Annotated in this window: 54 protein-coding genes, 3 tRNA genes and 1 pseudogene (1 of these 58 only partly in view); 36 read left to right on the top strand and 22 right to left on the bottom strand. The window is 65.8% G+C overall.

Annotation, left to right across the window (positions count from 1 at the left end):
- Positions 1-912, top strand: partial view of a glutathione S-transferase family protein gene (locus tag ACP7AU_RS12875; RefSeq protein ID WP_426051647.1) — the 3' portion only. It extends 48 nt beyond the left edge of the window; the window shows 912 of its 960 coding nt (coding positions 49-960); its start codon lies off the left edge, out of view; the stop codon is at positions 910-912.
- Between the two features lie 40 nt (positions 913-952).
- Here the strand turns inward: ACP7AU_RS12875 and ACP7AU_RS12870 are convergent, their stop codons facing one another.
- Genes ACP7AU_RS12870 through ACP7AU_RS12845 form a run of 6 tightly spaced genes read right to left on the bottom strand, consistent with a single transcriptional unit; the run spans position 953 to position 6,899 of the window.
- Complete coding sequence (locus tag ACP7AU_RS12870) at positions 953-1,393, bottom strand: Na+/H+ antiporter subunit G (RefSeq protein ID WP_426051646.1); 441 nt, start codon at positions 1,391-1,393, stop codon at positions 953-955.
- On the bottom strand, positions 1,390-1,671 hold the full coding sequence (locus ACP7AU_RS12865; protein ID WP_426051645.1) for a K+/H+ antiporter subunit F: 282 nt from the start codon (positions 1,669-1,671) through the stop codon (positions 1,390-1,392). The genes ACP7AU_RS12870 and ACP7AU_RS12865 overlap by 4 nt, the downstream gene beginning before the upstream one ends.
- Entirely contained in the window at positions 1,668-2,159 is a 492-nt protein-coding gene (locus ACP7AU_RS12860) for a Na+/H+ antiporter subunit E (protein WP_426051644.1), read from the bottom strand. Before ACP7AU_RS12860 ends, ACP7AU_RS12865 begins: the two co-directional genes overlap by 4 nt.
- Positions 2,156-3,697: a monovalent cation/H+ antiporter subunit D gene (locus ACP7AU_RS12855; protein ID WP_426051643.1), complete on the bottom strand. Its 1,542-nt coding sequence runs from the start codon at positions 3,695-3,697 to the stop codon at positions 2,156-2,158. Before ACP7AU_RS12855 ends, ACP7AU_RS12860 begins: the two co-directional genes overlap by 4 nt.
- Positions 3,694-4,044, bottom strand: coding sequence for a Na+/H+ antiporter subunit C (locus ACP7AU_RS12850; protein WP_291535274.1), 351 nt, complete (start codon positions 4,042-4,044; stop codon positions 3,694-3,696). The genes ACP7AU_RS12855 and ACP7AU_RS12850 overlap by 4 nt, the downstream gene beginning before the upstream one ends.
- Positions 4,041-6,899 (bottom strand): monovalent cation/H+ antiporter subunit A, encoded by a 2,859-nt coding sequence (locus ACP7AU_RS12845; RefSeq protein ID WP_426051650.1) that lies wholly within the window; start codon positions 6,897-6,899, stop codon positions 4,041-4,043. Before ACP7AU_RS12845 ends, ACP7AU_RS12850 begins: the two co-directional genes overlap by 4 nt.
- Positions 6,900-7,056: 157 nt before the next feature.
- Here ACP7AU_RS12845 and ACP7AU_RS12840 point away from each other — a divergent pair, with 157 nt between their 5' ends.
- From ACP7AU_RS12840 to ACP7AU_RS12820, 5 genes are all read left to right on the top strand, one after another.
- Entirely contained in the window at positions 7,057-7,635 is a 579-nt protein-coding gene (locus tag ACP7AU_RS12840) for an RNA polymerase sigma factor (protein ID WP_426051642.1), read from the top strand.
- Positions 7,586-8,002, top strand: coding sequence for a DUF6768 family protein (locus ACP7AU_RS12835; protein WP_426051641.1), 417 nt, complete (start codon positions 7,586-7,588; stop codon positions 8,000-8,002). Before ACP7AU_RS12840 ends, ACP7AU_RS12835 begins: the two co-directional genes overlap by 50 nt.
- A gap of 168 nt (positions 8,003-8,170) precedes the next feature.
- Positions 8,171-8,389, top strand: coding sequence for a hypothetical protein (locus ACP7AU_RS12830; protein WP_426051640.1), 219 nt, complete (start codon positions 8,171-8,173; stop codon positions 8,387-8,389).
- A 37-nt stretch (positions 8,390-8,426) separates the two neighbouring features.
- Positions 8,427-8,750 carry an HPF/RaiA family ribosome-associated protein gene (locus tag ACP7AU_RS12825; protein ID WP_426051639.1) on the top strand — a complete coding sequence of 108 codons (324 nt, stop codon included), beginning with the start codon at positions 8,427-8,429 and terminating at the stop codon, positions 8,748-8,750.
- A 214-nt stretch (positions 8,751-8,964) separates the two neighbouring features.
- Positions 8,965-9,486, top strand: coding sequence for a hypothetical protein (locus ACP7AU_RS12820; protein ID WP_426051638.1), 522 nt, complete (start codon positions 8,965-8,967; stop codon positions 9,484-9,486).
- A gap of 107 nt (positions 9,487-9,593) precedes the next feature.
- Here ACP7AU_RS12820 and ACP7AU_RS12815 read toward each other — a convergent pair.
- A pseudogene (locus ACP7AU_RS12815) lies at positions 9,594-9,782 on the bottom strand (chromate transporter); the annotation flags it as partial.
- Positions 9,783-10,099: 317 nt separating this feature from the next.
- Here ACP7AU_RS12815 and ACP7AU_RS12810 point away from each other — a divergent pair.
- The 6 genes from ACP7AU_RS12810 (at position 10,100) to ACP7AU_RS12785 (ending at position 21,554) form a co-directional block, all read left to right on the top strand.
- Entirely contained in the window at positions 10,100-11,539 is a 1,440-nt protein-coding gene (locus ACP7AU_RS12810) for an IS1182 family transposase (protein WP_426051637.1), read from the top strand.
- A 284-nt stretch (positions 11,540-11,823) separates the two neighbouring features.
- The gene (locus tag ACP7AU_RS12805; RefSeq protein WP_426051636.1) at positions 11,824-14,202 is read left to right on the top strand and encodes an ABC-three component system protein; all 2,379 of its coding nucleotides are present in this window, start codon (positions 11,824-11,826) and stop codon (positions 14,200-14,202) included.
- The gene (locus ACP7AU_RS12800) at positions 14,199-14,846 is read left to right on the top strand and encodes an ABC-three component system middle component 1 (RefSeq protein ID WP_426051635.1); all 648 of its coding nucleotides are present in this window, start codon (positions 14,199-14,201) and stop codon (positions 14,844-14,846) included. The genes ACP7AU_RS12805 and ACP7AU_RS12800 overlap by 4 nt, the downstream gene beginning before the upstream one ends.
- The gene (locus ACP7AU_RS12795) at positions 14,843-17,962 is read left to right on the top strand and encodes an AAA family ATPase (protein ID WP_426051634.1); all 3,120 of its coding nucleotides are present in this window, start codon (positions 14,843-14,845) and stop codon (positions 17,960-17,962) included. Before ACP7AU_RS12800 ends, ACP7AU_RS12795 begins: the two co-directional genes overlap by 4 nt.
- A gap of 996 nt (positions 17,963-18,958) precedes the next feature.
- Positions 18,959-19,840: a hypothetical protein gene (locus ACP7AU_RS12790; RefSeq protein WP_426051633.1), complete on the top strand. Its 882-nt coding sequence runs from the start codon at positions 18,959-18,961 to the stop codon at positions 19,838-19,840.
- Between the two features lie 124 nt (positions 19,841-19,964).
- Positions 19,965-21,554, top strand: a complete 1,590-nt coding sequence (locus ACP7AU_RS12785) for a DUF927 domain-containing protein (protein ID WP_426051632.1) — start codon at positions 19,965-19,967, stop codon at positions 21,552-21,554.
- A 139-nt stretch (positions 21,555-21,693) separates the two neighbouring features.
- Here ACP7AU_RS12785 and ACP7AU_RS12780 read toward each other — a convergent pair whose 3' ends face one another.
- On the bottom strand, positions 21,694-22,413 hold the full coding sequence (locus tag ACP7AU_RS12780) for an SHOCT domain-containing protein (RefSeq protein ID WP_426051631.1): 720 nt from the start codon (positions 22,411-22,413) through the stop codon (positions 21,694-21,696).
- A 108-nt stretch (positions 22,414-22,521) separates the two neighbouring features.
- Between ACP7AU_RS12780 and ACP7AU_RS12775 the strand changes: the two genes are divergently transcribed.
- A complete protein-coding gene (locus tag ACP7AU_RS12775) occupies positions 22,522-22,764 on the top strand; it encodes a helix-turn-helix domain-containing protein (RefSeq protein ID WP_426051630.1) in 243 nt (80 codons plus the stop codon).
- A 333-nt stretch (positions 22,765-23,097) separates the two neighbouring features.
- Here ACP7AU_RS12775 and ACP7AU_RS12770 read toward each other — a convergent pair whose 3' ends face one another.
- The 3 genes from ACP7AU_RS12770 to ACP7AU_RS12760 all read right to left on the bottom strand — a co-directional run bounded on the left by ACP7AU_RS12770 (position 23,098) and on the right by ACP7AU_RS12760 (position 24,712).
- Positions 23,098-23,652 (bottom strand): hypothetical protein, encoded by a 555-nt coding sequence (locus ACP7AU_RS12770; protein WP_426051629.1) that lies wholly within the window; start codon positions 23,650-23,652, stop codon positions 23,098-23,100.
- A 37-nt stretch (positions 23,653-23,689) separates the two neighbouring features.
- Complete coding sequence (locus ACP7AU_RS12765; protein ID WP_426051628.1) at positions 23,690-24,022, bottom strand: DUF3768 domain-containing protein; 333 nt, start codon at positions 24,020-24,022, stop codon at positions 23,690-23,692.
- Positions 24,023-24,136: 114 nt separating this feature from the next.
- Positions 24,137-24,712 (bottom strand): tyrosine-type recombinase/integrase, encoded by a 576-nt coding sequence (locus tag ACP7AU_RS12760; RefSeq protein WP_426051627.1) that lies wholly within the window; start codon positions 24,710-24,712, stop codon positions 24,137-24,139.
- 209 nt (positions 24,713-24,921) lie between these two features.
- Between ACP7AU_RS12760 and ACP7AU_RS12755 the strand changes: the two genes are divergently transcribed.
- Both ACP7AU_RS12755 and ACP7AU_RS12750 read left to right on the top strand, forming a co-directional pair.
- Positions 24,922-25,440, top strand: coding sequence for a hypothetical protein (locus ACP7AU_RS12755; RefSeq protein WP_426051626.1), 519 nt, complete (start codon positions 24,922-24,924; stop codon positions 25,438-25,440).
- Positions 25,441-26,027: 587 nt separating this feature from the next.
- Positions 26,028-26,846 carry a site-specific integrase gene (locus ACP7AU_RS12750; RefSeq protein WP_426051625.1) on the top strand — a complete coding sequence of 273 codons (819 nt, stop codon included), beginning with the start codon at positions 26,028-26,030 and terminating at the stop codon, positions 26,844-26,846.
- Positions 26,847-26,909: 63 nt separating this feature from the next.
- On the opposite strand, the gene ACP7AU_RS12745 is transcribed toward ACP7AU_RS12750, so the two are convergent.
- From ACP7AU_RS12745 to ACP7AU_RS12735, 3 genes are all read right to left on the bottom strand, one after another.
- A tRNA-Val gene (locus ACP7AU_RS12745) sits at positions 26,910-26,984 on the bottom strand.
- Between the two features lie 74 nt (positions 26,985-27,058).
- Complete coding sequence (locus tag ACP7AU_RS12740; protein ID WP_426039553.1) at positions 27,059-28,348, bottom strand: dicarboxylate/amino acid:cation symporter; 1,290 nt, start codon at positions 28,346-28,348, stop codon at positions 27,059-27,061.
- A 286-nt stretch (positions 28,349-28,634) separates the two neighbouring features.
- Positions 28,635-29,381 carry an SDR family oxidoreductase gene (locus ACP7AU_RS12735; protein WP_426051624.1) on the bottom strand — a complete coding sequence of 249 codons (747 nt, stop codon included), beginning with the start codon at positions 29,379-29,381 and terminating at the stop codon, positions 28,635-28,637.
- Positions 29,382-29,485: 104 nt separating this feature from the next.
- Between ACP7AU_RS12735 and ACP7AU_RS12730 the strand changes: the two genes are divergently transcribed.
- Entirely contained in the window at positions 29,486-29,890 is a 405-nt protein-coding gene (locus ACP7AU_RS12730; RefSeq protein WP_426051623.1) for a winged helix-turn-helix transcriptional regulator, read from the top strand.
- A 150-nt stretch (positions 29,891-30,040) separates the two neighbouring features.
- Here ACP7AU_RS12730 and ACP7AU_RS12725 read toward each other — a convergent pair whose 3' ends face one another.
- Positions 30,041-30,757: an HAD-IA family hydrolase gene (locus tag ACP7AU_RS12725; RefSeq protein ID WP_426051622.1), complete on the bottom strand. Its 717-nt coding sequence runs from the start codon at positions 30,755-30,757 to the stop codon at positions 30,041-30,043.
- Positions 30,758-30,824: 67 nt separating this feature from the next.
- Between ACP7AU_RS12725 and glmU the strand changes: the two genes are divergently transcribed.
- Entirely contained in the window at positions 30,825-32,171 is a 1,347-nt protein-coding gene (gene glmU, locus ACP7AU_RS12720) for a bifunctional UDP-N-acetylglucosamine diphosphorylase/glucosamine-1-phosphate N-acetyltransferase GlmU (protein WP_426051621.1), read from the top strand.
- Entirely contained in the window at positions 32,165-32,851 is a 687-nt protein-coding gene (rpiA, locus tag ACP7AU_RS12715; protein WP_426039589.1) for a ribose-5-phosphate isomerase RpiA, read from the top strand. The genes glmU and rpiA overlap by 7 nt, the downstream gene beginning before the upstream one ends.
- Before the next feature lie 20 nt (positions 32,852-32,871).
- Here the strand turns inward: rpiA and ACP7AU_RS12710 are convergent, their stop codons facing one another.
- Positions 32,872-33,393, bottom strand: a complete 522-nt coding sequence (locus ACP7AU_RS12710; protein ID WP_426051620.1) for a hypothetical protein — start codon at positions 33,391-33,393, stop codon at positions 32,872-32,874.
- Between the two features lie 14 nt (positions 33,394-33,407).
- Positions 33,408-33,827, bottom strand: a complete 420-nt coding sequence (locus tag ACP7AU_RS12705; RefSeq protein ID WP_426051619.1) for a hypothetical protein — start codon at positions 33,825-33,827, stop codon at positions 33,408-33,410.
- Between the two features lie 334 nt (positions 33,828-34,161).
- Between ACP7AU_RS12705 and gor the strand changes: the two genes are divergently transcribed.
- From gor to ACP7AU_RS12685, 4 genes are all read left to right on the top strand, one after another.
- Positions 34,162-35,541, top strand: coding sequence for a glutathione-disulfide reductase (gor, locus tag ACP7AU_RS12700; protein WP_426051618.1), 1,380 nt, complete (start codon positions 34,162-34,164; stop codon positions 35,539-35,541).
- Between the two features lie 226 nt (positions 35,542-35,767).
- Complete coding sequence (locus ACP7AU_RS12695) at positions 35,768-37,138, top strand: class II 3-deoxy-7-phosphoheptulonate synthase (protein ID WP_426039546.1); 1,371 nt, start codon at positions 35,768-35,770, stop codon at positions 37,136-37,138.
- The gene (locus ACP7AU_RS12690; protein ID WP_426039545.1) at positions 37,135-37,722 is read left to right on the top strand and encodes a prephenate dehydratase domain-containing protein; all 588 of its coding nucleotides are present in this window, start codon (positions 37,135-37,137) and stop codon (positions 37,720-37,722) included. Before ACP7AU_RS12695 ends, ACP7AU_RS12690 begins: the two co-directional genes overlap by 4 nt.
- A gap of 282 nt (positions 37,723-38,004) precedes the next feature.
- Positions 38,005-38,775, top strand: coding sequence for a chorismate mutase (locus tag ACP7AU_RS12685; RefSeq protein WP_426039544.1), 771 nt, complete (start codon positions 38,005-38,007; stop codon positions 38,773-38,775).
- 4 nt (positions 38,776-38,779) lie between these two features.
- Here ACP7AU_RS12685 and ACP7AU_RS12680 read toward each other — a convergent pair whose 3' ends face one another.
- A complete protein-coding gene (locus tag ACP7AU_RS12680; protein WP_426051617.1) occupies positions 38,780-39,289 on the bottom strand; it encodes a cytochrome C in 510 nt (169 codons plus the stop codon).
- A 65-nt stretch (positions 39,290-39,354) separates the two neighbouring features.
- Entirely contained in the window at positions 39,355-40,218 is an 864-nt protein-coding gene (gene panC / locus ACP7AU_RS12675) for a pantoate--beta-alanine ligase (protein WP_426051616.1), read from the bottom strand.
- Positions 40,219-40,294: 76 nt separating this feature from the next.
- Here panC and ACP7AU_RS12670 point away from each other — a divergent pair, with 76 nt between their 5' ends.
- From ACP7AU_RS12670 to ACP7AU_RS12620, 11 genes are all read left to right on the top strand, one after another.
- Positions 40,295-40,981, top strand: a complete 687-nt coding sequence (locus tag ACP7AU_RS12670) for an SPOR domain-containing protein (protein WP_426051615.1) — start codon at positions 40,295-40,297, stop codon at positions 40,979-40,981.
- A 193-nt stretch (positions 40,982-41,174) separates the two neighbouring features.
- The gene (locus ACP7AU_RS12665) at positions 41,175-42,008 is read left to right on the top strand and encodes a division plane positioning ATPase MipZ (protein WP_426051614.1); all 834 of its coding nucleotides are present in this window, start codon (positions 41,175-41,177) and stop codon (positions 42,006-42,008) included.
- 13 nt (positions 42,009-42,021) lie between these two features.
- On the top strand, positions 42,022-42,441 hold the full coding sequence (locus tag ACP7AU_RS12660; protein ID WP_426039539.1) for a J domain-containing protein: 420 nt from the start codon (positions 42,022-42,024) through the stop codon (positions 42,439-42,441).
- Positions 42,442-42,642: 201 nt separating this feature from the next.
- Positions 42,643-44,235, top strand: a complete 1,593-nt coding sequence (locus tag ACP7AU_RS12655) for a carboxyl transferase domain-containing protein (RefSeq protein ID WP_426051613.1) — start codon at positions 42,643-42,645, stop codon at positions 44,233-44,235.
- 14 nt (positions 44,236-44,249) lie between these two features.
- Positions 44,250-45,149, top strand: coding sequence for an enoyl-CoA hydratase-related protein (locus ACP7AU_RS12650; protein WP_426051612.1), 900 nt, complete (start codon positions 44,250-44,252; stop codon positions 45,147-45,149).
- Positions 45,150-45,585: 436 nt separating this feature from the next.
- A complete protein-coding gene (locus ACP7AU_RS12645) occupies positions 45,586-47,577 on the top strand; it encodes an acetyl/propionyl/methylcrotonyl-CoA carboxylase subunit alpha (RefSeq protein ID WP_426051611.1) in 1,992 nt (663 codons plus the stop codon).
- Positions 47,578-47,741: 164 nt separating this feature from the next.
- Complete coding sequence (locus tag ACP7AU_RS12640; protein WP_426051610.1) at positions 47,742-48,140, top strand: DUF1489 domain-containing protein; 399 nt, start codon at positions 47,742-47,744, stop codon at positions 48,138-48,140.
- A 101-nt stretch (positions 48,141-48,241) separates the two neighbouring features.
- Positions 48,242-49,594 (top strand): MATE family efflux transporter, encoded by a 1,353-nt coding sequence (locus tag ACP7AU_RS12635; RefSeq protein ID WP_426051609.1) that lies wholly within the window; start codon positions 48,242-48,244, stop codon positions 49,592-49,594.
- A gap of 44 nt (positions 49,595-49,638) precedes the next feature.
- Positions 49,639-50,046 carry an MAPEG family protein gene (locus ACP7AU_RS12630; RefSeq protein ID WP_426051608.1) on the top strand — a complete coding sequence of 136 codons (408 nt, stop codon included), beginning with the start codon at positions 49,639-49,641 and terminating at the stop codon, positions 50,044-50,046.
- Between the two features lie 59 nt (positions 50,047-50,105).
- Positions 50,106-51,809, top strand: coding sequence for a methionine--tRNA ligase (gene metG / locus ACP7AU_RS12625; protein ID WP_426051607.1), 1,704 nt, complete (start codon positions 50,106-50,108; stop codon positions 51,807-51,809).
- Positions 51,806-52,519 (top strand): 2OG-Fe(II) oxygenase, encoded by a 714-nt coding sequence (locus ACP7AU_RS12620; protein ID WP_426051606.1) that lies wholly within the window; start codon positions 51,806-51,808, stop codon positions 52,517-52,519. Before metG ends, ACP7AU_RS12620 begins: the two co-directional genes overlap by 4 nt.
- Here ACP7AU_RS12620 and ACP7AU_RS12615 read toward each other — a convergent pair whose 3' ends face one another.
- From ACP7AU_RS12615 to rlmB, 3 genes are all read right to left on the bottom strand, one after another.
- Positions 52,520-52,966, bottom strand: coding sequence for a hypothetical protein (locus ACP7AU_RS12615; RefSeq protein WP_426039529.1), 447 nt, complete (start codon positions 52,964-52,966; stop codon positions 52,520-52,522).
- Between the two features lie 32 nt (positions 52,967-52,998).
- On the bottom strand, positions 52,999-53,877 hold the full coding sequence (locus ACP7AU_RS12610; protein ID WP_426039528.1) for a TerC family protein: 879 nt from the start codon (positions 53,875-53,877) through the stop codon (positions 52,999-53,001).
- Between the two features lie 76 nt (positions 53,878-53,953).
- Entirely contained in the window at positions 53,954-54,874 is a 921-nt protein-coding gene (rlmB, locus tag ACP7AU_RS12605) for a 23S rRNA (guanosine(2251)-2'-O)-methyltransferase RlmB (protein WP_426051605.1), read from the bottom strand.
- Positions 54,875-55,021: 147 nt separating this feature from the next.
- Here rlmB and ACP7AU_RS12600 point away from each other — a divergent pair.
- The 3 genes from ACP7AU_RS12600 to ACP7AU_RS12590 all read left to right on the top strand — a co-directional run.
- Positions 55,022-55,105 (top strand) — tRNA-Tyr (locus ACP7AU_RS12600).
- Between the two features lie 88 nt (positions 55,106-55,193).
- A tRNA-Gly gene (locus ACP7AU_RS12595) sits at positions 55,194-55,267 on the top strand.
- 51 nt (positions 55,268-55,318) lie between these two features.
- Positions 55,319-55,437 (top strand): GTP-binding protein (locus ACP7AU_RS12590; protein ID WP_426038994.1); only part of this gene is annotated, 119 nt, incomplete at its 3' end.

The raw sequence follows: 55,437 nt of genomic DNA, 5'->3' as shown, positions 1-55,437 counted from the left end.
GCCAGCAAGGGCGGCGACTTCAAGCGCCAGGACAGCGGATTTCGCGACTGGATCACGGCGGACGGCGGGCCCGGTCCTGAGGGCCAGCCAGCGGTCCGCGCCGAGGCCGACCGTTTCCACCTCTACGTCAGCCACGCCTGTCCTTGGGCTCACCGCACCCTGATCGTCCGCGCGCTCAAACAGCTTGAACCCCTGCTCCCGGTTTCCGTGGTCCATCCCCTGATGCGGGACGACGGTTGGACGTTCCAGACGGGTGAGGAGGCCACCGGCGATCTGGAAAACGGTCTCGACTTCCTCTGGCAGCTCTATGCCAAGGCGCGGCCGGACTATTCCGGCAAGGTGACCGTTCCCGTCCTCTGGGACCGGAAGGACCGCAGGATCATCAACAATGAATCGTCAGAGATCATCCGCATCCTCAACCGGGCCTTCGACGATTTCGGCGCCACGAGTTTGGATCTCTCCCCCCCGGACCTGATTGATGAGATCGATCAGGTGAACGCGAGGGTCTACGAGGCCGTAAACAACGGTGTCTACAAGGCGGGGTTCGCGACGACGCAGCAGGCCTATGAGTCCGCCGTGTTTCCGCTGTTCGATGCCCTCGATGAGCTGGAAGCGCGCCTGAACACGTCAGAATGGCTGGTTGGGGACCGAATGACCGAGGCCGATATCCGCCTCTTCACCACCCTGATCCGCTTCGACGCCGTCTATTCCACCCACTTCAAATGCAACCTGCGCCGGATCGCGGACTACCCCGCTCTGTCGGCGTTTCTCCAGCGCATGATGGACATCCCGGCGATCGCCGGCACGGTCCACTTTGCACCGATCAAGACGCACTATTACGCCAGCCATCTGGATCTCAATCCGTCAGGGATCGTCCCGGCCGGACCGATCCCTCCGTGGGGTCGTCGCTGACAGCCAGAGGACGTGTCGCCCGCCTTCTGGCGAGTACCGCCTATGGCCGGGGCAGCGGCGTCTCGCTCGTCTCGGACGTCGCCTTGTGGGCCGCCCTGTCAGCCCCGGCGAAGGTCGCCCAGTCCGAATCCCCGGGCGGGGACGGCAGGCCGTCGATGATGTGATCGCTGGGATTGGGGTCGACGCCGCGGCCCTGGCGGTGGATGTGCGCCTTGGCGATCATATTGGCCGACACGGGGGCGGTCAGGAACAGGAACAGGGCGATCAGCAGTTCGTGCGCCGAAAAGTCCCCGCCCCGGGCCGGGAAATAGATTATCGAAGCGATCAGGCAGGCCCCGACGCCCAGGGTGGTGGCCTTGGTCGGCCCATGCAGCCTGGTCATGACCGAGGGCAGTTTGGCCAGGCCCCAGGACCCGACCAGGGTGAAGGCCCCGCCAACGACCAGCAGCAGCGAGATGGCGATTTCGGCGAACAGGTTCATTCGACGATGTCCCCGCGCAGCAGGAATTTGCAGTAGGCGACCGTGCCGACGAACCCGACCATGGCCAGCAGCAGCGCGGCCTCGAAATAGGCCGAGGTCGCATAGGCTATCCCGAACAGGACGATCAGGGCGATGGCATTGATGGTCAGGGTGTCGACCGCCAGGATCCGGTCGGCCGACAGGGGGCCGCGCCACAGCCGGAACAGGTTCAGCAGGATCGACAGGCTGACGCAGACGAAGGCGAAGCCCAGCGCGACGGGCAGGAGGGTTCCGGTCATACGAACACCTTCAACAGACGATCCTCATAGCGGCGTTTCATGCGGGTGACCTCCGCCTCCGGATCGGACACGTCCAGGGCATGAACCAGCAGAAAGCGGCCGCAACCGGAGATGTCGCTGGAGACGGTGCCGGGGGTCAGGCTGATGGTCGCTGCCAAGGTCGTGATCGCCTCGGGAGAGCGGAGCTCCAGCGGGATCACCAGCCACTGGGCACGCAGGTCGCGATTGCGTCGCGTCAGGATGATCCAGGCGACGTGGAAATTGGCGATGACGATGTCGAACAGAACGATGGCGACATAGCCGATCATGGCGCGACCGAAGCGCACCCGGGGCTGATCGGGCCAGAAGCGATTGATGTACAGCGGCACCAGTACGCCGAACACCATGGCCAGGAACAGGGCGCCGAAGGTGAAGGCGTTGACCAGCAGCATCCAGACCACGACCAGCAATGCGCTCAGACCGGGATGAGGCAGAAGTCGGCGGATCATCGGCGGCCTCCGGACTGCGGACCCAGGACGGCTTCGATATACTGCTCCGGCGCGAACAGTTGCGCCGCCGCCGCCGCCGTATAGCGGGTCACCGGCCCGGCCAGCACCGTCAGACCGGCGAGCGTCAGCAGCAGGGCGGCGGCCGCCCCCACGCCTCCACGTTTGCCGCGCAGGGCCCGCAGTTCGATCTCGCCCTCAAGCGCCGCGCTCTTCCAGAAGATCAGACTGCCGGCCCGGGCGAAGGCCAGCACGCCGATGACGGTGGTGGTCAGGATGACGCCCCAGATCCAGGCCGCCTGCGGCGCGGCCCGCACCCCGTCCAGCACCAGCAGTTTGCCGACGAAACCCGACAGGGGCGGCAGGCCGACGGCGGCGATGGCGGCGAGGAAGAACAGGGCCGACAGGATCTCGATCTGGCGGAAGCGGGGGGCCAGGGTGAGGGCGTCGCCATGCTGGGCGCGTCGCTGCGCGATCAGGTCGACTATCAGGAACAGCGCCGCCCCTGCCAGGGTCGAATGCAGGAGGTAGTAGAGCGCCGGCCCCATGGCCTGGACGGTGAAGACCGAAACGGCGCACAGCACCGTCCCCATCGAGCCGACCACGGCCCAGGCGGCGAGGTCGCGCAGGCCCCGCGCCGCGAACATCCCCAGGAAGCCGATGACGATGGTCATGAGCGCGGCGGGCAGCAGCCAGGGGCCGACGAGGAACGCCAGTCCGCCCGCGTCCTCGCCGAAGATCAGCGTGCTGGTACGGATGATGGAATAGGCCCCGACCTTGGTCATGATGGCGAACAGGGCCGCGACCGTCCCTGTTGTGGCTGCATAGGTGCCCGGCAGCCAGAAATGCAGCGGCACTAGCGCGGCCTTCAGCGCAAAGACCGTGGTCAGCAGCAGGCCGGCGGCGGCGATCAGCCCCTGGTCCCCCGCCGGTGCCGCGGCCACGCGCACCGCCAGGTCGGCCATGTTGAGCGTGCCGGTGACCCCGTACAGCAGGCCGACGGCGACCAGGAACAGGGTCGAGCCGACCAGGTTGATGATCACATACTGGACCCCCGCCTTCAGCCTCTGACCGCCCTGGCGGTGCAGCATCAGGCCGTAGGAGGCGATCAGCAGGACCTCGAAGAAGACGAACAGGTTGAACAGGTCGCCGGTCAGGAAGGCTCCGTTCAGACCCAGAAGCTGGAATTGGAACAGGGGGTGGAAATGCCATCCCTTGCGGTCCGTCCCGGTGCTGATGGCATAGACCATGACGATCAACGCCAGGACCGCGGTCAGAAGCAGCATCATGGCCGACAGACGGTCGAGCACCAGGACGATGCCGAACGGCGCCCTCCAGTTGCCCAGGGCATAGCTCTGGATCGTGCCGCCGCCCGCCTCGTTCAACAGGACGGCGGCGACGGCGATCAGGATCAGGCAGGACGCGATAGAGGCCAGGCGCGACAGGGTCAGCCGATGGCGCAGCAGCAGGACCATCGCGGCGCCCATGACGGCAGGCAGGAGGAGGCTGGCGACCACCCACCAGGAGACGACCAGGTTCATTGGTCGCCCTCCGCGTCCGGGCGGCCATCGACGCGGTCGACGCCCGTCTCCAGGAAGCTGCGCAGGGCCAGGACGACGACGAAGGCGGTCATGCCGAAGGCGATGACGATGGCGGTCAGGACCAGGGCCTGGGGCAGGGGGTCGGTGTAGCTGTCCGCCGCCTTGTCGTAGAGCGGCGGCCGGTCGATCACCAGCCGCCCCATGGCAAACAGGAAGACGTTGATCGCATAGGACAGGAAGGCCAGGCCCAGCACGACCGGAAAGGTCCGTCGCCGCAGGACCAGATAGACTCCCGCCGCCGTCAGGACAGCGATGGCCGAGGCGATCAGGAACTCCAGGCTGATCATTGGTCCGCCTCCGTCGAGGCAGGGCGCGGCGTCGCGCGGGACGGGTCGATGTCCATTGCCGCATCGGCGGGCAGGGGCTCCTGCTTCTCGGCGCTCTGGGCGACCTGGGACAGCTGGGCCAGGGCCAGGATCACAGCGCCGATGACCGTCAGCGCCACGCCGATGTCAAACAGCATGGCGGTAGCAAGCTCGAACGAGCCGATCACGGGCAGGCTGAAATAGTCGAACGCCGTGGTCATGAAGGGGGCCCCGAACAGCAGGGAGCCCAGGCCGGTCGCGGCCGCGATCAGCACGCCCAGGCCGATCAGGGTGTGGTGGTCCGCGCGCAGGCGCTGCGCCGCGAACTGGTAGCCCGAGGCCATATACTGCATCAGGATGGCGATGGAGATGACCAGGCCCGCGATGAAGCCGCCGCCCGGCTGATTGTGGCCGCGCAGGAAGATGTACAGGCCCACCATCACCGCCAGGGGCAGCAGAAGGCGGGTGGCGACCACCAGCATCATCGGGTGGTGCTCGGGCGAGCGCGGGGTGTCGGGCGCCCAGGCCAGGATCCGGCGTCCGCTGGCCCCCGTCCCCACGGTTTCCAGCAGGGCGAATATGGCCAGCGCCGCGATGCCCAGGACGATGATCTCGCCGAATGTGTCGAAGCCCCGGAAATCGACCAGGATGACATTGACGACATTGGTGCCGCCTCCGCCCGGATACGAGTTCTCCCAGAAATAGGCGGAGATGCTGTCCAGGGGGCGGGTCATGACGGCCCAGGCCGCGCCGCCGACCCCCAGGCCCGACAGAACGGCTAGTGCACCGTCGCGCAGGCGTCGGGGCAGGCCGCTCTCGCGCGGGCTGGTCTTGGGCAGCAGATTGAGCGCCAGCAGCATCAGCAGGATGGTGACGACCTCGACCGAGATCTGCGTCAGGGCCAGGTCCGGCGCGGACAAATGGACAAAGCCCAGGGAGATCACCAGGCCGACGATGCCGATATAGATCAGAGACAGGTATCGCGCCCGGTGGTGGAGCAGGACTAGGAGCGTGGCAGTAATCAACGCGCCCCAGGCGACGATCGCCATCGGCGAGGCCGGGGTCGTCGGTCGATCCCCGGCGACGAAGGCGAAACCGGAAAAGCCCGCGAACCCGACCACCACGGCGGTGCCGATGAACATGGCGATGTAGCGTTCGAGCGATCCATTCTGGGTCCGGTCGGTGAAGGCCACCGCTGCCCGGGTCGCCGCCGCGAGCCCACGATCAAACAGGGTCTTGGCATCCGGCAGCGACAGGCGGCGCCAAGCGGCGGCGATTGGCCGATGCGCGCCCAGGATGACCGCCCCGATCCCGATGGCGGCCAAGCTCATGAACAGGGCGGGGGTCACGCCATGCCAAAGCGACAGGGAATAGTAGGGGGTCTCGCCCCCGACCACGGCCCGCGACACCGCCTCGACCAGCTGCCCGGCGACGAGGGCGGGGAACAGGCCGATGGCGACGCCGAGGCCGACCAGCACCGCCGGCGGGCCCCACAGGCCGACGCCCGGATCATGCGGCGTCTTCGGATAGTCGGTGCGCTTCGTCCCGAAATAGACATGGACGATGTAGCGGAACGAATAGGCCACCGAGAAGGTCGCCCCCAGGGTGGCCAGTACCGGCACCAGCCAGGGCTGGCTCCACCAGACGGTATGTGAGGCCTCCTCGAGCATCATTTCCTTGGAGATGAAGCCGTTCAGCGGCGGGATGCCCGCCATCGACAGGCCGGCCACGACCGCCAGGGTGGCGGCGATCGGCATCAGGGTCGCCAGACCGCCCAGCCGCTTGATGTCGCGCGTGCCCGCCTCGTGATCGACGATGCCCGCGTTCATGAACAGGGCGGCCTTGAAGGTGGCGTGGTTGAGGATGTGGAACACCCCCACGACCGCCGCCATCGGCGTGCCGAAGCCGAACAGCATCGTCAGGAAGCCCAGATGGCTGATGGTCGAATAGGCCAGCAGCCCCTTAAGGTCGTCCTTGAACAGGGCCACGACGGCGGCGAAGACCATAGTCACCAGACCCGTCGTCGCCACGAGGTAGAACCATTCATCCGTGCCCGACAGCACCGGCCACAGCCGCGCCAGCATGAAGATGCCGGCCTTCACCATGGTGGCGGAATGCAGATAGGCGCTGACCGGCGTCGGGGCGGCCATGGCGTGGGGCAGCCAGAAGTGGAACGGAAACTGCGCCGACTTGGTGAAACACCCGCCGAGGATCAGCAGCAGGGCGGGAAGGTACAGGGGCGAGGCCTGGATCGCCTCGCGGTTCTGCAGGATCACCGTGAGGTCGTAGGACCCGGCGATATTGCCCAGGATCAGCAGCCCGCCGATCAGCGACAGACCGCCCGCGCCCGTGACCGCCAACGCCATTCGCGCCCCCTGTCGACCCTCGGGCAAATGCCGCCAGAAGCCGATCAGCAGGAAGGACGACAGGCTGGTCAGCTCCCAGAAGATCAGCAGCAGCAGGACGTTGTCCGACAGCACGATGCCCGTCATCGCGCCCTGGAACAGCAGCAGATAGACGAAGAACCGCCCCATCGGATCGGCCTTGGCCAGGTAGAAGCGGGCGTAGACGATGATCAGCAGGCCGATGCCCAGGATCATGCCGGCGAACATCAGGCCGAGCGCATCGAGGAACAGGGTGAGGTTCAGCCCCAGCAACGGGATCCAGTCGATCCGCACCTGCACAACCTCGCCCGCCAGCACGGCCGGGGCGAGCGAGCCGAGGATCACCAGCGCCGCCAGCGTGACGGACCCGGCCGCCAGGGCGCTGGCATTGCGACCCGCGCGAATGGCCATGGCCGGTGCGAGGGCGCCGATCAGAGGCAGCAGGGCAAGCACAAGCAGCAAGGATTGCCCTTTCGTGGCGGCATGGATCGTGGTGGGAACGCAGGCGATGAATGGGCGTCGCAACGACCTTAGCCGAGCCGTTGGAGGGCTGGCCACTCTGAGAACCTTATAAATGAACCGTTCTCGTGGCCGACAACACCTATGAGCAATGACCCGGCCTGCCGCTCAGATTGATGCAACGACCCGGCGCCTGCTCGATGAGTATCTCGTCGTCGCTGCGCGCGCGGGTGACCAGCGGGCGTTTGGCGACCTGGCGCGACGCTGGCAGCGCCGGTTCAACGCCCACGCCTGGCGGCTCCTCGGGGACGATGAGGCTGCGCGGGACGTCGTCCAGTCAGGGTGGCTGGAGATCGCGCGAGGACTGGGCCGCCTGCGGGACGAACGGGCGTTTCCAGCCTGGGCTTACCGGATCATCTCGCGGGGTTGCGCCCGCCATATTCTGAGCCTGAAGGGCCGGCGCGCACTGGATCGCGCCGTTTCGGCGGAGCCTGAGGCGGATGCGCTCCAACCTGATCTTGAACTGCGCGATGAGGCTCGACGCCTTCATGCCGCGATCCGCGCATTGCCCCCGCCCCAGCGCGCGGCGGTGGCTCTGTTTCATTTTGAGGACCTCAGCATTCCCGAAATTGCTGTCGCCCTCGATGTCCCGGCGGGCACGATCAAGACCCGCCTTATGCATGCACGGCGCCGCCTTCGCGCGGTGCTGGAAGGAGAAGACCATGCCTAATCCCGATCAGTTGATCGATCAGACCCTCGCGGCGGAAGAGCGTGACCTGCTTCGCCGCATCGGCGAGGATCCCAGTCACGTTCAGCAGACACTGACCTTGTTGGCGGGACGGTCAGGCTGGGTCAGTGGCGTCCTTTTGGCGGCGCAAACGGTCATGTTCATCGCCGGACTTTGGACGGGATGGCGGTTCCTTCAGGCCGAGGACGTGCTGACGGCCCTGCACTGGGGCCTGCCTTCAATGGTCCTCCTCCTGATGTCTCTGATGATCAAACTCGCGCTATGGCCCGCCATGCAGGCCAATCGGCTTTTGGTGGCGCTCAAGCGGTTGGAGTTGCTCGTCGTGCACGACAGGCAGATCGATCGTTAGCGGGATCTGAGGCGGGCCGGCGCCGCCGACCCATTGTTCGCCGGACGCATCGACCAGTCCTAGGCCGGATCACGGCCCTCTCACTGAAGGTTGAAGGCAAGCTTCGCGATCGCGGCAACCGGCAGGCGCAGGGGGGGTTGGTTCAGGGCAGCATGAAGGAGACACGTCATGTCGGACATCGACACGCAGAAAGAAGCCGCCCAGGTCGAACACGCCAAGTTCGCCGCCGAACTGAAGGCCCAGGCCGATGCGCCTCACCACCCCGCTCCAGAGCAAACCGCGCATGAAGGCATGAACTCTACGCCCAACGCGGGGATCGCCCCGTCAGGCGCGTTTGACGCCGAAGGCCACCGGCCTGTTCTCGAACGTTCGCGCAAGGCGCGTTGAGGCCTCGATACCCCCCCAATTCACCCCCGGAGACATCATGGACATACAGATCAACACATCAAATGCCGTAGACGGCACAGGCGGTTTCAACGACGCGATCGAAGAGACAACGCGGTCGCGGCTGGCGCGGTTTGAAGACCGGCTGACCCGCGTCGAACTGCATTTCTCGGACCAGACCGGGGGGCGTGAGACTGTGAATGACAAACGGTGCGCCATTGAAGCCAGACTGGCCGGTGAAGATCCAATCACCGTGACGAACGAGGCGGCGACCCTGGACTTGGCGGCCACCGGAGCCCTGACGAAAATCACCTCGGCTCTCGAACGGCACATCGGCAAATCGACGGGCCGCAAAGGTCACTGATCTACGTGAAGCCAGGGACGGACCATGACGCCGATCGGGCTGGCCGTTACACGCCCGCGATCGCCCGGTTCCTCAGCGTCACTCTCCTGTCCGGCTCAAGCGACAACAATCCCGGTCGCGCCCTGGCCGCTCCCGACATCTTTCAACTCCCCGGCCGCCGAACCAGCAGCCTGGTCGATCTTGCAGGACTGCCCATTTGCCTTGCTCTCGCCAGATGAACCGCGCCGTCCTTTGCGGGCTCGTCTGCGCTTGGACGTCGCTGGCAGGGTGCGCGGCAGTCGCCATTCCTGGCGACGGTGCGCTCCGCACCCAGGCCGTTCAGGGTGGGACGACATTCCGTCAAGGGGTCGCAACCGCGGCGACCGCTCCGCTGGATGACCTGAACCTGCGCCGTCAGCAGGTTCCCGAGGTGCTGATCTCTTCCAGGGTCGCGCCCCAGGGGACCACCGCCCTGAGGACCTGCAAGGCGGTCGGGGACGAGATCGCGGCCCTGGACGACGCCTTGGGCCCCGATGTCGATCAAGTGTCCCGCGAAGACAGCGCAGCGGACCAGATAGCGAACGCGGCCCTGGGTGCGGTGCGCGATACGGTGACGGATTTCATCCCGATGCGAAGCTGGGTTCGACGGCTCTCCGGAGCCGCTGCCCACGATCGGGAGATCCAGTTTGCTATCCGCGCGGGTTCGGTTCGGCGCGGGTTTCTGAAAGGGCTTTGGCTGCAGCGAGGGTGCCCTTGAGGCAGACCTCCGGCCGTGGGTCGGGCGGAGGGAAAGCGGCTGCTCCTCGCCCGGATTCCCAGATGGACGCACCGTTCGTGGGCCTCGGGCCCGCGGAGCGCCTGCAACACCGCCAAAAGCCGATTGAAATGCGCCGAGGATATCCAGCCTTCGCGTTCGACCAGTTCGCGCCGTATCATGGCGATCTGCGCCACCGGTCCGCCGAACGCGAGGAAGCCGAACCTAAGGTAATGAGCGAAGAGAGACGCTGCCCCTACCTGCGGCGGTCGAACGTCGTCGCCGTGCCCATCGACCATGTCCGGCATAAAGACCACACCATCGATGTTCGCGATCAGTCGAGACTAGTCCCAGACGTAGTCGCGAAAAGCACAAGCCTAGGAGCTCGTCTGAAGGTGCGTTCTCGGCGGACTATCCATGTCTCCTTGTTGCTCGCGGTCGACACTAGTCGCAATGGTGCGCCGGCTGCGCGCACGGCGATGAAAGCGATAGTGTAGATCCAGACAAATGCAGGTTAGGGCAGGGCAAGGTAGGTCCGCTTTTGACTGAGGCTGTGTGAAAACGCCTAGTGTTCGAGCGAATTAGGTTAGCCTCCTGAGGTCAGCAGGAGGTGGGTATGAGCCGCTTCGTTCAGGGTGCAGATCGCCGGCAGCCGACGCTGCTTCCCGAGTGTCTCGACGACTATGTGGCCGAGGATAATCCGGTCCGGGTGGTCGATGTCTTCGTCGACGAGCTGGACCTGAAGAGTCTGGGCTTCGAGGGGATGACGCCTGCGGCGACGGGCCGACCGGCTTATCACCCGGCCATGCTGCTGAAGCTCTACGTCTACGGTTACCTGAACAAGGTCCAGTCCAGCCGGCGGCTGGAGCGGGAGGCTCAGCGCAACGTCGAGCTGATGTGGCTGACGGGACGGCTGGCGCCGGATCACAAGACCATCGCCGACTTCCGCCGCGAGAACGGTGCGGCGATCCAGGCGGCGTGCGCTCAGTTCGTCGTGTTGTGCCGCCAGCTCGGCCTGTTCGGCGCGGCGCTGGTCGCCATCGACGGGTCGAAGTTCAAGGCGGTGAACACCCGCGACCGCAACTTCACCGCCTACAAGGTGAAGCGGCGGATCGAACAGGTCGCCGAGCACATCGCCGGCTATCTGCAGGACCTGGACACGGCGGACCGCCAGGCAGGCGAAGCGGCCGAGGCGCGATCCGTGCGACTGGTCGAGAAGATCGATCGACTCCGCGCCCAGATGGCGATGCTGAGGGCGATGGAGGCGGAGGTCGAGGCGTCACCTGACGGCCAGGTCTCTCTAACCGATCCGGACGCTAGGGCCATGGCGACGTCGGGTCGGGGCAGCGGCATCGTCGGCTACAACGTCCAGTCCGCCGTCGAAGGCGAGCATCACCTGATCGTCGCCCACGACGTGGTCACGACCGGCCTGGACAAGCATCAGCTCGCCTCGATGGCCGGCAAGGCCAAGGACGCGATGCGCGTCGAAGCGCTCGATGTGCTGGCCGACCGCGGCTACTTCGCCGGCGAAGAGATCCTGGCCTGCGAGGCCCTGGGCGTGACGCCCTATCTACCGAAGCCCCAGACCTCAGGAGCCAAGGCAGCGGGCCGGTTCGGCAAGCAGGACTTCGTCTACCAGCCCGATCAGGACGCCTATCGCTGCCCGGCCGGTGCGCTGCTGCCGCGTCACATGACGACCGTCGAGAAGGGACTGACCTTGCACCGCTACTGGGACCGGGCCAGTTGCACCGGCTGTCGCCTGAAGCCTCAGTGCACGCCCAGCGTCGAGCGTCGGGTCACCCGCTGGGAGCATGAGGCGGTGATCGAGGCGCTGCAGGCCCGGATGGACCTCGCTCCCCGCGCCATGCGCACCCGACGACGGCTGGTCGAACACCCGTTCGGAACGATCAAGGCCTGGATGGGCCACACCCACTTCCTGATGAAGCGGCTGCCCAACGTGAAGACCGAGATCAGCCTCCACATCTTGGCCTACAACATGAAGCGGGTGATCGCGGTGCTCGGAACGAAGCCCTTGATGGAAGCGATCAGAGCCTGAGAAGAGAGCGCTCTGCGCCTCGCTGTTACCTCCGCCCAGCCGCAGCTCAGCACGTTTTTACACGGCCTCGACTCAAAACGGACGCTTGGGATTTCTGCTTTCGGCGTTCCCCAGCGCAGGCAGCAGCGGCAGCTTGAGGGACCTGTCGTCAGAGCCTTCAGCCTACCCCATCGCCAGTTGCTCGCCGAGACTTGTATCCGATCGCCCACTGGTTAAGCTCGGCGTCAGACTGCTCTAGCGCGATTGCCCGGCGTCGTCTCAGACTTGCCCCTTTGAGAGCGCCGATGAACGCCAATAAGCCGGACTATGACGACTGGCTTGCTCTAGCGGGCAGCCCCAAGGATCCGGGGCTGTACTTCGTCGGAGCTTACGAGCGGCGGATCACCTTCTACTCCCAGCAGGTCCGAGCCCTGCGCTTGGCGCACGCCTTCAGCCAGTCCGGCCATTCGCCTTCGACCGACCACATCGCGGTGGTCGGTGCCGGTGCGGCCGGTGTAACCGCCGCCCTCGCCCTAGCGCTGCTGGGGTACGATGTCGCCCTGTACGACCCGGCGACATCAATCCTGCAGCTGCAAAGCGCCTCGCCACGCCTGCTGCATCCTCATATCTATGAGTGGCCCACCCTAGGGTCCTTGGAGGATCGCGCGGGGCTGCCGATCCTCGACTGGACCGCCAGCACCGGCGGAGTGGTATGCGCACAATTGAAGGCGGATTTCGAAGCCGCCGACACCCGCCTGAAGAACTTGGTATTCCATCCAGAGCACAGCCTGACGGCCGTTGAGAAAGACGGGGCGCTGTGGCGCCTGCGACTTTCGTCAAAAGGCGTCGCCAGCACGCGCACCTATAACCGTGTCGTCTTGGCCATGGGCTTCGGCGATGAAATCCCCTGCGGAGCGGCGGTCCCCACCCATTACTGGAAGCAGAGCTCCACGGGGTCGGCGGCTGATGAGCCCGTCAGCCCAGCGACCTATATTGTCAGCGGGAATGGCGACGGCGGCCTGACCGACCTTCTCAATCTGCTGATTAAGGAGTTCGAGCATGTCGCGTTCACTCGCGGTTTCCTCGACTATTTCCAGGACGACGCGCTGCGCGCTGCCACGACCGCAGCGTTTGCCGGTGTACCCCCTGGAGCGGACCTCGAACCGGCGTTCCGCATCCATCTGCTACCCTTGCTCACCGAGCGGGGCGTGCTCGATCGCATACAACGGAGGCTTCGGGCTGATCGGCAGGTGACCATCAACTGCGTCGGACCGCTGCTCGCCGCGACGCAGGCCGCCCAGCTCAATCAGGTGATGGCCTTCGCCGTTCTTGAGGCCGCCAAAGACGCATCTCAATCCGTGATACGCAGTGTCGGCAAGGTCGCGGACGTGACCGGCAGTGTCGGGCATTTCCAAGTGCACGGCATCGAGGTTGCCGGGGCGCCCCTGACGGATCCGTTTCAGACCGTGATCCTCAGGCACGGCCCCAACCGCAAGCTGCGATACAAGCCCGCCGGCGGCCATCTTGAGACCTATCGTCTCCATGTCGAAGAACTTTTGAAGGCTAAGCCGCAGCTGGGTTCGCCGCCGGGTCTCGCCGCCGAGACCTACGATCTTTTTCAAAGCCTGCGGATCGATCAGTTGGAAGACCACGCCGCGCGGCCGGTCATGAAAGCAGCCGTCGCAGCCGAACGCGCCATCGTGATGCTGGGCGTCGATCCGGCGGCGCATGTGGCGACCGAACAGGGGCTCCGCAGCCTTGCCGACGTTGCGGATCAATGCGAACGCCTGCCCGTGCCCATTGCGGTGCAGTTCACCGCTGGGCCGACGCAGACGCCGCAATGGCCGACGATTATCCGTCTAGCCCGCGCCAGCGGAGGGCGAATCTCGCTTTGCGCAAGCGCGGCGACCGTCACGGACTGGCTAGGTGTGATCCCCACCATTGCGGCAGCCACATCCGGGGTGCCCTCGCACTGGCGACCGGCACCGTTGATCGTCGACGGCCTGGCTGAGGCGGTCGATGCCTGTCTGCTGCGCCTGCTCGACACCGCTCTCCAGACGGCGCTGGCAACCAACGTTTGCACGACCCTCGGCCCTATCCATCCGACTATCGCGACGGCGATCACCCCGACTTGGGCCGCATGGAGGGCCTCGCTTGCAGCGGATACGAAGCTCCTAGCCGACTTCTTGCGCTGGCTGGCGAATGTCGAGCAGCGGGAACCGACGCCTTGGACTGGCGATCACGGCCAACTGCTGCAACTCACTGCGGCCTTGCTAATGATCCTGGCGACCCATCATGGCGAGGCGCTGGTGCCGGCCCTAGTCGATCGCGGCAATCTGTCGTTCGGTCATAGCGCCGTCGCGCTCGGATCGGGCTGTCAGTGGGTGGGGCAGCAGCCGGTCGCCGTGTGGACCCGGCCCGACGAATGGGACGTCGACGCCATCATCCTCTCTGGATCGGCCGAAGTAGAGGTACTGGATTTGCCGGGGCGGGTGCTGGACGCGGGCGCGCCGACGACAGGGATTGCGGCGGCGCGCCGCGTGCGGCCGGTGGTAATTCGCAACGACCGAATCTGGCGTGCCCGGCTGGCAGAGGACTTGAGTGCTTGGCGAGGCGCCGTGGCGGCCGAGTTCGAAGCTCTTCGCGCGCGGCAGGATCAGGAACTGGCGGAGTCCACTCAATGATCGCCGATCTGCTCGCGGAAAAGCTCTTGGGGTCCGCCAAGGCTCTGGATTGGCCAACAAGCGTCGAGGACTCCTTCGCCTCACGGGCATTTCGCGGTCGCCCGGACGCCGCAGAAGTCTCCTTGCCCGACGGCGTGATCGGCCTTCGCCTCGGTCCTTACCCGGTTCTCGTTGCGCCGGTTGTCCTGGCGAGCAGCGAGCAGATGCAGGCCTCGCTTAGGACCTTGCACAATCAGATGGTGATCGCGCGCTCCTACATGCGCGCCGAAGAAGTCATAAACGCCCACATCATGCTCTGTGTTATCGAGACGGAACCATCGGCGGATTGGCGAGGCGTCATCGACTATGCCGAGCGCGACGAATCCGTCAGCCGTAAGGTCGTTTGGATGCCGGACGCGAAGGAAGTCGAGACCTCCTACCGCAACTTCATCGCTCGAACCTTCCTCGCCCAGCCCTGGCGGTCGCACGCTGCGGTCCTGGACGCGCCCCTCGATCATAACGAAGGTTTGGCCGAACGCATTCTCGTCCGGCATGGCCTCTCAGAGGCCGCAGCGGCGCGCTGGGTCGAGCTTGCCGAGGCCTACAGCAATGACCCCGACGGCCTCATTCCGCAGCTCGTTGAAGCCCGGAGGAATCCCGAATGACCGCGCTATATCTGGAGAAAATCGCGCTTCGACAGTTCCGGAGTTTTGCGAGTCTCGATGTCGAACTGGCACCGGAGCCGGGGGTGCTCATCGTTCATGGCAGCAATGGCCTCGGCAAGTCCTCGTTGTTTGATGCTCTGGAATGGACTTTCGCTGATCGGATTGACCACTTCCGCGACGCCGTGGGCGTAAACAAGCCGGGAACCTATCTCTGCCGCTGGCGCGACAATGCGCTTGGGCCGACCAGCGCGACGGCGACGTTCTCCGACGGCAATCGCATCGAGCGCAGCCTGCTGAATGCGACGGCATCGAGCTCCACACTGTCGGGCACGGTGACCGACATCACGGAATTTCTCCGGACTTCGGCTTGGCGCCAAAGCATCTCGGGTCTCGACCGCTACCTGTTGTTGACCCATTTCCTAGGCCAGTCGACCCTCTCGCGCCTTACCAACCGGAGCGCCACAGAACGCTTCGACATCCTCAAGGAAGCCGCCCAGAGCACATCAATCCAGGCCGTCGCGAACGCTCTGCACGGCCAAGGCAACACCACCGTAGTTCGCGCCTATGCGCGGCGATGCGAGTCCCTAGAGAGCAGTATCAAGAGTCTCGCCGATCTGCTCGACCAGGAAGGCTCGTTCTGGATTGAAGCCCAGGCCGCTGGAGCGCTCGACGAAAAGGTAGCGTTGCAAGAGGCGCGGCGACTGGCGGCGCAGCTGATGCTGGCTTGGGTCGGGGCTGCGCCAGGCGCTCCAGCGCCGTCCAGCGATTCTGAGCCGACCGTCGAGCAGCTGCAGGCCCTTGCCGATGCGATCGACGCTGACGGCCTGGTGATCGAAGGCCGGATCGATACCGCCCGTCAGCTGTTTGCCGCGCGTCAGAGATATGGAACCGAACTCGGAGAGATCGCCGCGTCCCGGGCCGCCGCCGAGACAAGACTGGCGTCATTAAGCGAGGAGTTGGAGCAGGCCCGCTCGCAGGTTCAGGCTCAACGCCTAACGCTATCGGGCGCGCATAATGCGCTCGCCGCCGCCGTGAAGGCGCTCGGTCAACTGCAGGCCTTGCGGGAGGTCCGCGATCGCGCGACCCGCAATGCCGCCGAAGTTGAGAGCGCGGCTTCGGCGCTGGTTCTGGCGGCGGCGGCGACGGCCGCCGCTGGACGCCGCGTGACTGCTGAATCGCGTCGACGCAGCCTTGTTCAACGCCTGTCCGCCGAAGTCGATAGGCTCGGCCAAGATCAGGACGGCGCGCGCCAGGCCCTCGCCCTGATCGACGAGACCCGGGCACTCGACGTGCTCCTGGTCCAGCAGTCCGAGGAGCTGGCGGCGCTGGACGCCGCCGATCCAGGCATCGATGGCGCGGTGCAGGCTGCCGAGCAGAGGTGGAGCGCCGCAGTCGAGAGCGTCTCCGTCCAAACCGGGGTCGTCGACGGGCTGCGGGAAACCGTCGACGTGCTCTCGTCCGCCATCGCATCGATCGCCGCCAATCTTCCGGCTGACGCCTGCAACTGCCCGGTCTGCGCCTCTCAGTTCGACAACCCGCCAAAACTTCAGGCCCGTATCGCGAGCGCCGGAGGGCGGCTGGCTCCTGCGCTGCTTCTGCAGGAGGAGCGTCTCCGCGACCTTATGGACGCACGGGACGCCGCGAACCTGGAGCTTCAACGGTTAAGACGTGCCCATACTGCGATCCAGGGGGTCAAGACGACTCTGGCCGCCGCGCGCGAACAGCGGGCGCGTCTCGCAACGCGACTTGACGCCGCGACGAGCGCCAGCCCTGAGGCGCTCGCGACGGCGCGCATCAAGGTCTTGGCCGACATCGAGGCTCTTAGGACTCGGCGGGCTCGGCGAGAACGCTGGATCGCCCGTCTTACCCTCGAAGGCGCGGATAGCAACGGATACAGCCGGGCTGTTCGGGAGCGCGATGCGGCGCAGCAGGCCGAGGATGAGGCGCAGCGCGCCGTTGACATCGCCGTGGCTCGGCTGGAGAGTTCCAGAAGCGAGGCGGTGAGCACTCAGGCGGTCATCAGCCCCAACCAAAATCTGGCCTCTGACCAGCTCGCTGAGAGAGTTGCAGCCGCAGAAGCCCACCTCGAGCACACTCAGGCTCAGCTCAGGATCGCCACCGAAACCTTGACCTCAGCAGAGGGCCGCGCCGCCGCTCTCGACGCTGAGGAGGCCGCTTTGCGGGCGCGTCAGACCGACTTGTCGGATCGCAAGGCCAGCCTCGAGGTAGGGACCGAAAAGCTGCTGCGCGATTGGAGGGAGTTGGAGCGCTTCGGCACCCAACCGGCGCTCGACGTGATCGCACAGATCGAAGCCCGTCTCTCGGCCAGCAGGCTCACGGTGAAGGCGTCGCTAGGCCAGCTGGCGCGTCTGCGTGAGGGGCGACTGGCCTGGTCCCGCCAGCTCAGTCATCGCGCGGTCTTCGAGCAGTTGCGCGCCCTGGTCGATGCGCCACCTAGCGCCGAACGCGACGCCGTTCGCGCCGCCGCCGAAGTCTCCCGTGCGGGGCTGGCCGACGAACTGAACGACGTGCGACAGGTCAAGGAAACCGCCCGGGCCGCCAGCGCAGACATAACGGCCGAGCTGGAGAGCTTCAATGTCGAGTATATCAAGCCGCTGAGTTTCCTGATGGCTCAGATCAATCAGGCGATCCTCTGCGATCCGCGCGTCGGCATCGACTTGCACGTCAAACGGAAGAAGATCGAACAAATCGCCCGCAAGGGCTCCGAGGTTCCCAAGGCACTGGGCGACATCGACCCGGTACTTGTACACAGCGAGGGGCAGATGGCCGCTTTGGCGGTCAGCATGCTGACCGCTGCCAGCCTGACCTTCCCTTGGTCGCGATGGAAAGCCTTGGTCCTGGACGATCCGCTGCAGCACAACGACTCGATCCATGCGGCGGCTTTCGCTGACCTGATGGGCAACTTAATTACAGCGGAAGGCTATCAAATTCTGCTCTCCACACACGACGTGGCCCAAGCCGAGTTTCTTCAGCGCAAGTTTCGGTCGCGACGGATTCCTTGCACTACCTTGAGCCTCCTTGGGATCGGTAAGGAAGGCGTCGAATGGTCGGTGCAGAACTCGACCGTTAGCCAACCTCAAGCCGTGTCGGCCTGAGGCGAGATCGGTCTAGATGAAGGCGACGAACGGCCCATTCAGCGGAATACCAAGACCAGTAGACTGCGTACGCGAGCGCGGCAGAGGGCGCAGCTCGGATTCAGACCTCAGTACTAAGCCCGCAAGCAAACGTTCGCGCCGACCTTAATGTCTCCTCACAGGCAGGCTGCCAGGGTCTGCTCTTGGCGCTTCACGGACATCGGAAGGTGTCAGGCCGCAGCAGTCGCAGCCGTCATTGGGCAACGGTGAAGGTCGGGATGAACGCACTGTGACGCGCCGGTGCTATAGTTTTCTTTTGGCTGGCCGAGTTCCTGGCTTTTGGAATTTGTTCCACGCGAGGGGTTCACCTCGAACTAGCCCACGACCACGACGACCCGGCGACGGTGCGATGGCTCTACGACCCTCCCTGACAGCGTCCAAGGCAGCGTAGATACCTAGCTGCTGGACTTCATGCAGATCGATTTCGTTCTTCCAGACGGCATTCAGCAGCCGTGACCAGACCGATGCAGCTTTTACCGGCATGCCGTCGAAGGCTAGCCGAACAAAGGTGGCGCCAATGCCTCCGGTTCGAGTGACTGGGACATCCCGGTCAATGGCCAAAACAGCGACGACATGTTCGAACTTTCCAGCTCTGCTGTTCTTTTGCACCCAGTGCACTCGCGCCTGATTTAACGTGAAGAACTGCTCGAGGGCGAGCCGCTGCGGTGCCTCTCCGGCTTTCCCCCGAAGACGGTGCTGAAGGTCGGCAAGCCACAATCCGGCGAACCCCACGTCGACGCATCTGATTTTTGTTTCCACGAACGCACCGCCCCGAACCAACCCGAAAATATCTCAGGCAACGATGCGGTCTGTGCCTGGAAAAAATTCTAGTCAAGGTCGAACTGGATCGACGCTCGGAGGCTATCGATAGGTGATTCCAACAAATCGCGAGCTCGAATTTCAAGTCCTGTGAATGACGCACGCCGGCTTGCAGCTGTGCATTTGAAAGGACTGAAAATGACGCCCTACTATAGATTTGACGACATTCCCGATCGTCACCGCCTGGATCTCCTGCTGCCTCAACAAAAGATCTATGGCAAAAAATCTGGCTTCGAGAGTGAAGAGCAATCGGCGGCTGAGGACATTGAGCGCGTTCGCCTGCTGGAGGTTACAAACCGCAAAGAAGCACTTGCGCTTGCCTGTCGCCTAGGGGGGGAGCGGACGCCTCAAACTATGGCGTCCAGCCGCTTCATGCGCGAGGCCCGGCTCCGCTTTGGCGCGAGCATCCTCGACGGACTCGAGCCTTGGCCAAAGGAGCATATCCGTCTGGTTACCCAGCTTCCGAGATCGGGCGAAGTGCGGGCCAAGCATCTCATCGATCAGAACCCGCGCGATCATTTGGAGCGCTTACGCCAGCAGATCAATCGCACCGATCCCGGAGACGGGTCGGGCCTGCTCATTTCCGTGTTGGAAGCCGAGCTAGAGCCCAACTCCGGGGTCCTTCGCTTCCATACCCATGGAGTGGCGACCGGCAGCTACATCAACCGGCTGCGGGAGTTGCATGATCTGGGCGCGTACAAGGCGCGGGCTCAAGTAGCGAAGCCCTTACAACTTAATCGAATTAATGACGATGACAGCCGCGCCAGGGTCTTCTCTTACTTGCTGAAAAGCTTCTGGAAAAAGCGCTGGATCGGCTCTGTCGGTGACGACAGCGCCGTCAAGCGGGAGCGTGAACTCCATCGCCTCGATGAGCCGTATCACACGGACATGCTTCTCTGGCTTGATCGTCACTCAATGTCGAACATCAGCCTCTACATGGGCTGTCGCATGCGGAATTCTAAGATCGTACTGACCGATCCCCAGCTCAGCGCACCGTACATGACCCGGACCCTGACCTAGCCCCGAGACCGGGCGAGGAACCACCTAACCGGGCCAATGAGCCCATTAATCACAAGTGTACGTGGCAACACTGACGCATGGACGTCACGTGTGCGCGTGCCCACTTTTCAACGGAATCTGGGACATGAACGTTATCAAGACCCCTGAAATTCGCGGCATTATCGATCAACATGGTCATCGGAAAATCTGGGTTGTCGCCTCCTTGGGCGAGACTTTTCTGACCATGCCGGAAGTCGCCGAGCCCAATAAAACGTCGGCCAAGTTGGCCGAAATTGGCTACGTCCTGGTGCCGGGCAAACAGCGGAATGAGTTCTTCGCGAAGATGGCCGCCGTGCAAGAGTTTTCTAAGCAGCACATTGTCGATACCACGGGACATCATCAGGGCCGTTACGCACTTGGTGACGGTACTCAGATTGTACCGCCCGGGCTGGCCCACCTGCCGTCAGCCATGCTGGTCGACCAGGATAAGTGGACGAGCGAAGGCACGCTAAAGGCGTGGCGGAAGGGCGTCGCTAAGCCGCTCAGCGATCAGTCCATTCCCATGTTTGTTGTCATGCTGGCATTTGCGCCGCCCTTGATGCGATTGATGCCCCCGTGGACAAACCCTGGCTTCGAACTGGTTGGCCGCGGAGGCACCGGCAAGTCCACTCTCCTGAAGCTGGCATCGAGCGTCTATGGTGGAACGGGGGGCGCTAGCGGCGACGGAAAGCGGTACTGGGAAAGCTGGAATGTGACCGTCGCCGGCGTCGAAACGCGTCTCCCCGGCCATACCGACTGCTTGCTGCTGCTCGATGAACTGAACGCCCTATCAGGGGGCGGGACGACGGCCGCTAAACGCAAGTCCTACAACGACATCCTGTTTAGTCTCGCCGACGGGATCGAACGCGGCCGGCATCGTGAAAAACGCGGCCGTCAGCATTCTCTCTGCTACCTGAGCACGTCGAACACGTCCTTGGTTCAGGAGCTATGCGGGGGTGACGCAGAGGTGGTCCGGGCCGCGTCGGACAGACTGCTGACCATCAACGCCAACGCCGGTGCTGGTCTGGGCGTCTTTTCGTCCTTGCCCACCGGATTCGCCAGTTCTGGCGAGCTCGTAGAAAGCCTCAAAGAGGCCGCTAACGCCAACCACGGCGTAGCCATTCGGGCGTATTTGCAGGCGCTGGTGAATGAAATGGATGCCGACACCGATGCGCTGACAGAACGGCTCGGGGAGTGGTCAAGAACGTTTGAACGCCGGGCGTTGCCGCCAGCTCCTACCGGCTCTCAGGTTCGGACTGCGAGCAACTTTGGCTTGGTGTACGCGGCAGGCAAGCTTGCTCAAGCTTATGGCGTACTGCCCAAGGAATGGTCGTGCGGACCGGCAGTTCTGGCCTGTTACGAGGCGCATATGTTGCACAAGTCGATGGCCTTCGGTCGGCCGGAGGAAAGGATTAGGGCCTACGCTGCCCAACCGGATGTCCTTTCGACACTTCCCTCTTCGCTGACGCAAGACCAGCTACGCGCTAGCGCCGGGCTCTTGGTGCGGGAACGGAAATATGACGAACTCTGGGTTTCCCCAGAGGTTTTCGCAGATCGCATGGCTGATGCTGTCGCCCTAATGAAGCAGCTCCGCGACATAGATCTGGCTATCTGCGATCCGGGCCAGCTGCAAACCACACGGCCAATCGCAGGCAGGCAACGGCGCCTCTACTGCTTCAGGTTCCCTCACAAATAAGGGCGGGCTGGCGGGAGAGGCCACTCTCCCGCCCGTGCCGGCGGCACCGTCTCCGCTCACCGGCCGACGGGACCGCTGCTATTCAGCTGCGAGCCACCATTGTTAACCCAGCCCGTCTCTTTGACTGCCCAAGGCTTTCTCAACGCCAGACTGGGGTAGCCTGCAGCCGACGCCGGGCAATGTTGGCGCGTAGGCATTGGATAGCCATGACGATGGCGGGGCCGCAGATCAGGAAGGCCGCGTTGCGCAAAGTGGCATTGCCATCCCACCGGGCGTTCAGAGCCACCACCAACTCCAAACTAGCAAGGATGATGAGGAAACCGGCGGCGAAGCGGTTACGTCGGCTGACCGCCCCCCATGCCGTCGCACCGACGACCGCCAGCCATATTGCCCAGCCCAGGAGATGTCCTGTCAGGGCGTCACCATTCGACAGTGTAGGGTCCACGATGCCGCCGGTCGCTGCCGTCCAGAGGTCAGCCCCGAAGTCGAGCGCCCCGTTGAAGGCGATTAGGCCCGCCGCGAACCAGCCCGCACCCAGCAGAAGATTAGCGTCTTCGGCGTCGAGGACCCGCTCAAAACTCCATAGTCGCTCATCAAGAGCTTTCAGTTGGTGGCGGCGAACGCGCCGCTCTTCGCTGAGCCCCGGCAAAACGTTGCCCCCTGTCGGCTGGCTGGCGGGAGGAATCGGCTCGTCAACAGCCGGCAACGTTTCGGCATTCGTTTGGGGAGCGCTCGGAGTGGGCTGGCCTGGCGCTTCGTTGAATAGGTCAGCCTTTTCCTTGGCAAATTCCTCGTCACTGAGGACCCCTCGGTCCCTGAGATTAGCCAAGCGTTCCAGCGTTTCGAGTCTGTTGGGCATAGTGAATCCGTGACTTGAAGAAGACGTTAGGGCCACGCCGGGGATGCTGCGATTTTGTCAGCATGGCTTGGGCTGTTCAAAGAGGAAGGCTTCGAGAGAAGCCCCTCCATGCCCGATTGGGTTACCAACCCTGACCATCGAGCCGTCGTTGCCGCGCTGACCGCTCTGCGGGTGTCGGCCGGGCTGACGCAGCGCGCCTTGGCGACTACGATGGGGATGGACCACACCGTTGTTGCGAAGATCGAAATGGGTCAGCGACGAGTGACTGTGGTCGATTTGATGGATTGGTGTCGCGCCGTAGGCGCAGACCCGGCCGCTGTGGTTCAGAAACTCGCGGACGCCCAAGCTTAAGTTCTGCGGCGTCGTCGGCGTTTTTTGGCTGTTGTAGACGGATGGGATCGCTTCAACTGGCCTGACGACGGGACTAGCTCTCCCTGTCAGCGTTCATTTGAAGACGCATTGGATGGGCTTAAGGATGGCCCCAGGGCACCAACCGACGATCTCTTAAAGGCAGTCGGCTTCCTGCCTTCAAACGCGGGATCCGAGCCATCGGCGCCCGGTCTTATCGCCTTGAACGAACTGTCTGCTTCCGCAAGAGGGCGGCCAGCTCGTCAGCTTATACAAAAGTCATTTTTGACGGTTTCGCTCGTCGTCATGGCGTCCGGAACCGCATCCGGGGTCGCCTTAGCCCCCTTCCGACATGGTCGTCCGACGCGGCCTCATGTGCACCAGCAGCGTCTCCCGGGGCTTAATGCGGTAGCGGCCGCGCTTGATGGAATACCGCTCCAAATCCAGCTCCGTCATGGTCCCGGAGTCCCGAAGGACGATGGTCTGCGACGCGACCGATGAGGCGACGGTCCAATGGCTGTAGGTGGGCGTCGATACGTTGAGGATGAGCGCGGAACGGCCAGAGGCCATGATGTCGGCCATCGCTTCGAGGAAGGCCGCATCCGTGTCGAAGACGGCCCTGCGGAAGGGGCGGGAGACGGTCACAGCGCCCCCCAGCGGCTTGCGGAAACCTGGGAACGCTAAGGTCGCGGCCTTGATCAAGTCTCGCCCATCCAGCCCTGAATCAATGGCCTTCTTCAGCGTCCGACTAGGAATCGACGCGGCAAGTGTCACAAACAGGCTCCGATGCAATGGCGTTCGCGGTCGTTTGAAGCCCACGAGGTCAAGAGCGTTGATAAGCGCGTAGAGACCGCACAGCCCGTCAAAGTCACCTTGTTTTGCGGGCCTCATGATCGACGCCCTAGGTAGTGTTCCTCGTGCACCGGCATCAGTATTCCTCCGCCAGCATGACCGTAAGCACGCGGACGCAGTCCTTCGCGTACGAGGGATCTACGGCCTGTGAGGTGAGTGATTGGTTGTAGTAGTCGATCTTCCAAAAGATCCGCTGCCCGGACACCGTAACGGCGCCAAAGTCGTGCTCGCCGTAGGGGTCGTTGTCCTCATTAAAGTCGTTGGCCTTGGCGATCGCCAGCATCGCGCCGACGACTCCCTCGGGCCCCATCGACATAACGCCCTGGCTCATCAGGATGCGGCCCCCGACATGGGTTTGGCGCAGTTGATCGTTGAGTGTGCGGATGCGCTCGCGTCTTTCGACGGACATGGAAACCTCCTGTTGGACATGAGTCATCGCTCTCTGGCGGGATGCCGGAACGCTGCGGTCGAGCTGCTTGTGTGGTGGACTAGAGAGGGCGGCCAGGAGCCGCCGAAGGGAGCCTTACAGACTGTGAACCAGTCGACGCTGAGCGTCGCTGTCACCATCGATGTAGCGTTGGGTCACTTCAATGGATTTGTGGCCCGCAAGGAGCTGGACATCCCGCAACGTGGCCCCGGATCGATGGGCGTTACGGGCGGCGTTGGTGATGAAAGTTCGGCGTCCTGAGTGCGAAGAACACCCCGCCGCGCCAACCTCTGCAAACAGTACGACGAACCAGTTGACGATGCTGTTGGGCCGAAGGTGACCGCCCTTCGCAGACGTTATTACCGGGCCGATCCGGGCGGCCGGAGGAGCCAGCTTGGTGAGGGCCTTGCGGAGATCCGGATGCATTGGGACGCGCCGGCCGCTGCCCATCTTGGCGATGGTGTCGGGTATCGCGATGGAGGACCCGACCTTTCCGTTAGCGTCGAGCACCATGGACCAGTCCAGCCCTGCGATTTCGCATGCCCGGAGACCTGCTCGAAGAGACAGAAGGATCATCACTTGGTCGCGTTTGCCCAGTGGTCGGGCCTGAGCGATCAAGAGGGTTTTTCGGATGATAGGGTCGGTGAGAGCTTTGGCCTGGCGACCAGCCATGGGTGATCCTTTCGGCGGTGTGGCACCTGTCGGTGATCGTTTGATGTGGGGGTTGGTTGTGGGCTGGCATAAGCCCAGCTCACGCTCAACCATAGTCCACAGCCAATGATGTGTCAACGGTGCGCATGCCAAAAAGCATTCAGGGCAAGAGTGTTAGGGCATGCAGCTTGCATGTCTGCTGGGTGCATGTATGATAGGCGGAGGAGCAAATGATGTTTTCTCGCCAGGACATTCTCGAAATCAGCGGCATGAAAGTGCCAGCCTACGATGCCCTAGCCAGTCGTGGGTTGCTGCCGTTCAAGGTTGTTGGTGGTCAGTTTGGCGAAAAGCACTTGCTGAAGCTGGGAATGTTCCGGGCGCTTGGCGGCAGCGGCGTCTCCCAGGCGGTGGCTGCTCGAGCCGTCGATCGAGGTTTCGACGATTTCGATAGCTTCGTGGCGGACGCCAAGGCCCCTTCCAAAGCTGTTTTCTTCTTTGGTGTAAGCGCTGTGGAGACCGAACCGGATGCCGATTGGCACCCGATTTTCGCTGTCTGGCGGCCCGGCCGAGCTATGAAGCTTGCCGCGCCAAGAAGCCAAGATATCGACACTCAACCGCCTGCACGCATGGTCCTCATCGATGCGACCAAAGTCGTCTCGGAAGTTCTGGAGGCCGCACGCCGCGTGGGACGCAGTGGCCGAGAACTGGAGGCTTGGGCTGTGCACTTCCACGCCGAGGTCAAACGTTGAACTCGATCTCTCAGGAGGCCGGGGTCGATGCGCGTTAGCGCCCGCTCGCGCGCGCGCATACGCGCATCGACCTCTGATTGGGACGACGATGACCCGATGACGCTCATCGAGTTCGCGGAAGTATTCGGGGATCGGTACCCAATCACCGTGTCGGCGATGCGGACTGAGATCGGACGCGGCCGTCTCGCTGCTTCAAAAGTTGGCGGTTCTTATTTCGTTACCCCGAAGAAAGTGAAGGCTCTATTCCAATGCCCCGCGGAACCAAAGGTCCGAGGCTCTATCTCCGCAAGGGTCGAACAGACGCGCGGAGTGGCCAACGTATCCCAGACAGGTGGTTCATCAGAGACGGACCGACTGAAGTCGGCACAGGCTGCGGCGTTGAACGCCTGGGAGACGCCGAGAAACAACTAGCCACTTACATCCAAAGTAAGTGGCAGCCGCCCGCTGGCGAAAGCGACCCCAGCAAAGTTCTAATCGCCGACGTCTTGGCGCTCTACAGCGTGGAGAGGGGAGGGGCGCTAAGGTCAGATGCGGCCACCATGAAAGGATTTGTGAGTTGGCTCCTTCGCTGGTGGGCGGACCGCACCTTGTCGGACGTCCGCCGCAATACCTGCGAGGCCTACGTAAAGTATCGGACTGCCCAACCGATCAGGCACGGCACGACAGGTCGCAAAGCGTCAGTTCAGACTGCGCGACGGGAGCTTGAGGTCCTTTCAGCAGCCATCGGCTATTGGGACGACGAGCACCACCTTACACGCCGTCCCAAGGTCATCCTGCCAGAGAAGCCGGAGAGCTCCCGAGACGCCCTGACCCGCTCTGAAGCGGCATCTCTGTTGTGGGCGTCGCTCGGTCATCGGAAGAACGCGGACGGTTGGCTAACCCTATCGGGGTCCTCGAAAACGAACCGTCAGCACCTCCGTCGTTTTATCTTAATCGGGCTCTATACCGGGTCGCGGGCGGGGGTGATCAAACGTTTGTCGTGGACCGAGAGCCTCCAGGATCCGTGGGTCGACCTCGACGCGGGGATCATCTATCGCCGCGGCCGGAATGAACGCGACAGCAAAACTAAGCGTCGGCCGCTGGTCAAACTCCCTCAGAAACTGATCGCGCATCTGCGGCGATGGAAGGAGCAAGACGCAGGGAAGGGAGTTGCCACGGTCCTTCATCATGGCGGACAGCCTGTCGCATCCGTCCGCACGGGTTTCTCGACCTGTGTTGCGGACGCCGGCTTGAAGGATGTGACGCCACATTGGTTACGCCACACCTCGGCGACCTGGCTGATGGAAGCGGGCGTCGACCTCTGGACCGCTTCTGGGTACCTCGGGATGTCAGGTCAGACGCTCGAAAAACATTACGGTCACCACCGACCTGATCACCAATCCGCAGCCCGCAAAGCTTTTGCCTAGGCCGTTTTTGGGTAGCAATCTGGGGAGCGCTTCAGAGCTTCTAAGCTAAGCCGCTGTAAGGAATGGTGGATGCTGCAGGGATTGAACCTGCGACCCCCTCGGTGTGAACGAGGTGCTCTCCCGCTGAGCTAAGCATCCATCTCGGGCCCCGCAGGCAAGGCGCCAAAGCGGGGAGGCGCGGACATAGCCCGCTCCCCGATCGGAGGCAAGCCTCAGATGCCGGCCGCCCGAACCCCCTCCGGCGTCTCCGCGTCCGGGTCGCCCGGCAGCCAGGCGACGTGGCCATCATAGATGCCCTCGTTGAGGATGCCTTCCTCCTTGGCCACCAGCACGGGGACCAGCATCTGGCCCGTGACGTTGGTCGCGGTGCGCATCATGTCGATGATCCGGTCGATGGCGACGATATAGCCGATCCCCTCCAGCGGCAGGCCGGCCGTCGACAGGGTCAGGGTCAGCATGACGATGCTGGTCCCCGGCACGCCCGCCGTGCCCAGCGACCCGAGGATCGCCGTCAGCCCGATCAGGACGTACTGGGTCAGAGACAGCTCGATCTGGAAATACTGGGCGATGAAGATGGCCGCGATGGCCGGATAGATGGCGCCGCAGCCATCCATCTTGACGTTGGCGCCCAGGGGCACGGCGAAGGCCGCATAGGCCTGGGGCACGCCGAGCCGCTCGACCGTCTGACGCAGGGTGATGGGCAGGGTGCCGATCGACGACGAGGTCGCGAACGCCGTCTGCTGGGCCGCGAAGGCCCCGCGGAAGAAGCTGGTCGCCTTCAGCCCGTGCAGCTTCAGCAGGCCCGAATAGACGATCAGAATGTGGAAAAGACAGGCCGCATAGATGGCGATGATGAACTTGCCGAGCGGCAGCAGCGCCTCCCAGCCATAGCCGCCGACGACCGAGCCGATCAAGCCGAACACGCCGAACGGGGTCAGCTGGATGACCCAGCGGGTGATGCGGAAGATGATGGCGGCACCCTCGTCGACGAACCGTCGCGCCGTCTGGGCCCGGTCGCCCAGCGCCACCAGCGCCGCCCCGACCAGCGCCGAGAAGAAGATGATCTGCAGCACCCTGCCTTCGGCCAGGGCCGCGAAGGGGTTGGTCGGGACGATCCCGATCAGCACATCAAGCGGCGTCGGGATCTCCCGCGCGCGCACCTCGCCGAGCGGCAGGTTGGCCAGCCCCACGCCCGGATTGATCAGATGCCCGAAGGCGAACCCGACCAGAACGGCCAGCAGGGAGGTGATCGCAAACCACATTATGGTCCGCGCCCCCAGCCGGATCGCCCCGGCGCCTTCGCCCAGCTTGGCGATCGACGAGGCGATGGTGAACAGCACCAGGGGCGCCACCACCATCCGGATCAGGTTCAGGTAGATGTCGCCGATCGGCTGGAGCCAGACGGTCGCCTGTTCCCTCAGGATCAGACCGGCGACGATGCCCAGCGCGAACCCTGCGGCGGTGCGTTGCCACAGAGGAATGGCGAAGAATCTGGCGAACATACAGGCGGCCTTCGGGGAGGAGCCTCTCAAGATGTTGGCGGCAGCCCTGCGCCGCAACGCGATGGCGACGCAGGAATTCTGCAAAGAGGGTTAGAAAATCTCTTTCGTCATCCTGCGGCGAAGCGCAGCGGAGACCGGGGGACCCAGCGGCGCGCGAGAGCGCGAACCTGTCGCGGACACTGCTGCTTCCGACATCGTGCCTGAAACGATCGCCTTCGTCGCCGCTGCGTCCCCCGGTCTGCGCCGCTAAGCAGCGGCTTGCCGGAAGAGGACGAAAGAAGAAGGTTCAGTGCGCCCCGTTCAACGCCGCATACACCGCCGCATAGTCCCCGCGCCGGTCCGCCTCGCTGAGGAACTTCACCCGCCCCACCAACACCTCTGCCTCGCCCGCCTCGAACAGTGCCAGGCTCTCGGCCGTGAACTCGGCCAGCGGCATCGATCGCGGATCCTCCGCATGCCCGGGCATCAGGTCGGTCGCCACCGCCGGCGGGGCCCATTCGATCACCCTGACCGAAGTCCCGGCGAGCTGCGTCCGCAGCGACTGGCTCCACGAGCGAATCGCCGCCTTGGTCGCCGAATAGGTCGGGGTCGCCGCCAGCGGCACGAAGGCCAGTCCCGACGACACGGTCACGAAACTGGCCGCCGGCTTCGTCTGTAGATGCGGCAGGACCGCCGCTGCCAGCCGGATCGTGCCCAGCAGGTTGATAGCGACCGTCTCGTCCACGACGCTCATGTCGAATACGCCGTCCGACAGATCCTCGGCCTTCATGATCCCGGCGTTGGAGATCACCGCATTCAGGTCCGGATGGGCGGCGATCACCCTGGCGGCGAAGGCTTTGATCGAGCGGGCATCGGCCACGTCCACGGTCTCGAACACCATCCCCGGATTGGCGGCACAGACCCCTTCCAGCACCTCGGCGCGGCGGCCGGCGATGATGACCTTTGCGCCCTTTGCATGCAGGGCCTCGGCGAAAGCGCGGCCGATCCCGGTGCCGCCGCCGGTGATCAGGACGGTGTCGTTTGCGGTATCCATGGGTGTCTCCTCGGGGGTGTGAACCGATGACGGATCAGCTATACCCGACACTCTCTGTCGGGAAGCAGGTACCCGAAAGTTCTATACGCACCCCAGAGAAACCAATGACCAGCACGGCCGCAGTCCGCCCTCCCGTTTTCGATCATCCGCCGGTCGATCCGCGCGTCGAGGCCCTGGTCAACGAGGTCATCGGCCGCGTCGCCGACAAATGGACCATGATTGTGCTGGATGTCCTGGCCGAGCACGGCGAGTTGCGCTTCACCCGTCTAGGTGAACTCTCCGGCGGCGTCAGCCAGAAGATGCTGACCCAGACCGTGCGTCGGATGGAACGCGACGGCCTCGTCGTCCGCACCGTCCATCCGGTCGTCCCGCCCAAGGTCGAATACCGCCTGACTGACCTCGGCTTCAGCCTTGCCGAGGCCTTCTGCGGGGTGTGGCTATGGGCCGAGACAAACCTGGAACGGATCGAGGCCTCGCGAGCCGCGTTGGATGCGGCGAAAGCGGGCTAGCCGATCAGCCGAGCGACTGTGACCAGGGTGACAATGACCGTGCCTGTCAGCGCCACGCGATTGTGACGATGCAGGTAGGCGAGAACTTCTCCGAACACAGGCTTCTCCTTTTCGGGAGGAGCAGCTTGACAGTGAGATTTAAAGATCGGGTTAGGCGCCCGCCAGGGCCCGCGTTACATAATGCTCCACCACGATCATATCGACGGCTTCCTCGATGTCCTCGAACGCGTCGACGATGACGTCGGGCTCCAGATCCTCAATGGGCACGGGGGTGTAGCCGAAGCTCACGCCGATCGACGGGATGCCGGCATCGCGCGCACAGTCGATGTCGGGCGCTGCGTCGCCGACCATGACGGCGCGGGCCGGGTCGCCGCCGACGGACCGGATCGCCTCGATCACATGGGCGCCCGAGGGTTTGCGTTGGCTGACCCGGTCAGGGCCGACGATGGCGGCGAAATGCTTCGTCAGGTCGATCTTGCCCAGCAGCAGTTCCGAAAGGTCCGACCGCTTGTTGGTCACGACGATCAGGGTGGCGCCGCGCGCGGCCAGGGTTTCCAGGGTCTCGACCACGCCCTCGAACGGCCTGGAGTGGTCGGCGATGTGGTCGATGTAGTCGGCGATGAAGGCGTCGAACAGGACGGGGTCGTTCGCCGCCTCGACGGGCGCTCCCGCCAGCTCGAAACCGTGGACCAGCAAGGCGCGCGCCCCGCCGCCGATCAGTTCCCTTGCGCTCTCCATCGGCGCGGGCGGCAGGCCTTTCAGGACCAGCATCCGGTTCAGCGTGCCGACCAGGTCCTCATGCGTCTCGACCAGGGTGCCATCCAGGTCGAAGGCAAGGGTCCAGCCTTCGAGGTCACGTTCGATCATCAGTCGTCTCCCGTCGGCCGTCCCGATGGGCTAGACCACGGCGCGTGACTAGACCCCGGACCGATTCATGACCACCCATCCCAGAGCCGCCATCATCCTTGCCGCCGGCCAGGGGACGCGGATGAAGTCGCCCCTGCCCAAGGTGCTGCACCCGGTCGGCCACCGCGCCATGCTGGACCACGCCATCGATGCGGCCGAGGCCCTGCACTGCGAGCGGATCGTCGTCGTGGTCGGCGCCCACTCCCCGGAGGTCCGCGCCCATGTCGTGGCGCGTCTGGGCGAGGACGCGGTTGCGGTCCAGGACCCGCCCATGGGCACGGGCCACGCTGTCCGCGCCGCCGAGGCGGTGCTGGGCGACTTCATCGGTCAGGTCGTGGTCACCTATGGCGACGTGCCCCTGATGCGCGCCGCCGACATCGAGGCGGTGTTCGAGACGCGCGACGGCGTCACTGTGATCGGCTTCGAGGCCGCCGACCCGGGCGCCTATGGCCGTCTGGTCATGGACGGCGAAACCCTCGCCGCCATCACCGAAGCCAAGGAGGCGTCGCCTGAGGTTCTGGCAATAACCACTTGTAATTCAGGCGTTATGGCCGCACCGGTAGGCCTGTTGTTCTCCCTTTTGGCCGAGGTGAAGAACGACAATGCCAAGGGCGAATACTATCTGACCGACGTCGTCGAACTGGCCAGGAAGCGCGGAGAGCCGACCCGGGTGACCATGGCCTCAGAGGACTCCGTCATGGGCGTTAACGCACAGTTCGAACTGGCCCAGGCCGAGGCCCTGTTCCAGAAGATCCAGCGCGAGACCTTCCTCGCCGCCGGCGTCACCATGTCGGCGCCGGACACCGTCCACTTCGCTTGGGACACCGAGGTCGGGGCCGGATCAATCATTGATCCGTTCGTCGTCTTCGGCCCTGGCGCCCGCGTCGCCGAGCGCGCCCGCATTCGCAGCTTCAGCCATATCGAGGGCGCCACGGTCGCGACCGGCGCAGAGGTCGGCCCCTACGCCCGCCTGCGGCCCGGCGCGGACTTGGGTGAGGACGTAAAGGTCGGCAACTTCGTTGAGGTCAAGAATGTTCGCATGGATGCGGGCGCCAAGGCCAGCCACCTGTCCTATCTCGGGGACGGTTCGGTCGGGGCGGGCGCGAACATCGGCGCGGGCACGATCTTCTGCAATTACGACGGCTACAACAAAGCCCTGACGACTGTAGGCGAGGGGGCCTTCATCGGCTCCAACGCGTCTCTGGTCGCCCCGGTGACCATCGGCGCGGGCGCCATCGTCGGCTCGGGCTCGGTGATCGTCGAGGACGTCCCCGCCGACGCCCTGGCGCTTGCCCGTGGCCGTCAGGTGAACAAGGACGGCGCCGGCGCGGCCTTCCGCAACAAGGCGAAAGCGAAGAAGGCGAAGTCCTGGTGAGCGATCTGCAAAAACAACGCGCCGGAGAAGCCGCCGCCCTGCGCGTCGAGGCTGGCATGGTCGTCGGCCTGGGCACCGGCTCCACCGCCGCCTGGTTCGTCAAGGCTCTCGCGGCGCGTGGCCTGAACGGCCTGCGCTGCGTCCCGACCTCGGAGAAGACCGCCGACCTAGCCCGGGAACTGGGCCTGCCGCTGGTCACGCTGGAGGATGTCTCCCGCATCGACCTGACCGTCGACGGCGCCGACGAGATCGGGCCCGGCCTGGCTCTGATCAAGGGCGGCGGCGCGGCCCTGCTGCGCGAGAAACTGGTGTGGGAGGCGTCCAGCCGCTGCATCGTTATCGCCGACGCGGCCAAGGTCGTGCCGGTTCTGGGCGCCTTTCCCCTGCCGATCGAGGTGGTCGCCTTCGGTCACAAGACGACGGGCAACCGAATCGCCGACGTCCTGATCGACCACGACATCCAGATGCCCGCCCGTCTGCGTCAGGCGGATCGCGGCGTGGTCCGCACCGACGGCGGCAACGTTATCTACGACGCCAGATGCCAGGCCATCCATGACCCGGTCCGTCTCGCCGACGACCTGAAGCTGATCACCGGCGTGGTCGAGCACGGTCTGTTCCTCGACCTTGCTGACGAGGCGATCATCGGCACGGACACGGGCGTGGAGATCAGGCTGCCCTGACCTCCACGCCGGCTCCGGCGCTATTCTTCGGCGCTGTTCAGCCGGGAGTGGGCGCGGTGGATCGAACTGGCGATTTCGCGATTGCTCGCCCGCGTGCTGCGCAGGGTGCGCCGGGCGTCATACAGTCCTTCGAGATAGGCGAGGTCCCCCTGCGTCAGGCCTTCGGCCGTCTCGGGCGCATCGAACACGTTCAGCACCGAGGCGTAGGCGCTGGTGTCCGCTTCAGCGTCGATCTGGGCGAAGACCACCATCGAGACATAGTCCGCCAGTTGCTGGGCCGAAACGTTCGCCACCTGGTCCACATCCAGCACCACGACAGTCTGGATGATCTCGTCGACGACCTGGGTGGTCAGGTTCGAGGCGCGGCGCGTCGTCACGATCGGGGCATAGGTGTGCGAGTGATCGCATTCGTTGCGGCAATCGCCCGGCAGTCGCACGGCGCGGAGGCCCGTGTCGGTATCGACGGGCATGCTGACGGTCCACCAGCGAACCGGCGCATCGGAGGCCTTGAACGCGTCATAGGCCGTAAAGCCACGGTCCATGCCGCTGCCGCCCATCAGGAAGCGCGAGCGTCGCTCGGTCGGGCCTGTGTCGCGGCGTCCGCGTCCGCGGCGGCGACGATCACGACGTTGGGCTGGCACCCCGGACGGCCGCTCTCTAGGCCCAGATCCTGGGCGACGGTCTGGACGCGATCGACGATGTACTGGCCGACGTCAGTGCGCAGATTGGCCACCCCGACGCACACGCGATTGTCCCAGCGCGCCAGACCCCGGTTACGTGCCGGGGCGGCGACCTCATCGACAAAGTTCAGGATCATGGTGTCCAGCGGACGGCCCGTGACCTCGATGTCCTCCAGCCGGATAGGCTCGCCCGTCTGGGCCACCTGCGGCGCCACCTGGAGCGGCCGGTTCGACGCATTGGCGTCACCCTCGATCGACAGGGTGGCCATAACGGCCAGGGCGGCGAGCGTAAGCATGGCGGTGTCTCTCCTGAACAGGTCCCGGAGACGAGGCTAACACTGATCTGTGGTTGTTCAACTGCGGCTGGTGCAACGCGCTTGCCGTGGCCTGAGAGCGACAGGCGCCACCCGCGCTGGGCGCGTTCCTGAGGCCCCGACGCCGGCCTGTTCGAGCCCTGCCGTCACTGCGCAACGGTCAGGGGGGCCCGAGGCCTGAAGCTGAAGCGGGAAGGGCGCTTGTCCCGAGCGTCAGCGGCGCCTAAATCCGTCCGCCGACGCCGCCAGCGACGCCCGGCCTCTCCGGACGCTTCGGACGCTTCGGACTGTATTTTCCGTCCGCTTCGAGATCGCCATGGCCGACTACGACTACGACCTCTTCGTCATCGGCGCCGGGTCCGGCGGGGTGCGCGCGGCGCGTCTGACGGGCCTCGGCGGCAAGCGCGTCGCCATAGCCGAAGAGTTCCGCGTCGGCGGCACCTGCGTCGTTCGGGGCTGCGTGCCCAAGAAATTCATGGTCATGGCCTCGGACTTCGCCCACCAGTTCGAAACCGCCGAGGGCTATGGCTGGACGGTGGAGGCCAGCTTCGACTGGCCGAAATTCATCCAGGCCAAGGACGTCGAGATCGCCCGACTGTCGGGCATCTATGCCGCCAACCTCGGCAAGGCGGGGGTCGAGCTGATCCACGGCCGTGCGGTCCTGAAGGATGCCCACACCGTCGAGATCGTCGGCAAGGACCAGACGATCACCGCCGAACGCATTCTGATCGCCACGGGCGGCCGGCCCTGGATGCCGGACGACCTGCCGGGCATCGAACACGCCATCACGTCGGAAGGGGCCTTCCACCTGCCCGAACTGCCCAAACGCATCCTGATCGCAGGCGGCGGCTATATCGCGGTGGAGTTCGCCGGCATTTTTGCGGGCCTGGGGGTTGAAACGACCCTGATCTATCGCGGCCCGAACATCCTGCGCGGTTTCGACGACGACGTTCGCGCCCACCTGGCCGGCGAGATCGAGAAGCGCGGGATCAAGGTGATCCTGGGTTCCCAGCACACCGAGATCACAAAGACCGCGACGGGTCTGATGAACGTTCTTGAAAACGGCATGGAGATCGAGACCGACGTCGTCATGTTCGCCACCGGCCGGGTCCCGCATGTCGTCGATCTGGGGCTGAAAACCGCCGGGGTCGAGCTGAACGAGAAGGGCGCTATCAAGGTTGACGCCCTGTCCCGGACCACCGCCGACAATATCTGGTCCATTGGCGACGTCACCGACCGGATGAACCTGACCCCTGTCGCCATCCGCGAGGCCGTGGCCTTCCACGAGACGGTCTACAAGGACAACCCGCAGCATTTCGACTACGAGGCCGTCGCCACGGCGGTCTTCAGCCAGCCGCCTGTCGGCGTCGTCGGCCTGGCCGAAAGCGAGGCCCGGCACACCTGCGCCAAGGGCGTCGATGTCTATGTGACCCGCTTCCGGCCGATGAAATACGCCTTCACCGGCAGTGATGAGCGGGTGCTGATGAAGCTGGTCGTCGATGCCGACACCGACCGCGTGGTCGGCGTCCACATCGTCGGTTCCGAGGCGCCGGAGATGATCCAGCTGGCGGCCATCGCCGTGAAGGCCGGCCTGACCAAGGCGCAGTGGGACGCCACCTGCGCCGTCCACCCTACGATGGCCGAGGAACTGGTGACCCTAAAGGTCAAGCAGTCGCAGGAAACGAGCGCAAGCTAAGCCGCACGTCTCCTCCCTGTCGCGCAGCGATGGGGAGGTGGCTCGGAGCGAAGCGGAGTGGAGGAAGGGCCGAATGTGGCCCAACGACGGGAGGGGGTCTTGCCGCCCTCCAGAACCCCTCCGTCAGCTCGCATGGGCTCGGCGCCACCTCCCCATTCGCCAGGCGGCGAACAGGGAGGAGACCAGATTTGTTGTTTCGCAACCGCGAGAGGCCTATTCTTCTGCAATGACCAAGCGTTGGACCCCTGAATCCTGGAGAAACAAACCCATCGTGCACATGCCGATGGACTATCCGGACCCGCGCGCGCTCGCCGCCGTCGAGGACGAACTGCGCGCCCTGCCGCCACTCGTGTTCGCGGGCGAGGCGCGCAGCTTGACGGCCAAACTGGCCCAGGTCGAACGCGGCGACGCCTTCCTGCTCCAGGGCGGCGACTGCGCCGAGAGCTTCAAGGAGTTCTCGACCGACAACATCCGCGACACCTTCCGCCTGATCCTGCAGATGGCCGTCGTACTGACCTTCGCGGGTCGCAAGCCCGTGGTGAAGGTCGGCCGCATCGCCGGCCAGTTCGCCAAGCCGCGTTCCTCGGCGGTGGAGGAGATCGACGGCGTCGAGCTGCCATCGTACCGCGGCGACAACATCAACGGCTCGGCCTTTACGGCCGAGGAGCGGATCCCCGATCCCCAGCGTCTGCTGAAGGCCTACAACCAGTCGGCCTCGACCCTGAACCTGCTGCGCGCCTTCGCCGGCGGCGGCTATGCTGACCTTTACAACATCCATCGCTGGACCCAGGGCTTCGCCGACGGCGGCGTCGGCGCGCAGTACCGCGAACTGGCCGAGAAGATCGCCGAGGCCCTGGCCTTCATGGAGGCGGTCGGCGTCACGCCCGAATCCCATCCGGACCTCTCGCGCGTCGAGGTCTTCACCTCGCACGAGGCGCTGCTCCTGAACGTCGAGAGCGCCCTGACGCGCCTCGACGGCGGTTCGGGCGAATGGTTCGACACCTCGGCCCACATGCTCTGGATCGGCGAGCGCACGCGTCAGCTGGACGGCGCCCACGTCGAGTTCATGCGCGGTATCAGGAACCCGATCGGCGTGAAATGCGGCCCGACGATGGAGCCGGACGACCTCTTGCCCCTGATCGACGCCCTGAACCCGGACAACACGCCCGGCCGCCTGACCATCATCGGCCGTTTCGGCCACGACAAGGTTCACGACCGCCTGCCGCGCCTGATGAAGGCCGCCAAGGCGCACGGCAAGAAGGTCATCTGGTCGATCGACCCGATGCACGGCAACACGCTGAAGGCCTCGAATGGCTACAAGACCCGCCCGTTCGATCGCATCCTGGGCGAGGTGAAGGGCTTCATCGAGGTGGCCGAGCACGAGGGCGTCCACCCCGGCGGCGTCCACCTGGAAATGACCGGCCAGAACGTCACCGAATGCCTCGGCGGCGCCCAGGCCGTGTCCGAGGACGACCTGTCCAGCCGCTACCACACCCACTGCGATCCGCGCCTCAACGCCGATCAGGCGCTGGAGCTGGCCTTCCTGGTGGCGGAGCGGCTGAAGTCGGGCCGCCTCAACAGGTCGAAGGCGGCATGACCACCGGGGCTGTCGGCAGGCCGGAGAGCGAGGATCGGGCAGGCCGCACGGCCTTCCAGGGCGCGCCCGGGGCCTTCAGCCACGAGGCCTGCATGGTCCTGCGTCCCTGGGACGAGCATGTGCCGTATGAGACCTTCGACGCAGCCATCGCCGCCGTGCAGTCGGGCGATTGCGACTGCGCCCTGATCCCGGTCGAGAACTCGACCATCGGTGTCGTGGAGCCAGCGGCGACCCTTGTGGCCGAGTCGGGCCTGCCGATTGTCGGCGATGCCTGGCGTCCCATCCGCATGGCCCTGATGGCGGTCGACGGCGCCGAGTTCGAACAGATCCGGACCGTGGCCAGCCATCCCATCGCCCTGCGCCAATGCGCCCGGACCGTGGCCGACATGGGCTTCGAGATCATCGAGGCCTTCGACACCGCCGGGGCCGCCCGGGAGGTCGCCGCGCTGGGCGACCGCACCCGCGCCGCCATCGCGCCGGTCGCTGCGGCCGAGGTTTACGGACTGACGGTTCTGCGCAACGATCTTCAGGATTCCGACGACAATCGCACGCGATTTGTTCTTCTGGCCCGCGAGCCGGGTTGACGTCGCACGATCGTTGCGTGTCTTAAGGCCCCATGGATCGCACACGATCCCCACAACCGGTTCGACTCATGTCCCCGCTGCGCGCTTCGCTTTCGATCCTTTCGCTCCGTTCGCGCGCGGCTGCCTGCTATCTCGGCTCCTGCTTTTACGGCTTTCGATACGCCGGCTGAGGCCTCGAGCATTCCTCGCTCCTGACAGCCTCGCCGGCGACCGCCCTCAACCAGGGCGGCGGCGCACCCCTTCGCCCTTCATCGAAATGCATCCCGTGAAAGCCCAAATCCCATGCCGAAATCGAACCTCCAGCAAGTCTGGCCCGACATGAATCCCGACGACATGTCGCCCGAGCAGATGGCCCTGGCCGCCCTGCGTCACGAGATCGACCTCGTCGACGACGAACTCCTGGTCCTGTTCCAGCGCCGCCTCGCCATCGCCGCTAAGGTCGGCCAGGCCAAAGACGCGCCCCACGGCCCACACACCAAGCTCCGCCCCGACCGCGAACAGACCGTTTTGAGCCGCGTCATGGCCAGGGCCGAGCCCGAGAACGCCGTCGCCGTCGAGGGCCTGTGGCGCGAGATCGTCGGCTGGGGTCTGGCGCGCCAGGGCCAGCTTCAGGTCCAGGTCTGGGCTCCGACCGACCCGACCCGCGCCTTCGATGGCGCCCGCCATCGCTTCGGCACGGCCGCCTCGATCCGCATGGTCCGCGACCCGCAGGCCGCGCTCGCCTTCGCTGCCGAGGGCAAGGGTGTCGCCGTTCTGGCCGTGAACACCGAAGATTCCTGGTGGGTCGGTCTGCGCCGCGACTGGTCGAGCCTGAGCGTCTTCGACGGCTTCGGCTCGGCCGGCGGTCAGCCGACCTCTCTGGCTGTGGGCAAGATCGACCCGGCCGCCCTGCCCAGGGGCCGCCGGGTCGTGGTCAGCGCGGGCGGAGACGCCGGCGACGGCGGCGGCGCGCGTCGCTGGGGCCTGAATACCCACCACGGCTGGACCCTGGCCCTGACCGAGGCCGACCTGACCCCCGGCGACGCCGAGGGCTGTGTCGGCGCGATCGGCTAGAGGGTCAGGCGGCGGGCGCGACTGGCGCGCGCGGCGTCACGCCGGGCGGCAGGGGGGCCGGCGAAGGCTGGCCCGGGTCGCCCGGCAAGGACTTGATGTAGCGATAGACGGCGCGCTTGTCGGCCTCCGACATCGCGCGGACGCTCGGCCAGGGCATGGGCGGCAGGCTGGAGCCTGTGGCCAGCAGTTCGACCCACTGGTCTTCAGTCATTCGGCCGACGGTCATGCGCAGATTCTTGCCATAGGTCGTGCCCCACGGCCCGGTGTGTCCCTCGGACGAGCCCTTCAGCCATTCGCTCTCCGGCGGCCGGGCCCCGCCGGTCATGGCGTACTGCGGCGTGTGGCAGTCGTTGCAGCCGCCGACCAGAACGACATAGCGGCCTGCCTCGATGTCGGACGCGGCGATGACGTGTGGCCCCCCGGCGCTGGTCGATAGCTTCACACCAGCCTGGTCGCAGCCGGACAGCAGGGCGGCGACGCCGAGACCCGCGACAATGAGCATCTTTGTGGTCATTTGATATTCCCTCGTTCGGTGAGGAGGGAACATGCACCACCGCCTGGGGTCAAGCTGGCGAGGGGTCAGACTGCCATGTTGTCGATCAGCCGCGTCGTTCCCAGCCAGGCGGCGGCCAGGATTCGTGCCGGTCCATCGACGACTCCGTTCGCAAACGCCGCCAGATCGTCGGCGCGGCGCACGGCGACATAGTCCACCCGCTCGAACCCGGCCTTCAGCAGCTCGGCGTAGGCCTCCCGCTCCACCGCTGCGAGCGGACGCCTGTCCCCCGCCTTCATCGCCGCCTCGGCCAGGACGCCGTTCAGCCTGCGCGCCACCGTCAGCTCGGTCTCGGCCAGATAGGCGTTGCGCGACGACAGGGCCAAACCGTGCCCGTCCCGCTCGGTCGCCGAACCCGCGATCTCGGTCGGGATGTCCAGATCACGGGCCATGCGGCGAACCACCAGCAGCTGCTGATAGTCCTTCTCCCCGAACACGGCGACGTCGGCCTGGACCTGGTTGAGCAGCTTGGCCACGACCACGGCCACCCCGCCGAAGAAATGCGGCCGGAAGTCGGTCTCCAGCCCTTGCGACGGTCCGCCGACGCTGATGCCTGTGACGAAGCCCTCGGGATACATTTCCCCGACCGTCGGCGCGAACAGCAGGTCGCACCCGGCCCCGGCCAGCAATCCCGCATCCTCTGTCTCGCGACGCGGGTAGGCGCCGAGGTCCTCATGCGCCGCGAACTGGGTCGGATTGACGAAGACGCTGGCGATCACCTTGTCCGCCCGCCGTCCAGCCTCGCGCACCAGGGTCAGATGGCCTTCGTGCAAGGCGCCCATGGTCGGCACGAAGGCTACGGCGAACCCCTGACGACGCCAGTCGCGCACGGTCGTGCGCAACGCTTCGACGGTTCGCGCGATGGGAAGGGGAGGAGCGTTCTCAGTCATGCTTACCGGGTTAACCCTTCGACTTAAGCCTGTTCGTGCACGGGACGGCAAAAGGTGCCCGGCTAAGGGTCGGCTTATGACGCCCAGCAGAATGCTTCGTCCAGTGCTCCTCGGTCTCGCCGGCCTCGCGACCTCGTCGTGCAGCCTGGTCGAGGGCGACCCGCACCGGTTCGAGTCCATGGCCCAGGCCGTGGCCGATATCCCTCTTGACGGGGGGCAGCGCCACAGTGTGCATCGACCCGTGCGCTCGGCGGCCGAGGGCGGCCTGCGTCCCGCGCTGGCCATGACCGAGGCGGTCGTGAACCCCGGCGCGCTGCGGGTCGAGGTCATGGATCCGCATGATCTGTGGGACGCGCGCGACGCCGGCCTGCGCGGCGCGGTCGAACGCGCCGCACCCGCCCTGATCGAGGCCGCGGCTCCCATGGTGGCTGAGGCGGTCGTCCAGCAGGTCTCGGACCGAATGCAGGCGCACCATGTCGAACGCGCTGTGGTCCGCGCCACTACGGCGGCACCAACTGCGCCTGCGTCGCCTCGCACGACGCTTCAACTCGGCGCCTTCTCCAGCCCGGGCGCCGCCCGCGCCGCCTGGACGCGTATTGCCTCAGCCGGCCATGCGGTTGCCGAACTGTCTCCTGTGTTCGAAGCGGTTGAGGTCGATGGGCGCCGCCTGACCCGCCTCAAGGTCGTCGCCCCCGCCGACGCCGCCCGCGCCGTCTGCCGCGCCGCCGATGCGGCACAGCTGGGTTGCCTGCGCCGGGGCTAGCCTCCCAATCCATCATCCGTGCACCCCGGCCTTCGCCGGGGTGCACGGGTATAGGGGAGCGGTGAGCCCCGACGATCCCATCCACAGCCGTCTTTTAACCTTTCGTTGACGAAGGCGACGGCGAGCCCGATTCTGGCGAACCATGGCGACCGGCGAGTGAGTCGGTCGTCGCCAGCTTTCGGATCATCGGTTCATGACGCAGCCTCAGGTCATCGTCGTCGGCAACGAAAAGGGCGGGGCGGGCAAGTCCACCCTCGCCATCCATATCGTGTGCGGACTGCTGCACGCGGGCCGGCGGGTGGCCATCCTGGACCTGGACCTGCGCCAGCGATCCATGAGTCACTTCTTTGCCCACCGCGCCGCCTGGACCGCCGCCAACGGCGTGATCCTGCCCATGCCGATCGAGCCGGATCTCGGCGACGGCAAGGCTCTGGCCAGGGCCGGCGAGGCCGACCAGATCGCCTGCTTCGAGGCCGCCTTCGCCGAGGCGCAAGGCGCCGAAATCATCCTGATCGACACCCCCGGCGGCGACACCGCCCTGTCACGCGCGGCCCACGCCCGCGCCGACCAGATCGTCACCCCGATGAACGACAGCTTCGTCGACTTCGACATGCTGGGCACGGTCGATCCGGTGACGCTCGACCTTCTCAAGCCCTCCACCTATTCCGAGAGCGTCTGGGAGGCCCGCAAGCACCGCGCGATCTCGGAAGGCCGCCACGCCGCCATCGACTGGGTCATCATCACCAACCGCCTCGCCGTCGCCGAGGCCCGCAACCGCCGTCGCCTGGACGACAAGATGCAGAAACTGGCCAAGCGGGTCGGCTTCCGCGTCGGCCCGGGCCTGCGAGACCGGGTCATCTACCGCGAGCTCTTCCCTTTCGGCCTGACCGTCGCAGACCTGTCAAACGAGGTCCGCCCCGTGGCCGTGTCCCTGGCCCACGTCGCCGCGCGTCAGGAGATGCGCAATCTGATGCAGTCGCTCGGCCTGGATGAGGTCGCTCTGCCGGCCCTGGACGCGGCGGCCTGACCCAGGTCCCGCCATGGGTCTGATCTGGCTGGTGCTGGTCGGCATCGGAGTCTGGGCCCTGGTCCGGCTGGGCCGTCAGACCGAAGGTCCCCGGCGCGGCCAATGGCGAGTCGCCGCCACGCTCGTATCGGCCGCCATGCTGGCCGGAGGAGCGCTGGCCCTGTCGAAGGGCGCGTGGATCAGCGGCGGCGCGCTGGTCGGGGCGGCGCTTTGGTTGACCGTTGCGTCTCGCATCCGGCAGGTCGCCGCGAAGCGCGAAACCCTGGGGGACGTCGACGCCCGCTCGATCCTCGGCGTCGGGGCCGACGCCACCCCCGAAGCGATCAACGCCGCCTGGCGCCGTCTCATGGGGCGCGCCCACCCGGATCAGGGCGGCACCGAGGGATTGGCGGCACGGCTGAATGCGGCGCGCGACCGGCTGCTCCGAAAGTAACCCTCTCCCTCCCCCTCGGGGGAGGGTGGTCGGCGCGAAGCGGAGACCGGGTGGGGAGGGCGCGGCGAAACACGGGCAATCGGCGTCCGGCTCGCCGGCCGCCCCCACCCGGCCGCTTCGCGGCCACCCTCCCCGGACGGGGAGGGAGAGACCGTTGCGCACCCTTTGCCTTCCGTCGCGACCGCTCGTAAACCTCGCGCCATGCCGAAGCTGACCTCCGCCATCGACCCGCAATCGCCGACCTTCAAGGCGCTCCACGCCCACAACACGGCCCTGAACGTCGAGCTGCGCGAGCGGGTGGCCAAGGCCGGTCGCGGCGGATCGGACGCCAGCCGCGACCGCCACGTCTCGCGCGGCAAGCTTCTGCCTCGCGACCGCGTCGAACGCCTGCTCGATCCAGGCTCGCCCTTCCTTGAGGTCGGCCAGCTCGCCGCTAACGGCATGTACGGCGACGCGGCGCCGGGCGCCGGCATGATCTGCGGCGTCGGCCGGGTCTCGGGCCGCGAGGTCATGATCGTCGCCAACGACCCGACGGTGAAGGGCGGCGCCTATTTCCCGATGACGGTGAAGAAGCACCTGCGGGCCCAGGAGATCGCCGAACAGAACAATCTCCCCTGCGTCTATCTGGTCGATTCCGGCGGGGCCAACCTGCCGCATCAGGCCGAGGTCTTCCCTGACCGCGACCACTTCGGCCGCATCTTCTTCAACCAGGCGCAGATGTCGGCCAAGGGCATCCCCCAGATCGCCTGCGTCATGGGCTCCTGCACCGCCGGCGGCGCCTATGTCCCGGCCATGTCCGACGAGACGGTCATCGTCAGGAACCAGGGCACCATTTTCCTGGCCGGCCCGCCGCTGGTGAAGGCCGCCACCGGCGAGGTCATCTCGGCCGAGGACCTGGGCGGTGCCGAGACCCATTCGCGGAAGTCCGGCGTCGTCGACTATGTTGCCGACAACGACGAACACGCGCTGGAGATCGTGCGCGACATCGTCGGCCACCTGAACAGCGTCAAACGCGTCGACATGGACGTGCGCGAGCCGTGTGATCCCGTTCTCGACCCCGCCGAACTCTACGGCCTCATCCCCGACGACGTCCGCGCTCCCTATGACGTGCGCGAGGTCATCGGCCGCCTCGTCGACGGCTCGGAGTTCGAGGAGTTCAAATCGCTGTACGGCACCACCCTGGTCTGCGGCTTCGCCCGCATCTGGGGCTATCCGGTCGCCATCCTGGCCAACAACGGCGTGCTGTTCTCCGAGAGCGCGCTGAAGGGCGCCCACTTCATCGAACTGGCCTGCAAGCGGAAGATCCCGCTCGTCTTCCTGCAGAATATCTCCGGCTTCATGGTCGGCGGAAAATACGAGGCCGGCGGCATCGCCAAGGACGGGGCCAAGCTGGTCACCGCCGTCGCCTCGGCCGGCGTGCCCAAGTTCACCATCCTGATCGGCGGCTCCTTCGGCGCCGGCAACTACGGCATGTGCGGCCGCGCCTTCGGCCCGCGCTTCCTGTTCACCTGGCCCAACAGCCGGATCAGCGTCATGGGCGGGGAACAGGCGGCCAGCGTCCTCGCCACCGTCCACCGCGACGCCGACAGCTGGACTCCCGAACAGGCCGAAGCCTTCAAGGCGCCCGTTCGTCAGAAATACGAGGACGAGGGCAATCCCTACCATGCCACCGCCCGCCTCTGGGACGACGGAGTCATCGACCCGACCCAGACCCGCGACGTTCTCGGTCTGGCCATCTCGGCCAGTTTGAACGCACCGATAGCCGACACGACCTTTGGCGTGTTCAGGATGTGATTGAGGAGTTTCCCATGACCGACAAACCCACCGAAGCCGACCTGAACGCCCTGGACATCACCGATGCCGAGGCCGCCGAGATCAATGCGATCTCCCACCCGCTGTTGAGCGACCCGGCGCCCGACGCGAACGACGACCTGATCCAGGTGGACGGCACCGCCGACGGCGTGGTGTTCGTCACCATCAACCGGCCGCACAAGAAGAACGCCTTCGACGCCGCCACCGTCGCGGCCCTGTACGAGACGTTCGAGACGCTGCACGGGGCCGACAACGTGCGCGTCGTCTTCATCCGCGGCGCGGGCGGCACCTTCAGCGCCGGCGGAGATCTGAACTGGATGGCCGACGCCGCCGGCTGGTCCGAGAGCGACAACCGCGGCGACGCCATGATGCTGGCGAAAATGCTCAAGGCCCTGCATGACATCCCGGCCCTGACGGTCGCCCTCGTCGAGGGCGCGGCCATGGGCGGCGGGGCCGGCATCGTCTGCGCCTGCGACATGGCCGTGGCGGTCGAGGGCAGCCGTTTCGCCTTCTCCGAGGTCAAGCTGGGGCTCATCCCCGCGACCATCGCTCCCTATGTGATCGAGGCCGTCGGCGCCCGCCGCGCGAAGCAGCTGTTCCTGACCGCCAATATCTTCGACGCCGACTATGCCGCCCACGCCGGGATCGTCGACATGGTCCTGCCCGAGGGCTCGATGGACGAGTTCATCTCCATGCTGACCGACAGCCTGACCCAGAACGCCCCCGGCGCCATGGGCGAGGCCAAGCGACTGGTTCGCGACGTCGCCGGACGCCACATCGATCACGGCCTGATGGAGGAGACCGCCAAACGCATCGCCCGCGCCCGCGTCTCCGACGAAGGCCAGGAAGGCGTCCGCGCCTTCCTCGACAAGCGCGCCCCGCGCTGGGCGGAATAGGGGACTTGCCCTCTCCCCTTGCGGGAGAGGGAGGCGGCGCACGAGAGCGCAGCGATCGTCCTTGCGCCGGCGGGTGAGGGGTGACACCGGCTCCAGCCGAATGAGCAGTGGTCCATCCATGACTTCAGCCGCCGGAGTGACCCCTCATCCGTCAGCCTTCGGCTGCCACCTTCTCCCACAAGGGGAGAAGGAGATCCCACGCCATACCCATCAACGCACGCCCGGAATTTCTCTGTAATTCCAACGCCCGGCCGTGATTTATAGCCTTATTCCAGGCGCCCCTGAAAACCGTGAGACACTGTCTCCCGGTCTTTGACATCGTCGCCGCCACACGTCCGTCGATGTAGACTCTGTCGACTCTGTCGACTCTTTTTTGGAGTCGCGCTCCCCCGGCGAGGGAGGAGACAATCGCCCTCCGCCCCTCTAAACCGGGCCCATGTTTAAGTCAGTCCTGGTCGCCAATCGTGGCGAGATCGCCTGTCGCGTCTTCCGCACCGCAAAGCGGATGGGGATCCGCACGATCGCCGTCTATTCAGAGGCCGACGCCGGGGCCCTTCATGTCCGCGAGGCCGATGAGGCCGTCCTGATCGGCCCGGCGGCGGCGCGCGAATCCTACCTCGTCGCCGACAAGGTCTTGGCGGCGGCCAGGGCCACGGGCGCCGAGGCCATCCACCCCGGCTACGGCTTCCTGTCGGAGAACGCCGAGTTCGCCGAGGCGGTGATGGCGGCGGGCATCGTCTGGATCGGCGCCCCGCCGGCCTCGATCCGCGCCATGGGCCTCAAGGACGCCGCCAAAAAGCTGATGGTCGAGGCCGGGGTCCCGGTCACGCCCGGCTATATGGGCGAGGACCAGTCGCCCGACCGGCTGAAATCCGAGGCCGACGCCATCGGCTATCCGGTCCTGATCAAGGCGGTCGCGGGCGGCGGCGGCAAGGGGATGCGGCGCGTCGACGCCGGCGAAGCCTTCCTCGACGGCCTGGCCTCGTGCCGACGCGAGGCGGCCTCCAGCTTCGGCGACGACCGGGTGCTGATCGAGAAATACATCCTCTCACCCCGCCACATCGAGGTTCAGGTCTTCGGCGACAGCCACGGCGAGGTCGTCCACCTGTACGAGCGCGACTGCTCCCTGCAGCGCCGCCACCAGAAGGTCATCGAGGAGGCCCCGGCCCCGGGCATGGACGCCGCGACCCGCGAGGCCGTCACCTCAGCGGCGGTGAAGGCAGCGAAAGCCGTGAACTATATCGGCGCGGGCACCATCGAGTTCATCGCCGACGCCTCCGACGGGCTCAAGGCCGACCGTATCTGGTTCATGGAGATGAACACCCGGCTGCAGGTCGAACACCCGGTCACCGAGGCCATCACCGGCGTCGACCTGGTCGAATGGCAGTTCCGCGCCGCGGCGGGCGAGCCCGTGCCGCTGAAACAGGCCGATATCCCGATGAACGGCTGGGCCATGGAGGCCCGCCTCTACGCCGAGGATCCGGCCAACGGCTTCCTGCCCTCGATCGGGCGGCTGGATCATTTCGTGCTGCCTGACGACATCCGTGTCGACACCGGCGTCGAACAGGGCGGCGAGGTCAGCCAGTTCTACGACCCGATGATCGCCAAGCTGATCGTGCATGAAGACACGCGGGCGGCGGCGGCGGAGCGTCTGGCGCAGGCCTGCGGCGAGGTCGAGGTCTGGCCGGTCAGGACCAACGCCGGCTTCCTGACCCGCCTGCTGCGCCATCCCCGTTTCGTGACGGCCGATGTCGATACGGGCCTGATCGCGGCGGAGGCGGACACATTGGCGGCCGCGCACGACCCGGACATCGAAGCCGCCGCCATCGCCCTGGCGGCCGAAGACGAGTGGCATTCCCGCACCGGGTTCAAAGGCGCAGACAGGGCGTCGCCGTTCGAGGGCCTGCCCGGCGCGACGTTCGGCTTCCGCCTGAATGGCCCGTCGAGCGCCAGCTATGCCGCCCGCATCGGCAGCAAGCCCGTCGTCCGGCCCGTCCTGACCGACACGACGGACGGGTTCAAATGGCTGATTGGCGCGGATCAGATTCCGGCCGAGGTCGTCAACCAGCAGGTTCTGGTCGGTGATCGGGTCTTCAACTGGGCCTATGGAGAGGATGACGGCGACATCCTGTTCGCCGATGGTGAGGCGATCAGTGTCGCCTGGCGCGGCGGCGTGGCGGAAAGGGCCGGCGGTGGCTCAGCCTCGGACGGCTCCCTCCGCGCCCCCATGCCCGGCAAGATCGTCGCCACGCCCGCCAGGGCCGGCGACATCGTGACCAGGGGCCAGCCGATCATCGTGCTTGAGGCCATGAAGATGGAGCACGCCCTTGTCGCGCCGTTCGACGGCGTGGTCGGCGAGATCGGCTTCGCCGTCGGGGATCAGGTGACCGCTGACGCCGTGCTGGCGAAGGTCGAGGCTAGCACATAAGTCTCTCCCTCCCCCTCGGGGGAGGGTGGTCGCAGCGCGGCGGAGACCGGGTGGGGGCGGCAAGGCGAAACGCCGCCCTCCTGCATCCGCATCACCCGCCGTTCCCACCCCGTCGCTTCGCGACGACCCTCCCCGGTCGGGGAGGGAGATGCTAGTGACCGCCCATGCCTCTCCACATGATCAAGCTGTGCGTCGGCGTCGTCCACATAGAAACACTGGAACGCCGCGCGGCCAAGGGCGAATGGCTGACCGTCAACACCCGGATGACGCCCAAGCGCGCGCCCGAGCTCGAGGACGGCGGCTCCCTCTACTGGGTGATGAAGGGCTCGGTGACCTGCCGGATGCCCATTCTGGATGTCTCGACCAGTGGGGAGGGCAAGGCCTCCATGTGCCTGATCAAGCTGTCGCCCGAGGTCATCCGCACCGCGCCCCAGGCCCGTCGCCCCTTCCAGGGCTGGCGCTACCTCGAGCCGAAAGACGCCCCGCCGGACCTGTCTTCGCTCGACGCCGGCGACATGCCCGAGGATCTGGCGAAACAGCTCCGCGAGATGGGGGCCTGGTGAACATGGTTCGTGATTGGCAGCTGGTGAACAGGCCTCCGGTGACGTAATCCCGCCAACCCGCGACGACCGCTTCAACCCTCCATCACCAGTCACCCGCCACCATGCTCTCCCCCTCCACCCGCACCGCGACGCGCGAGCTCTTGACCCTGGCCTGGCCGGTGGTGCTGGCGCGCATCGGCATCATGACCATGGGGCTGACCGACGCGATCGTGGTCGGCAACTACGCCTCGCGGGAGCTGGCCTTCCATTCGCTGGCCTGGGCACCGCATTCGATCATCGTGGTCACTGCCGTCGGCCTGCTGTTCGGGGTCCAGGTCATGACGGCCCGGATGCTGGGCGAGGGACGCCGCGCCGAGGTCGGCGCCGTCCTCCGGCGCGGGCTCGTCTATGCGCTGCAGCTCGGCGTCGCCGCCTGCATCGCCCTCGTGTTTCTCGGCCCCTGGCTCCTCCGCCAGCTCAACCTCGAGGCCGGTCTGGCCGAGGGCGCGGGCCCGGCCCTGATCGTGCTCGCCCTGTCGATGCCGGCCTATCTTGTGTCGGTCGCGGCCCAGTTCTTCCTCGAGGCGCTCGGCAAACCCAAGCCCGGCATGGTCGCCATGTGGGTCGCCAACGGCGTCAATCTGGCCCTCAACCTGCTGCTGGTGCCCGATCTGCTCGGCCTCGGCATCAATGGCGCCGAGGCGTCCTGCTGGGCGACCTTCGCGGCGCGGGCGGCGCTGGCGATCTTCCTGGTGATCTACATTGTCCGCCTGCCGGAGGCGCGGGCGCTGGGGATCTTCACCCGGCCGAGGCCCGATCCGGTCGCCGCCGCCGAACAGCGCCGCATCGGCTATGGCGGCGGCTCGTCCTATTTCATTGAGGTCGCGGCCTTCGCCGCCATGACCTTCATCGCCGGTCAGCTGGGTGCCAACGAGACCGCCGCCTGGGCCGTGGTGCTGAACGTGTCCGCGATCGTTTTCATGGTTCCCATGGGCCTGTCGTCGGCGACGGCTGTGCTTGTCGGTCGCGCCTATGGGGCAGGGGACAGCGAAGGCGCGTTGCGGGCAGGCCTGGTCGGGATCGGCGTGGTCACCGGCCTGACCCTGATCGTCGCCCTGCTGGTCTGGCCCAGCGCGCATCTGATGGTCGGGGCCTACAATCGTGATCCCCTGCTGCTGGCCATCGCTGCGCCCGCCCTGGTTCTTGCGACCCTGTTCTTCGTGGCCGACGGAATCCAGGTCGTCGCCGCCCAGGCCAACCGCGCAGCGGGCGATGTCTGGTGGCCGACGATCATCCACTTCGCCGCCTATGGCGGGGTCATGATGCCTTTGGGCTGGGTCCTGGCGCACCAGATCGGGGTCAATGGCCTGGTCTGGGCCGTGATCATCGCCAGCCTGGTGTCTTCCGCCCTGTTGACGGGGCGGTTCATGCGGGTGGCCAGAAGGCTGCCGGATTCGGCTCAAGCGTTGCCTTAGGGTCGACCCGGAGAGAGTAGCGATTCAAAACTCGGAGTCGCCCGATGTCCCTGATCGCCCCCCTTCTGGTCCAGATCGCCCTGACCCTCGGCCTTGTCGGCCTCGTCGGCGTGTCCCGAATCGGTGCCCTGCGTCGGCGCGAGGTCCCGCTCGCGGCGGTCGCGGCCTCTAACGACGCCTGGCCCGCGCCGGTTCGCCTGATCTCCAACAACTACGCCAACCAGTTCGAGACGCCGGTGCTGTTCTACGTTCTGGTGCTGCTGGCCCTGCATCTGGGGGCGACGGGGCCGGGCCTGGCCGTCACAGCGTGGATCTTCGTCGCCTCGCGCCTGGCCCATAGCCTGATCCATCTGAACGGCAACAATGTGAGGCTGCGATTCAACGCCTTTGCCGTCGGGACCCTGGCCCTGCTGGCCATGGCGGTGCAGCTCGGATTCACGGCGTTCAGCTAGGACTTTGCCGCCGGGCCCGCCCCTCTCTATATGGTCGCCTTCCCCAACATCGGACGATCATGGCCCGCATCCTCATCACCTCGGCGCTGCCCTACATCAACGGCATCAAGCATCTGGGGAATCTGGCGGGCTCGATGCTGCCGGCCGACGTCTTCGCCCGCTTCAAGCGCGCCCAGGGGCACGAGACCCTCTACATCTGCGCCACCGACGAACACGGTACGCCTGCCGAACTGGCCGCCGGCGCCGCGGGTCAGGACGTCCAGACCTATTGCGACGAACAGCACGAGATCCAGAAGGCCGCCGGCGCCGCCTTCGGCCTCAGCTACGACTGGTTCGGTCGCTCCTCGCGCGAGCCCAACCGCCGCCTGACCCAGCATTTTGCCAAGGTGCTGGAGGAGAACGGCCTGATCGAGGAACGGGTCGACCGGATGATCTATTCGATCGACGACGCCCGCTTCCTGCCCGACCGCTATGTCGAGGGGACCTGCCCCCACTGCGGCCACGTGGGCGCGCGCGGCGACCAGTGCGACAACTGCGGCCGCCTGCTGGACCCGACCGACCTGATCGCCCCCTATTCTTCGGTTTCGGGCTCGACCAATCTGGAGGTTCGCGACACCCGCCACCTCTATCTGCTGCAGACGAAGATCGAGGGCCAGATCCGCGCCTGGATCGAGTCGAAGACCGACTGGCAGACCCTGGCCCGTTCGATCGCGCTCAAACACCTCGACGAAGGTCTGATCGACCGGGGCATCACCCGCGACCTGAAGTGGGGCGTGCCGGTGGTCGGCCCCGACGGCGGTTCGCGTCCGGGCATGGAGGGCAAGGTCTTCTACGTCTGGTTCGACGCCCCGATCGAATATATCGGCGCGACCGAGGAATGGGCCGAGGCCAACGGCACGACCTGGCGCGACTGGTGGCGGCTGGACGAGGGCGCGGACGACGTCCGCTACGTCCAGTTCATGGGCAAGGACAACGTCGCCTTCCACACCGTCAGCTTCCCCGCGACCATTCTCGGCTCCGGCGAGCCGTGGAAGACCGTCGATACGCTGAAGGCCTTCAACTGGCTGAACTGGTACGGCGGCAAGTTCTCCACGTCGCAGAAGCGCGGCGTCTTTATGGACCAGGCGCTGGAGATCCTGCCCGCCGACTACTGGCGCTGGCATCTGACGGCCTATGGGCCGGAAGGGTCGGATGCGGCCTTCACCTGGGAACAGTTCCAGTCGACGACGAACAAGGACCTGGCCGACGTCCTGGGCAATTTCGTCAACCGCATCGTCAAGTTCGCCGAGTCGAAATTCGACGGCGTCGTCCCCGAGGGCGGCGAACCCGGCCCCTTGGAAGCCAAGCTCGACGCCGACATCCGCGCCGGCATCGCCGAGGCGACCGAGGCCTTCGAGGCCCTGGAGTTCCGCAAGGCCTGCCAGGCCCTGCGCGCCGTCTGGGTCCTGGGCAACGAATACCTGCAGGAAGCCGCGCCCTGGACCGCGTTCAAGACCGATGTCGATCGCGCCGCCGTGGGTGTTCGCACGGGCCTGAACCTCGTCGCCCTGTTCGCCCGCATCGCCGCGCCCGTCATGCCCTTCTCGGCCGGGAAGATCGTCGCCGCCGTGGGCGAGACGGATCTCAGCTGGCCCGCCCCCAACGCCGCGCTTCTGGACCAACTCCCGCGCGGTCAGACTGTCGCTGCGGCCGAGGTCCTGTTCAGGAAGATCGAGGACGTCCAGGTCGCCGAATGGAGCGAGCGGTTCGGAGGGGCTCAGTGAAGCCCACGCTGGCGGATCACTCCCCGGCGACCCTCTCGGCGGTGCGCGAGCGCCTCGCCGCCACCGGCCGCGCCCAACTTCACGACCTGCTGGCGGCTTCCTGTGCCGAACACCTGCGGGCCGAAGCGGAGCAGCCCGACTTCAACGTCGTCACCCGCCGCTCGACCGGTCATGTCGATCTCCCCGGCGCCTGGCTGTATTCGCTGGAGCCGCACCAGCGTCAGACCCTGGGCCAGGCTGTCCAGGCCGCCGCGACTGACGCGTTTCAGTACCTGTTCGACAAACATCCGATCTACGATCTCGCCGAAGCCGGAGCAGCCGCTCCCGTCTGGGCCGATCTGGTCGCCTTCCTCAACGGCAAGGCCTTCCTAGGCCTGATGCGGGAGGCGACGGGCGAGCCCGGCATCGCCTCGGCCGACGCCCAGTTGACCCGCTTCCGCAAGGGGCACTTCCTGACCGAGCATGACGACACGGCCGAGGGGAAGAACCGCCTCTATGCCTATGTCCTGGGCCTGACGCCCGGCTGGCGGATCGACTGGGGCGGCCTGCTGGCCTTCCACGATGCCGAGGGCAATGTCGGCGAGGCCTTCACCCCGCGCTTCAACACCCTGAACCTGCTCAAGGTCCCGGCCCCCCATTCGGTGACCCAGGTCGCCCTGTCGGCCGGGGCCGACCGCGTGTCGATCACCGGCTGGCTGCGCGGGGCCTGACTATTCGAACAGACTCAGCGGCGCGCCGTAGGCGTCGGGCCAGCCGATATAGGCCACGTCGGTCGGGCCGATGACGAAGACGGTCACCGTCCAGCGTCCTTTCACGCGGTGCATCAGCCCATAGGTCGCCGGGCCGTCGAACACGCCCTCGGCAATCGCTTCGGCGAAGCCGGCCTGGGCGAAGTCGATGGGGCGGCCGTCGGGGCGCTGCACCGAGCCGGCGTAGAAGGCCCAGTCGCCCTGGATCTTCAGCGTATCGACCATGAACTGAACCGGCTGGCCCAGCTCGTCCTCGACCGACGGACGCAGCGTATTCAGCAGCGTCCGCCGCAGGGGGTCGCCGACCGGCACGGATCGCGGTCCCGCCTGGACGACGACCGCGGGCGGTGCGACCGGCGCGGCCGTCATCGGCCCCGCGATCAGCGCGGAAATCAGAATGACGCTCACTTCAGCCTCCGCCTTGCGGCCGGGTCGGCGGACTATTCCGCCTTTGCCGGCTCCGGTGAGGCTACTGCGGTCCCGGTCGGGGCGGAAGCGGCCTCCGCCGCTGCATCAGGCGAGGTCAGGGGCTCGCCTGTGCCGGGCAGGGCGCTGTCCTCGGTCCGCACGCCCTGCTGGAACTTCTCGACCTCATAGGGGGAGATATCGAGGAAGGCCGGGGCGGCGGCGTTGAATTGCTCCAGATTGCCGGTCCGCACCACGACCGAGCGCGCGCCGTCCCAGATCATGTGCAGGGCGACGTACAGGACGATGACCAGGCCGATGTAGCCGATCCAGCGGTACTTGTTCAGCAGCTTGGCGATGAAGGTCGCGGCCAGCCCCATCAGGGCGATGGACAGGATCAGGCCGAACACCATGATCCACGGATGCTCGTGAGCCGCGCCGGCCACGGCGAGCACATTGTCGAGCGACATGGTCACGTCGGCGATCATGATCTGCAGCAGGGCGGCGCCGAAGGTCTTGCGCTTCAGGCCCAGGGCCTCGGGGGCCGGTCCGCCGCCGTGGTGGGCGGACAGGGCGGTTTCGAGCTCGGCCTCGGCCTCGGCCTGGTCGTGAGTCTTATGCTCCTGCAGTTCGCGCCACATCTTCCAGCAGACCCAAAGCAGCAGGATGCCGCCCGCCAGCAGCAGGCCGACAATGGCCAGAAGCTGCACCGTGATCAGGGCGAAACCGATCCGCAGCACGACGGCGGCCGCCAGACCGATCAGGATCGCCTTCTTGCGCTGTTCGGGCGCAAGGGCGGCGGCGGCCAGGCCCACGGCCACGGCGTTGTCACCTGCGAGCACCAGGTCGATGGCCATGACCTGACCGAGCGCGGTCAACTGGCTGGCGAGTTCGGGAGAGCTGAGGAATTCCATTGGCGGTCTCTAGCGTCGCGAACGTCGTGCGCCAAGTCTCCTCCCCGTCGCCGAACGACCACGGGGAGGAAAGCCACTAGCCGCGCTGTTTCTTGGTCGCTTCATAGAGGGCCACGGCCGCCGCATTGGATACGTTGAGGCTCTCGAAGCCGCCCGGCATGGGGATCCTGGCCAGGACGTCGCAGTGTTCGGCGACGAGACGGCGGATGCCGTCGCCTTCGGAGCCCATGACCAGAACGGTCGGCCGGTCATCCAGCGCATTCTCGAGCAGTTCCTCGGACGATCCATCCAGTCCGACCGCCCGCCAGCCCAGATCGGCCAGCCGCTCCAGCGCCCGGGACAGATTCGTCACCCGCGCGCACGGCAGGCGCTCCGTCGCCCCGGCCGCCGCCTTGGCGAGCGCTCCGGCCAGCACCGGCGAATGCCGGTCCTGAACGATGATTCCCCGCGCGCCGAACGCCAGGGCCGAGCGGAAGATGGCCCCGACGTTCTGGGGGTCGGTCAGTTGATCCAGCATGACGATGATTCCCTCGGCCGGATCGGCGAAGTCCTCGATCGCCACGCCTTCCAGCGGCTGGACCTTGAAGGCCAGGCCCTGGTGCACCGCGCCTGCGGGCAGCATCCGCTCCAGCGCCAGCGATTCGATCACGTCGACCTTGTGGCCGTTGGGGATGCCGTCGCGTTCCAGCTCGGCGGCGCGATCGGCGGTCGCCAGCAGACGCCCCATGCCCTTGCGCGCCGGGTTCGCCAGCGCCGCCAGTACAGGATGACGGCCCCACACGAAGCCGTCGGCGTCGACCTTGCCCCGCCCGGCGCGCGGCGCGGCGGTGGAGAAGGCCTTGGTTGGCGGGTTGGGGTTCCAGCCACCGCGGTCGGGACCGCCCTTGGGCGCCCCTTTGGACTCTGGCGAAGCGTCGCCGGACCGGCCTTTGAAGGCCGGTTTGCCGGTCGGCTTTTGGCCCGATTTCCGGTCGTTGCGTTCTGGATTTCTCGACACTATAAGACGCCCTCCGATTTGGAGCCCTAGGGCTTTCGGGTCTGGCGCTCCCTCTATCTCAGGCGTGTCCCGACCCCGAAGCCTTTTGTTCCGACGCCGGTCGAAAGATTGGTCAGGGACGGTTCGGACGGATCGACATAGCGCGCTGGGGGAATGTCCCGAGTGGCAAAGGGGGGGGACTGTAAATCCCCTGCGTAAGCTTCGCAGGTTCGAGTCCTGCTTCCCCCACCACGCGCTTTCGATACGGACGGCAGGGTTTTCGAGGACGATCAGCTGCGGAAGTTTCTTTGTGAAAACAAAGGACTGCCGTGGTTTCTGTGCGGGTATAGTATAATGGTAATACAGCAGCCTTCCAAGCTGAATATGTCGGTTCGATTCCGTCTACCCGCTCCATATTTTTGATAAGCACCAGCGCCCCCGAGCCGGGCCATCAGGAGTTTGGCCATGGCCAAGGAAAAGTTCGAACGTAACAAGCCGCATTGCAACATCGGCACGATCGGTCACGTGGACCACGGCAAGACGACGCTGACGGCTGCGATCACGATGGTTCTGGCCAAGGCCAG

Origin of the sequence: Brevundimonas sp. SL161 (assembly GCF_049896985.1) — a bacterium.
Lineage (GTDB): Bacteria > Pseudomonadota > Alphaproteobacteria > Caulobacterales > Caulobacteraceae > Brevundimonas.
Note: the sequence above shows the minus strand (reverse complement) of the source record. Positions and strands in the feature narration are given on the sequence as shown.

Excerpts from the sequence above, each read along its gene's own strand:
- ACP7AU_RS12870 (WP_426051646.1), bottom strand. The coding sequence starts at position 1,393 with ATGAACCTGTTCGCCGAAATCGCCATCTCGCTGCTGCTGGTCGTTGGC.
- ACP7AU_RS12865 (WP_426051645.1), bottom strand. The coding sequence starts at position 1,671 with ATGACCGGAACCCTCCTGCCCGTCGCGCTGGGCTTCGCCTTCGTCTGC.
- ACP7AU_RS12860 (WP_426051644.1), bottom strand. The coding sequence starts at position 2,159 with ATGATCCGCCGACTTCTGCCTCATCCCGGTCTGAGCGCATTGCTGGTC.
- ACP7AU_RS12855 (WP_426051643.1), bottom strand. The coding sequence starts at position 3,697 with ATGAACCTGGTCGTCTCCTGGTGGGTGGTCGCCAGCCTCCTCCTGCCT.
- ACP7AU_RS12850 (WP_291535274.1), bottom strand. The coding sequence starts at position 4,044 with ATGATCAGCCTGGAGTTCCTGATCGCCTCGGCCATCGCTGTCCTGACG.
- ACP7AU_RS12840 (WP_426051642.1), top strand. The coding sequence starts at position 7,057 with ATGACCCGGCCTGCCGCTCAGATTGATGCAACGACCCGGCGCCTGCTC.
- ACP7AU_RS12835 (WP_426051641.1), top strand. The coding sequence starts at position 7,586 with ATGCACGGCGCCGCCTTCGCGCGGTGCTGGAAGGAGAAGACCATGCCT.
- ACP7AU_RS12830 (WP_426051640.1), top strand. The coding sequence starts at position 8,171 with ATGTCGGACATCGACACGCAGAAAGAAGCCGCCCAGGTCGAACACGCC.
- ACP7AU_RS12825 (WP_426051639.1), top strand. The coding sequence starts at position 8,427 with ATGGACATACAGATCAACACATCAAATGCCGTAGACGGCACAGGCGGT.
- ACP7AU_RS12820 (WP_426051638.1), top strand. The coding sequence starts at position 8,965 with ATGAACCGCGCCGTCCTTTGCGGGCTCGTCTGCGCTTGGACGTCGCTG.
- ACP7AU_RS12810 (WP_426051637.1), top strand. The coding sequence starts at position 10,100 with ATGAGCCGCTTCGTTCAGGGTGCAGATCGCCGGCAGCCGACGCTGCTT.
- ACP7AU_RS12805 (WP_426051636.1), top strand. The coding sequence starts at position 11,824 with ATGAACGCCAATAAGCCGGACTATGACGACTGGCTTGCTCTAGCGGGC.
- ACP7AU_RS12800 (WP_426051635.1), top strand. The coding sequence starts at position 14,199 with ATGATCGCCGATCTGCTCGCGGAAAAGCTCTTGGGGTCCGCCAAGGCT.
- ACP7AU_RS12795 (WP_426051634.1), top strand. The coding sequence starts at position 14,843 with ATGACCGCGCTATATCTGGAGAAAATCGCGCTTCGACAGTTCCGGAGT.
- ACP7AU_RS12790 (WP_426051633.1), top strand. The coding sequence starts at position 18,959 with ATGACGCCCTACTATAGATTTGACGACATTCCCGATCGTCACCGCCTG.
- ACP7AU_RS12785 (WP_426051632.1), top strand. The coding sequence starts at position 19,965 with ATGAACGTTATCAAGACCCCTGAAATTCGCGGCATTATCGATCAACAT.
- ACP7AU_RS12780 (WP_426051631.1), bottom strand. The coding sequence starts at position 22,413 with ATGCCCAACAGACTCGAAACGCTGGAACGCTTGGCTAATCTCAGGGAC.
- ACP7AU_RS12775 (WP_426051630.1), top strand. The coding sequence starts at position 22,522 with ATGCCCGATTGGGTTACCAACCCTGACCATCGAGCCGTCGTTGCCGCG.
- ACP7AU_RS12770 (WP_426051629.1), bottom strand. The coding sequence starts at position 23,652 with ATGAGGCCCGCAAAACAAGGTGACTTTGACGGGCTGTGCGGTCTCTAC.
- ACP7AU_RS12765 (WP_426051628.1), bottom strand. The coding sequence starts at position 24,022 with ATGTCCGTCGAAAGACGCGAGCGCATCCGCACACTCAACGATCAACTG.
- ACP7AU_RS12760 (WP_426051627.1), bottom strand. The coding sequence starts at position 24,712 with ATGGCTGGTCGCCAGGCCAAAGCTCTCACCGACCCTATCATCCGAAAA.
- ACP7AU_RS12755 (WP_426051626.1), top strand. The coding sequence starts at position 24,922 with ATGATGTTTTCTCGCCAGGACATTCTCGAAATCAGCGGCATGAAAGTG.
- ACP7AU_RS12740 (WP_426039553.1), bottom strand. The coding sequence starts at position 28,348 with ATGTTCGCCAGATTCTTCGCCATTCCTCTGTGGCAACGCACCGCCGCA.
- ACP7AU_RS12735 (WP_426051624.1), bottom strand. The coding sequence starts at position 29,381 with ATGGATACCGCAAACGACACCGTCCTGATCACCGGCGGCGGCACCGGG.
- ACP7AU_RS12730 (WP_426051623.1), top strand. The coding sequence starts at position 29,486 with ATGACCAGCACGGCCGCAGTCCGCCCTCCCGTTTTCGATCATCCGCCG.
- ACP7AU_RS12725 (WP_426051622.1), bottom strand. The coding sequence starts at position 30,757 with ATGATCGAACGTGACCTCGAAGGCTGGACCCTTGCCTTCGACCTGGAT.
- glmU (WP_426051621.1), top strand. The coding sequence starts at position 30,825 with ATGACCACCCATCCCAGAGCCGCCATCATCCTTGCCGCCGGCCAGGGG.
- ACP7AU_RS12710 (WP_426051620.1), bottom strand. The coding sequence starts at position 33,393 with ATGGACCGTGGCTTTACGGCCTATGACGCGTTCAAGGCCTCCGATGCG.
- ACP7AU_RS12705 (WP_426051619.1), bottom strand. The coding sequence starts at position 33,827 with ATGCTTACGCTCGCCGCCCTGGCCGTTATGGCCACCCTGTCGATCGAG.
- gor (WP_426051618.1), top strand. The coding sequence starts at position 34,162 with ATGGCCGACTACGACTACGACCTCTTCGTCATCGGCGCCGGGTCCGGC.
- ACP7AU_RS12695 (WP_426039546.1), top strand. The coding sequence starts at position 35,768 with ATGACCAAGCGTTGGACCCCTGAATCCTGGAGAAACAAACCCATCGTG.
- ACP7AU_RS12690 (WP_426039545.1), top strand. The coding sequence starts at position 37,135 with ATGACCACCGGGGCTGTCGGCAGGCCGGAGAGCGAGGATCGGGCAGGC.
- ACP7AU_RS12685 (WP_426039544.1), top strand. The coding sequence starts at position 38,005 with ATGCCGAAATCGAACCTCCAGCAAGTCTGGCCCGACATGAATCCCGAC.
- ACP7AU_RS12680 (WP_426051617.1), bottom strand. The coding sequence starts at position 39,289 with ATGACCACAAAGATGCTCATTGTCGCGGGTCTCGGCGTCGCCGCCCTG.
- panC (WP_426051616.1), bottom strand. The coding sequence starts at position 40,218 with ATGACTGAGAACGCTCCTCCCCTTCCCATCGCGCGAACCGTCGAAGCG.
- ACP7AU_RS12670 (WP_426051615.1), top strand. The coding sequence starts at position 40,295 with ATGACGCCCAGCAGAATGCTTCGTCCAGTGCTCCTCGGTCTCGCCGGC.
- ACP7AU_RS12665 (WP_426051614.1), top strand. The coding sequence starts at position 41,175 with ATGACGCAGCCTCAGGTCATCGTCGTCGGCAACGAAAAGGGCGGGGCG.
- ACP7AU_RS12660 (WP_426039539.1), top strand. The coding sequence starts at position 42,022 with ATGGGTCTGATCTGGCTGGTGCTGGTCGGCATCGGAGTCTGGGCCCTG.
- ACP7AU_RS12655 (WP_426051613.1), top strand. The coding sequence starts at position 42,643 with ATGCCGAAGCTGACCTCCGCCATCGACCCGCAATCGCCGACCTTCAAG.
- ACP7AU_RS12650 (WP_426051612.1), top strand. The coding sequence starts at position 44,250 with ATGACCGACAAACCCACCGAAGCCGACCTGAACGCCCTGGACATCACC.
- ACP7AU_RS12645 (WP_426051611.1), top strand. The coding sequence starts at position 45,586 with ATGTTTAAGTCAGTCCTGGTCGCCAATCGTGGCGAGATCGCCTGTCGC.
- ACP7AU_RS12640 (WP_426051610.1), top strand. The coding sequence starts at position 47,742 with ATGCCTCTCCACATGATCAAGCTGTGCGTCGGCGTCGTCCACATAGAA.
- ACP7AU_RS12635 (WP_426051609.1), top strand. The coding sequence starts at position 48,242 with ATGCTCTCCCCCTCCACCCGCACCGCGACGCGCGAGCTCTTGACCCTG.
- ACP7AU_RS12630 (WP_426051608.1), top strand. The coding sequence starts at position 49,639 with ATGTCCCTGATCGCCCCCCTTCTGGTCCAGATCGCCCTGACCCTCGGC.
- metG (WP_426051607.1), top strand. The coding sequence starts at position 50,106 with ATGGCCCGCATCCTCATCACCTCGGCGCTGCCCTACATCAACGGCATC.
- ACP7AU_RS12610 (WP_426039528.1), bottom strand. The coding sequence starts at position 53,877 with ATGGAATTCCTCAGCTCTCCCGAACTCGCCAGCCAGTTGACCGCGCTC.